Source organism: Autumnicola patrickiae (genome assembly GCF_031846525.1).
Classification (GTDB): domain Bacteria; phylum Bacteroidota; class Bacteroidia; order Flavobacteriales; family Flavobacteriaceae; genus Autumnicola; species Autumnicola patrickiae.
In genome coordinates, this window is the sequence record NZ_JAVRHM010000027.1 from 1 (window position 1) to 40,767 (window position 40,767).

36 protein-coding genes and 3 tRNA genes are annotated in these 40,767 nt (G+C 37.8%); 22 read left to right on the top strand and 17 right to left on the bottom strand.

Annotated features, from left to right (window positions below):
• The first annotated feature begins 616 nt into the window (after positions 1-616).
• From thrS to rplT, 4 genes are all read left to right on the top strand, one after another.
• Positions 617-2,563, top strand: a complete 1,947-nt coding sequence (thrS, locus tag RM549_RS17140) for a threonine--tRNA ligase (RefSeq protein ID WP_311687050.1) — start codon at positions 617-619, stop codon at positions 2,561-2,563.
• Between the two features lie 23 nt (positions 2,564-2,586).
• Complete coding sequence (gene infC, locus RM549_RS17145; RefSeq protein WP_311484962.1) at positions 2,587-3,138, top strand: translation initiation factor IF-3; 552 nt, start codon at positions 2,587-2,589, stop codon at positions 3,136-3,138.
• 115 nt (positions 3,139-3,253) lie between these two features.
• On the top strand, positions 3,254-3,451 hold the full coding sequence (gene rpmI / locus RM549_RS17150) for a 50S ribosomal protein L35 (protein WP_011708523.1): 198 nt from the start codon (positions 3,254-3,256) through the stop codon (positions 3,449-3,451).
• 129 nt (positions 3,452-3,580) lie between these two features.
• Complete coding sequence (rplT, locus tag RM549_RS17155) at positions 3,581-3,925, top strand: 50S ribosomal protein L20 (RefSeq protein WP_311687056.1); 345 nt, start codon at positions 3,581-3,583, stop codon at positions 3,923-3,925.
• Between the two features lie 111 nt (positions 3,926-4,036).
• Here the strand turns inward: rplT and RM549_RS17160 are convergent, their stop codons facing one another.
• Positions 4,037-6,088, bottom strand: coding sequence for a cation:proton antiporter domain-containing protein (locus tag RM549_RS17160; protein WP_311687058.1), 2,052 nt, complete (start codon positions 6,086-6,088; stop codon positions 4,037-4,039).
• A gap of 22 nt (positions 6,089-6,110) precedes the next feature.
• Entirely contained in the window at positions 6,111-6,548 is a 438-nt protein-coding gene (locus RM549_RS17165) for a secondary thiamine-phosphate synthase enzyme YjbQ (RefSeq protein ID WP_311687060.1), read from the bottom strand.
• A gap of 167 nt (positions 6,549-6,715) precedes the next feature.
• Here RM549_RS17165 and RM549_RS17170 point away from each other — a divergent pair, with 167 nt between their 5' ends.
• Positions 6,716-9,124: a TonB-dependent receptor gene (locus tag RM549_RS17170; RefSeq protein WP_311687062.1), complete on the top strand. Its 2,409-nt coding sequence runs from the start codon at positions 6,716-6,718 to the stop codon at positions 9,122-9,124.
• 10 nt (positions 9,125-9,134) lie between these two features.
• A complete protein-coding gene (locus RM549_RS17175) occupies positions 9,135-10,484 on the top strand; it encodes a DUF4374 domain-containing protein (protein WP_311687064.1) in 1,350 nt (449 codons plus the stop codon).
• A 572-nt stretch (positions 10,485-11,056) separates the two neighbouring features.
• Here the strand turns inward: RM549_RS17175 and RM549_RS17180 are convergent.
• The 7 genes from RM549_RS17180 to tgt all read right to left on the bottom strand — a co-directional run bounded on the left by RM549_RS17180 (position 11,057) and on the right by tgt (position 19,572).
• Positions 11,057-12,358: a P-loop NTPase fold protein gene (locus RM549_RS17180; RefSeq protein ID WP_311687066.1), complete on the bottom strand. Its 1,302-nt coding sequence runs from the start codon at positions 12,356-12,358 to the stop codon at positions 11,057-11,059.
• Positions 12,359-12,448: 90 nt separating this feature from the next.
• Positions 12,449-13,267, bottom strand: coding sequence for an amidohydrolase family protein (locus RM549_RS17185; RefSeq protein WP_311687068.1), 819 nt, complete (start codon positions 13,265-13,267; stop codon positions 12,449-12,451).
• A 4-nt stretch (positions 13,268-13,271) separates the two neighbouring features.
• A complete protein-coding gene (locus RM549_RS17190) occupies positions 13,272-14,456 on the bottom strand; it encodes an asparagine synthetase B (RefSeq protein WP_311687121.1) in 1,185 nt (394 codons plus the stop codon).
• A gap of 127 nt (positions 14,457-14,583) precedes the next feature.
• Positions 14,584-16,143, bottom strand: coding sequence for a replicative DNA helicase (gene dnaB / locus RM549_RS17195; protein ID WP_311687070.1), 1,560 nt, complete (start codon positions 16,141-16,143; stop codon positions 14,584-14,586).
• A gap of 167 nt (positions 16,144-16,310) precedes the next feature.
• Positions 16,311-17,264, bottom strand: a complete 954-nt coding sequence (locus RM549_RS17200; RefSeq protein ID WP_311687072.1) for an acetyl-CoA carboxylase carboxyltransferase subunit alpha — start codon at positions 17,262-17,264, stop codon at positions 16,311-16,313.
• A gap of 99 nt (positions 17,265-17,363) precedes the next feature.
• Positions 17,364-18,440, bottom strand: a complete 1,077-nt coding sequence (locus tag RM549_RS17205; RefSeq protein ID WP_311687074.1) for an LptF/LptG family permease — start codon at positions 18,438-18,440, stop codon at positions 17,364-17,366.
• 1 nt (position 18,441) lies between these two features.
• Entirely contained in the window at positions 18,442-19,572 is a 1,131-nt protein-coding gene (tgt, locus tag RM549_RS17210) for a tRNA guanosine(34) transglycosylase Tgt (RefSeq protein ID WP_311687076.1), read from the bottom strand.
• A 173-nt stretch (positions 19,573-19,745) separates the two neighbouring features.
• Here tgt and RM549_RS17215 point away from each other — a divergent pair, with 173 nt between their 5' ends.
• The 3 genes from RM549_RS17215 to RM549_RS17225 all read left to right on the top strand — a co-directional run bounded on the left by RM549_RS17215 (position 19,746) and on the right by RM549_RS17225 (position 22,313).
• Positions 19,746-20,591 (top strand): transketolase, encoded by an 846-nt coding sequence (locus RM549_RS17215; protein ID WP_311687078.1) that lies wholly within the window; start codon positions 19,746-19,748, stop codon positions 20,589-20,591.
• Between the two features lie 40 nt (positions 20,592-20,631).
• Positions 20,632-21,585, top strand: a complete 954-nt coding sequence (locus RM549_RS17220; protein ID WP_311687080.1) for a transketolase family protein — start codon at positions 20,632-20,634, stop codon at positions 21,583-21,585.
• 119 nt (positions 21,586-21,704) lie between these two features.
• Positions 21,705-22,313 (top strand): outer membrane beta-barrel protein, encoded by a 609-nt coding sequence (locus tag RM549_RS17225; RefSeq protein ID WP_311687082.1) that lies wholly within the window; start codon positions 21,705-21,707, stop codon positions 22,311-22,313.
• A 73-nt stretch (positions 22,314-22,386) separates the two neighbouring features.
• Here the strand turns inward: RM549_RS17225 and RM549_RS17230 are convergent, their stop codons facing one another.
• Entirely contained in the window at positions 22,387-23,343 is a 957-nt protein-coding gene (locus RM549_RS17230) for an FKBP-type peptidyl-prolyl cis-trans isomerase (RefSeq protein ID WP_311687084.1), read from the bottom strand.
• A 78-nt stretch (positions 23,344-23,421) separates the two neighbouring features.
• On the opposite strand from RM549_RS17230, the gene RM549_RS17235 reads away from it, so the two are divergent.
• The 3 genes from RM549_RS17235 to RM549_RS17245 are packed head-to-tail and all read left to right on the top strand — an operon-like array spanning position 23,422 to position 24,912.
• Positions 23,422-23,835 carry an RNA-binding S4 domain-containing protein gene (locus RM549_RS17235; RefSeq protein ID WP_311687087.1) on the top strand — a complete coding sequence of 138 codons (414 nt, stop codon included), beginning with the start codon at positions 23,422-23,424 and terminating at the stop codon, positions 23,833-23,835.
• On the top strand, positions 23,819-24,412 hold the full coding sequence (locus RM549_RS17240; RefSeq protein WP_311687089.1) for a methyltransferase domain-containing protein: 594 nt from the start codon (positions 23,819-23,821) through the stop codon (positions 24,410-24,412). Before RM549_RS17235 ends, RM549_RS17240 begins: the two co-directional genes overlap by 17 nt.
• Positions 24,412-24,912, top strand: coding sequence for a phosphoribosyltransferase family protein (locus RM549_RS17245; protein ID WP_311687091.1), 501 nt, complete (start codon positions 24,412-24,414; stop codon positions 24,910-24,912). Before RM549_RS17240 ends, RM549_RS17245 begins: the two co-directional genes overlap by 1 nt.
• On the opposite strand, the gene RM549_RS17250 is transcribed toward RM549_RS17245, so the two are convergent.
• Complete coding sequence (locus RM549_RS17250; RefSeq protein WP_311687093.1) at positions 24,907-25,425, bottom strand: shikimate kinase; 519 nt, start codon at positions 25,423-25,425, stop codon at positions 24,907-24,909. The two genes, RM549_RS17245 and RM549_RS17250, sit on opposite strands and share 6 nt — an antisense overlap.
• Before the next feature lie 125 nt (positions 25,426-25,550).
• Here RM549_RS17250 and RM549_RS17255 point away from each other — a divergent pair.
• From RM549_RS17255 to RM549_RS17290, 8 genes are all read left to right on the top strand, one after another.
• Positions 25,551-25,623, top strand: a tRNA-Lys gene (locus RM549_RS17255).
• A 126-nt stretch (positions 25,624-25,749) separates the two neighbouring features.
• Positions 25,750-25,822, top strand: a tRNA-Lys gene (locus tag RM549_RS17260).
• A gap of 250 nt (positions 25,823-26,072) precedes the next feature.
• A tRNA-Leu gene (locus tag RM549_RS17265) sits at positions 26,073-26,155 on the top strand.
• A gap of 671 nt (positions 26,156-26,826) precedes the next feature.
• The gene (locus tag RM549_RS17270; protein WP_311687095.1) at positions 26,827-27,726 is read left to right on the top strand and encodes a MerR family transcriptional regulator; all 900 of its coding nucleotides are present in this window, start codon (positions 26,827-26,829) and stop codon (positions 27,724-27,726) included.
• 7 nt (positions 27,727-27,733) lie between these two features.
• Complete coding sequence (locus tag RM549_RS17275; RefSeq protein WP_311687097.1) at positions 27,734-29,197, top strand: phytoene desaturase family protein; 1,464 nt, start codon at positions 27,734-27,736, stop codon at positions 29,195-29,197.
• A gap of 4 nt (positions 29,198-29,201) precedes the next feature.
• Positions 29,202-30,041, top strand: coding sequence for a phytoene/squalene synthase family protein (locus tag RM549_RS17280; RefSeq protein WP_311687098.1), 840 nt, complete (start codon positions 29,202-29,204; stop codon positions 30,039-30,041).
• Between the two features lie 4 nt (positions 30,042-30,045).
• Positions 30,046-30,495, top strand: a complete 450-nt coding sequence (locus RM549_RS17285; RefSeq protein ID WP_311687100.1) for a sterol desaturase family protein — start codon at positions 30,046-30,048, stop codon at positions 30,493-30,495.
• A gap of 21 nt (positions 30,496-30,516) precedes the next feature.
• Positions 30,517-31,650, top strand: coding sequence for a lycopene cyclase family protein (locus RM549_RS17290; protein ID WP_311687103.1), 1,134 nt, complete (start codon positions 30,517-30,519; stop codon positions 31,648-31,650).
• A gap of 5 nt (positions 31,651-31,655) precedes the next feature.
• Here the strand turns inward: RM549_RS17290 and RM549_RS17295 are convergent, their stop codons facing one another.
• Together RM549_RS17295 and RM549_RS17300 are read right to left on the bottom strand one after the other, a co-directional pair.
• Complete coding sequence (locus RM549_RS17295) at positions 31,656-32,216, bottom strand: TlpA family protein disulfide reductase (RefSeq protein WP_311687105.1); 561 nt, start codon at positions 32,214-32,216, stop codon at positions 31,656-31,658.
• A 180-nt stretch (positions 32,217-32,396) separates the two neighbouring features.
• Complete coding sequence (locus tag RM549_RS17300; protein WP_311687107.1) at positions 32,397-33,161, bottom strand: XRE family transcriptional regulator; 765 nt, start codon at positions 33,159-33,161, stop codon at positions 32,397-32,399.
• Between the two features lie 258 nt (positions 33,162-33,419).
• Here RM549_RS17300 and RM549_RS17305 point away from each other — a divergent pair, with 258 nt between their 5' ends.
• On the top strand, positions 33,420-33,803 hold the full coding sequence (locus RM549_RS17305; protein ID WP_311687109.1) for a hypothetical protein: 384 nt from the start codon (positions 33,420-33,422) through the stop codon (positions 33,801-33,803).
• A gap of 130 nt (positions 33,804-33,933) precedes the next feature.
• On the opposite strand, the gene RM549_RS17310 is transcribed toward RM549_RS17305, so the two are convergent.
• The 4 genes from RM549_RS17310 to RM549_RS17325 all read right to left on the bottom strand — a co-directional run bounded on the left by RM549_RS17310 (position 33,934) and on the right by RM549_RS17325 (position 39,793).
• On the bottom strand, positions 33,934-36,201 hold the full coding sequence (locus RM549_RS17310; RefSeq protein WP_311687110.1) for an aconitate hydratase: 2,268 nt from the start codon (positions 36,199-36,201) through the stop codon (positions 33,934-33,936).
• 363 nt (positions 36,202-36,564) lie between these two features.
• A complete protein-coding gene (locus RM549_RS17315; RefSeq protein ID WP_311687112.1) occupies positions 36,565-37,518 on the bottom strand; it encodes an AAA family ATPase in 954 nt (317 codons plus the stop codon).
• Between the two features lie 6 nt (positions 37,519-37,524).
• The gene (locus tag RM549_RS17320) at positions 37,525-38,955 is read right to left on the bottom strand and encodes a peptidylprolyl isomerase (protein ID WP_311687114.1); all 1,431 of its coding nucleotides are present in this window, start codon (positions 38,953-38,955) and stop codon (positions 37,525-37,527) included.
• Positions 38,933-39,793 carry a peptidyl-prolyl cis-trans isomerase gene (locus tag RM549_RS17325; protein ID WP_311687116.1) on the bottom strand — a complete coding sequence of 287 codons (861 nt, stop codon included), beginning with the start codon at positions 39,791-39,793 and terminating at the stop codon, positions 38,933-38,935. Before RM549_RS17325 ends, RM549_RS17320 begins: the two co-directional genes overlap by 23 nt.
• A gap of 383 nt (positions 39,794-40,176) precedes the next feature.
• Between RM549_RS17325 and RM549_RS17330 the strand changes: the two genes are divergently transcribed.
• The gene (locus tag RM549_RS17330; RefSeq protein ID WP_311687118.1) at positions 40,177-40,704 is read left to right on the top strand and encodes an OmpH/Skp family outer membrane protein; all 528 of its coding nucleotides are present in this window, start codon (positions 40,177-40,179) and stop codon (positions 40,702-40,704) included.
• Positions 40,705-40,767 lie beyond the last annotated feature (63 nt).

The window sequence follows — 40,767 nt, forward strand, 5'->3', positions numbered from 1 at the left end:
TTTAATTTATAAGCTCCGGGCTTATACCTAAGTCGTAGTCCATATTTGGCAATTATCGGCATCTCCATAGTATATGTAGCACAAGCTAATCTTGAAAAATCAAGTTCCTGCTTCAAATTGTAGTTTTTACCCTTCCGGCTTTATCTGCTCCCGCTGATAAAGCCACCTTCCCTTCAAAAAAGGGAAGGAACTATATGCGTGGAAAAAACATCATGCTCCCAAAATGGCAATTATAGGCAGTCTTTGTTCCAAGATGAGCTTACTAAGGAATACTTGACGTCTATAAGTGCGTTATGAGATGAACTTTTCACTTTCACTTTTCACTTTTCACTTTTCACTTTTCACTACTCACTACTCACTCACCACCCCATTTGCGTTAGGGATAGCAGCGGCATCCTTATAGCGGAAAATAGGCTATGCCTAAATTTGGCAATTATCGGTCTCCTTATATATACCTTACCTCTTCTCTACTCCTAAAAGCGCTATAAGATACAGCGGATAGCCCGGCCGAGGGCCTAAGCCCGAAGGAAACGCCCAAATAAATATTTTCCCCAACTTCTATATTGCGCAACCAACTTCAACGGCTTATCTTTGCTCTTCTAATTAAAAACGAGACATGATTAAGGTAACTTTGCCAGACGGCAGTATCAAAGAATTTGAACAGGGCGCTACTCCAATGGATGTCGCGAACAGTATTAGTGCGGGATTGGCCAGAAATGTGATTTCGGCGAAATTCAATGACAAAATAGTAGAAGCTTCTACGCCTTTGACTACCGACGGCGCGCTTACCTTATATACATGGAATGACGATGAGGGAAAAAAGGCCTTCTGGCACTCGACTTCTCACGTGATGGCGCAGGCAATCGAGGAATTGTATCCCGGTTCTAAACTTACCATTGGCCCGGCTATCGAAAACGGATTTTATTACGATGTGGATTTTGGGGAGCATACGCTTTCGGAAAATGACTTCGGAAAAATAGAAAACAGGATGCTGGAGATTGCCCGCGGAAAGCATGATTTTAAGCTTCGGGAAGTTTCTAAGGCTGATGCGCTTGATTATTATAAGAAACAAGATAATCCGTTTAAAGTTGAATTAATTGAAAATCTTGAAGACGGAACGATTACTTTTTGTGATCACGATACTTTTACCGATTTGTGTCGCGGAGGACATATTCCCAATACCGGAATTATTAAAGCGGTAAAACTGATGAGTGTCGCCGGTGCATACTGGCGTGGCGATGAAAAGAAACCTCAGCTCACCAGGGTTTACGGTACTTCTTTCCCAAAACAAAAGGAGTTAAAAGAGTATCTGGAACTTCTGGAAGAGGCGAAGAAAAGGGATCACCGTAAATTAGGACGGGAACTGGAGCTTTTCACTTTTTCTCAAAAAGTGGGACAGGGACTTCCTTTATGGTTACCAAAAGGTGCTGCTTTGCGTGAACGTCTTGAGAACTTTCTTAAAAAAGCGCAGAAAACTGCGGGATATGAGATGGTTGTTAGTCCGCATATCGGGCAAAAGGAACTATATGTGACTTCCGGGCATTACGCAAAATATGGAGAAGATAGTTTCCAGCCGATAAAAACTCCGAATGAGGGAGAAGAATTTTTGCTGAAACCGATGAACTGCCCTCACCACTGTGAAATTTACAACGCGACTTCCTGGAGTTACCGCGATTTACCGAAGCGTTTTGCTGAATTTGGTACTGTTTACCGTTACGAGCAAAGCGGGGAATTACACGGACTAACCCGTGTACGCGGATTTACACAGGATGATGCGCATATTTTCTGTACTCCGGATCAACTGGATGAAGAATTTAAAAAAGTAATTGATCTTACCTTATATGTATTCGATTCTTTAGGCTTTGAAAATTTCACTGCCCAGGTTTCTTTGAGAGATCCGGAAAATAAAGAAAAGTACATTGGAAGTGATGATGTTTGGGACAAAGCTGAAAATGCTATCATCTCTGCAGCAAAAGAAAAAGGTTTAAATTATGTGGTAGAAACGGGTGAAGCTGCATTTTATGGTCCCAAGCTGGACTTTATGGTAAAAGATGCCTTGGGCAGAAACTGGCAACTTGGCACCATTCAGGTAGATTATAACCTGCCAGAACGTTTTGACCTGACATATAAGGGAAGTGACAACGAAAGTCATCGCCCTGTCATGATCCACAGAGCACCTTTTGGAAGTATGGAGCGATTTGTTGCCATTCTCCTGGAACATACCGGTGGGAACTTTCCGTTGTGGTTAATGCCGGAGCAGGCTATTATTCTCTCACTCAGTGAGAAATATGAAAAATACTCCCAAAAAGTTTTAACTTTGCTGGAAAATAACGAAATTCGCGCCCGTAAGGATAACCGAAATGAAACCATCGGGAAGAAGATTCGTGAGGCTGAAATGGGGAAATATCCATATATGCTGATCGTAGGAGAACAGGAGGCGAATGATGGTACGGTTTCTGTACGTAAACACGGGGAAGGCGACATTGGCACAATGCCAGTAGAAGCTTTTGCTGAAATTGTAAATAACGAAATAAGAAAAACGCTTAAGGCGTTTGAAGTTTAACTAAAAATAGATTAGCCATAGCAATACGAAGAAAAAAATCGAAAAGGCCCAGTACAAGGAGAAAGGAAGACGAACACAGAATCAACGATAAAATCCGCGCTGAAAAAGTGAGGCTTGTTGGTGATAATGTGGAAATGGACGTTTACCCTATTAAGGAAGCCTTAGCAATCGCTGAAGAATTAGGTGTGGATTTGGTAGAGATATCACCAAATGCTGAACCGCCGGTTGTAAAAGCGATGGACTACAAGAAGTTTCTTTATGAACAGAAGAAACGAGAAAAGGTCATGAAAGCAAAGGCCACTAAAGTTGTAGTCAAAGAAATTCGATTCGGGCCTAATACAGACGACCATGATTACGAATTTAAAAAACGTAATGCTGAGAAATTTCTGAAGGATGGTGCGAAATTAAAGGCTTTTGTATTCTTTAAAGGTCGGTCTATTGTTTTTAAGGATAAAGGTGAAATCTTATTATTGAGATTGGCCACAGACCTTGAAGAGCTTGGAAAAGTTGAACAAATGCCAAAGCTGGAGGGTAAACGTATGACTATGTTTTTGTCTCCAAGAAAGACGAAATAAAATCCTCACCCGGAATTTTAAAAAATAAATTCCGACCTCTCCAAAGGAGAGGTGAAAGAGGAAATTTGCTATTTGATAAAAGAAATAAGAGAGTTAATTATAAAAGAAGGACAGCATGCCTAAGATGAAAACTAAATCCAGTGCCAAAAAGCGTTTTAAGCTTACTGGTACCGGTAAAATTAAAAGAAAGCACGCGTTTAAAAGCCACATTCTAACGAAGAAGTCTAAAAAACGTAAGCTTGCCCTTACTCACAGTACTTTGGTACATGATGCAGATAAGGATAATGTTAAACTTCAATTACGTTTAAAGTAAGCTGAAGCTCTTAACGGTTTAAACAATTTAAAAACCCTGGAGTTGGGCAACACTTCGACTGCGCTCAGTGTGACAGCAGAAGTTTAGAAGTGCCGGTTACCGGCCGCCTGCTACAAAAACAATTAAAATATGCCAAGATCAGTAAATTCAGTTGCGAAGAGAGCCAGAAGAAAAAAGGTTCTTAAGCAAGCAAAAGGTTACTTTGGACGTCGTAAAAACGTTTGGACAGTAGCAAAAAATGCGGTAGACAAAGCTATGCTTTATGCATACAGAGACCGTAAAACCAAGAAGCGTAACTTCCGTTCATTATGGATTATGCGTATTAACGCAGCTGCCCGTCAGCACGGATTGTCTTATTCACAATTCATGGGGAAAGTAAACGCCAGTGAAATCGATCTAAACCGTAAGGTATTAGCCGATTTGGCAATGAACCACCCGGAAGCGTTTAAAGCAATCGTTGACAAAGTAAAATAATTAAATAACAGATTATACTCTCTTATAATTAAAATCCGGTTCTGCAAAGAGCCGGATTTTTATTTTGAATAAGCGCATAGCGCGGCTGAGATTCGCTATAGAAAAATTCCCTTAATACACCTCCTGCATCGGGTAAATCAGAATAAAACTATTATTCTTGAACTGGTTGTTAAGATAAGAAGGAATTTCTAGCATGTTATACTGATATGATATCTTGTTTTTGCGGCTTAGCACAATTATTAAATTATCGTTTTTTCCAACATATTTGAATAATTCCCCGAAATTGTCCCAACCGACATATTGATGAAAAGAACATTCCACAGCATGTGAAACCTGAATCTTCTTAATTAGGATTATAGAGGATGCGGTAGCATAGAATACCAATTCGGCACCGGAATTTTCAGCAATGTTCCAGAGCTTGCTTATCCAGAACGGAAATCCGATTTCCTTTTCTGCATTCTCCGGAATCACAACAATATGTTTCTTTATCGTCGCCAACGGCTGTGCAGGCTTATAGATAAAAGTTGTGGTATTACATCTCGTCAAAATTCTTTCGGTAAGTTCACTAAGATAGGAATCGGAAATTCCCTGTTTCACATGAAGACCAATAATAAGATCGGTTATTCCGTTTTCCTTAACAGCGCCTGTAATTCCATTCATTACACTAAGGTCATACCTGAGAAGCTCCTGCAGATAATTGTCTGTTGCCGAGGCTGTGACCGCCGCACGATGCATCACTTCCCTCGCCTTTCTTTCAACTCCGGGATTTGCAGAATTATTATCTATAATTGTGAGTGCATAAAGACCTTTGCTGTTTTTTGCAGATTTTATTGTTAATCCAAGATGGATGAGTTCATCAAGGGTTTCGGTATTATTAACCGGAATAAGGATCTTTTCCGAATTATCATTCTCCCCTACTGTTGCTCCTGTTGACATTCCTACTTCTGACAAAGCTAAATTCCGGGCTCCTTTTTGTGCTACAAAAGATGCTACTGTACAAGTCACCAGGATCATTAGAATCGTTCCGTTAAGAACATTCTCATTTAGTAATCTTATCGGCTCCCCTCCTTCTGTCGTTCCTAAAATAATATTGTAGCCTATCATTACAGCTGCCAGAGTTGCAGCTGCCTGTGCATTGCTTAACCCAAAGATCAGTCGGCGTTCATCTACAGAAAATCTGTAGATTTTCTGTGTTAGCCAGGCCGCCAGGAATTTTGCAGATGTTGCTACAATAGTCATAACAGCGGCTATCCATATCGCCTCCCATCCCTGGAAGAAAACCCTGAAATCTATAAGCATCCCAATCCCGATAAGAAAGAACGGAATAAAAATCGCATTACCCACAAATTCCACCCTGTTCATCAACGGCGACGTGCGTGGAATAAGCCTATTTAAAGCCAGGCCAGTCAAAAACGCACCAATAATGGCTTCTATTCCGGCAATTTCAGCGAGAATAGCACCGAAGAAAACCAGAGCAAGAACGAAGATATATTGAGATACATAATCATCATAGGTTTTAAAAAACCATCGTGCTATAATCGGAAATAAAAACATCACAATAGCACTAAAAACTAAAACGGAAATACTTAATTTCAACCAAAATGCAGTGCCCACTTCTCCTTTGGTCATCCCAACAATTACCGCAAGTACCAGGAGCGCCAGGATATCGGTAATCATTGTCCCTCCTACAGTAATATTCACAGCACGGTTTCTGGCCACGCCCAGTTTACTCACGAGCGGGTAGGCTATTAAAGTATGTGATGCGAACATGCTGGCAAGAAGCACTGAAGTTAATACCGAAAACTCAAAAATATAGAGGCCGGTAAAAATCCCGAGGATCATGGGAATACTGAAGGTAAACATCCCAAATACCAAGCTCTTTTTAGTATTCTTCTTAAAATCGGCGAGATCTATTTCCAGTCCGGCCAGGAACATAATATAGAGCAGGCCTGCAGTTCCCGAAAGAATAATTCCGCTATCGCGCTCCATCAGATTAAGTCCGTTGGGACCAATAACTGCTCCCGCCAGGATAAGTCCTAAGAGATTTGGAATCTTAATCTTGTTCAACAGAATTGGTGTGCACAAGATAATAAGAAGAATAATCAGGAATTTTAATACCGGATTCTCAAATGGTAACGAAATATCCAGTAAAGCTATAGTCATTATGTTTTCACTGTATTAGTGTCTAGTGATTACGACCTGTTCCAAAGGCGGTTAATACAAGTTTCCTTGATCCCCCATAATTTCTATGCTCGCACAAATAAATTCCCTGCCAGGTTCCCAGATTCAGTCTTCCATTGGTTATTGGAATCTGGACAGAAGTTCCCATTAAAGAAGCTTTTATATGAGCCGGCATATCGTCAGAGCCTTCAAAAGTATGCTTGTAGTACGGCTGATTTTCGGGAACCATTTTGTTAATATGGCTTTCGAAATCTTCACGCACAGTAGGATCAGCATTTTCATTAATGGTCAAACCTGCCGAAGTGTGTTTGATAAAAACCTGGAACATTCCAATTTCAATCTCAGAAATTTCCGGAAATTGACTAAGCACTTCATCTGTTACTAAATGAAAGCCGCGGGATTTCGCATTCAAGGCAATTTCTTTTTGATATATTTTATTCATGTATTACATCAATTTTTTTGTTAAGATATAAATTTACAGCTAATTAAAAAGATAACTAATTAGCTGATTAATCCCCTCTTCGAACTTTTTTCACATTTTTTTAATTTTATTTTGAACAGTTCTAAATAATATCCTATTTTCGCCTTGTTTTTAATCAATCTAAATAAATGCATAAGGCTAGTCTCCTCTTAATTTGCTTCTTTACAAGCTTAAATATATTTGCGCAATCGGGTAATTTAGCAGGAACAGTTTCATTTACAAATGAAGATCCGGTGGTAAATGCACACCTTCATTTAAAGGAGATCAATGTTTATGCTATTACCAATCTAGATGGACAATATTCTTTCAGAAATATTCCTTTTGGAAATTATACTTTGGTTATCAGCACAGTAGAAGCAGGAACCACCACTGTTTCAATAACCATAGATTCTTCTTCTGCCAATGAAGATTTAATACTTAAACATTCAGAAAACAATTTGGAAGAAATTCTTTTGAAAGGAAACTCTAAGGTTGAACAGCTAAAAACGCAGGGATTTGCTGTTAATGTGATTGAAACAGAAGAAGCTTCCCGAAGAAACATTCAGACAAATGAACTCTTAAACAGATCTGTTGGTATAAAAGTCCGGCAGAACGGTGGCCTTGGTTCTGAGGTAGATTACAACTTAAATGGAATGTCCGGTAATTCCGTTAAAATTTTTATTGATGGCATCCCGAGTTCAACTTACGGCTCCTCCTTTGACTTAAATAGCCTTTCCCCCGCCATGATCGAAAGAATTGAAGTTTATAAAGGAGTGATTCCCGCAGAATTATCTGATGATGCTTTGGGAGGGGCAATAAATGTTGTACTTAAAAGAGAGGCAAACAATCACTTGAATGCATCCCTTTCTTATGGCTCCTTCAATACAACTCAAGCCAATTTTAATGGAATGTATAGCGCTGAAAATTCCGGTTTTTATGTAAGGGCTTCCGGATTTTACAACTATTCAGATAATGATTATGAAATTTGGGGGGATCTGGTTTATAACATCCTTCCGAATGGTCGTCTGGATTACATTAGAACAAAAAGAAATAATGACGCGTACAGGTCTGTTGGGGCAGTTACAGAAGTCGGTTATAAAGATGTAGCATGGGCAGATAATTTTAGTATTGGGTATAATTACTCCGATTCTTATAATGAAATACAGCATGGATTATTTATGACCACCCCGTACAAAGGGCGGTTCATGGAAGCAAATGCCAATATTCTGACTTTGAATTACACTAAATCAAATATTATTGAAGGGCTCGATGTAAATTTTAGAGCCCTCTACAGTAACCGTGACAGGGTTTTGAATGACACTATAAAATATATTTCCAACTGGGATGGGTCCTTTAGCAGAAACTTACGTGGAGAGCGAATACTAAGACAGGATAGCCGCCTTAGGTTAGAAACTGTAGACAGGGAAATCTTTTCTATGAGGGGAGGTTTAAGCTACTCGCTGAATAACAACCACCGCATTATTTTTAACCACTTGTTTCAGGATATATACAGAGAAGATATCGATGAAATGAAAACCGTGCTGCAAAAAAGATTTGAAGGGACCCGCGGCTTACAAAAAAACATAAGTTCCCTCACTTATGAACTGCGGTTGTTTGAAGAGAAATTACAAGCTTCTCTTTTCGGAAAATATTACCAGCAAAAAATCAATAAAATGGATCCTGTAGCAGTAACTCAAAACGGGGAATCTGTTAGGATAGAAGAATATTTTGAAAAAGATACAGATGTTTCAGGTTATGGTGCCGCAGCCTCTTACGCAATTACTCCTGTGCTCAGGATCTTAACATCTGCTGAAAAAGCAGTTAGATTACCTTCAGAAAGAGAAACTTTTGGAGACGAGGGGGAAAACATTATTGCCAATCCCCTGCTAAGACCTGAGGTAAGCGACAATCTTAATGTTGGATTCAACTTAGGTTTTCTCACTTATCAAAAACATAAAATTTCCTTTGCAGCAAACGGCTTTTTACGGGATACCGAGGATAAGATCATGAGGCAAACCCGAACAAACCTTAATGATGCCATAGAATCTGCACCTAATATTAATTTGGGAAAAACAAAATCTTCCGGGTTTGATGCCGAGCTTAATTATGTGTACAACAACAACCTGAACATCTTAATGAACTTTTCAAAGTTCGATATGCGATACAATACCAAATATGATAATAATGGCAATGTTCTGGTTCATTACGATCAGCAAATTCCCAATCAGCCATTTTTAACAGCTAATGCTAATGTCCAGTATACCTTAAAAAATATAATTCAGGAAAAATCTCTATTACACCTTTTTTACAACTTCAGTTATACAGATTCTTTTTACAGTATCTGGAATTTACGTGATCTTTCTGGAATAGATGCTTTTATAATACCGCAACAATACATACAGGATGCCGGATTAACTTATGTATTCCCTTCCAAAGACATCACCGTTAGTTTTGATGCAAAAAACATTTTTAACCGGCAGGCGTACGACAACTTTGCGGTGCAAAAGCCGGGAAGAGCTTTTTACTTAAAAATCAACTATACAATCAATAATTTTTAAACTATTTACTATGAAAAAACAATTTTTAAGATTTTTTGCTGGTGCAGCTGTAATTGGCCTTAGTGGTCTTTCAATAAGTTGCAGTGAAGATGACACAACAGATGACATAGGTCCAGATCCACAACCTGAAACCGGAAGATGGTTTACCGTGGCAGGAGCTATTATGGACGAAACTCCGGGTAACGGAAATGGTGGAACCGTGATTTATTCCGTTTCCGAAGAAGATATCCAGGATCCGGAGCACGAAATAAATGTATTTGAAAACGGTTTCCAGGTGAGATCCCAAAGAACAGCCAGGCTACAATCTTCTGTGGATGGTTCTACCATGTTCAACATCGCTTATGGTGGTGACATAGGAGGACAGTTTTCTAAATATGCTGTAAATGGCGGAGATGATTTTGAGCAAATCGATGGAGAGGTAAATATCTCACAATATGCAGGAACATCTCCAAGGTGGGTAAAATTATTTGATGGTGACCAGACTGGTGTTGCTGTAAGTGTAACAAGCCCATTGGTAAACGAAGGTGAAACTTACGAATATACCAGGGGTACTGCTACCATAGTAACTTTGGATATGGAAGAAGTATTAATTTCTAATACCAATTCTTTTGAAATACCACTTTCTGAAGAAGAAGAGGCACAAGGATACTACATCTTTAGATTAGATACTCCTGTTCTTAATGCTGCCCAGGATAAATTAATTATAGGAACCTGGATGGGAAAAACAGATCCTGCAACAGGAGAACGTGACACTAATCCATATGAAAGATTAGGCACAAAAGCTTTAGTTGTAGATTATCCTTCTTTAGAAAACCCTGAACTAATAACTTCATCTGTTGGATTTGGAGATAACAGCGGTTACCGTAGCTTCAACAGCTTTTTAGCTGAAGACGGAAGCATTTACCAGGCCACGCAGAGAGATCCTAACGGCTCTCATATCCTAAGGATTACTGAAGATAACGAATACGACAACTCTTATGTTTTTAGCCTGGATGATGCTCTGGGAGTAACAAATTCTTATATTGAAAGCTGGAGATATGTTGGAAACAATATTGCCTACGTAATGTACACCCACGATGGTGCAGCACCATCTGGTTTTAACGAGGGGAACCAGCAAAGTTTTCTTGCGCGTGTTGATTTAGGTTCTCAAACTGCAGAAGTTGTTGATTTGCCATACGATCCAGATATGTACTTTTTCCAGTACCAGGGATTTGTGGTAGATGGGGATAACGTTTATGTAACCATCGCCCCTGTAGGCCAGGATGGTAATGTATATATCATTAACAGTGTAACTGGTGAAGTGACCAAAGGCGCACAATTAATCAACGAGCCTGGGAACCACTTTATAGGTGTCTTCTAAATCGAAAGTTACCTGGTTCTAAAAAAGTAATTTTAATTTCTGAAAAAGCCACTTCTGAATAACTTCGGAAGTGGCTTTTTTTTGTTTAATATTGAGGGAAAATCTCTTTAGTTTTTTAGGAAGGGATTTCTATAATTTGTAGAACTTACACCGTTTACTCCGAAGATTTGATCGATAGTTACCTCCCCTGAAGAAGACAGAAGCTGTGCATAATGTCCAGAGTATCTTGATAAAATACTGCCGACATCCCGCACATTAGGATCGGCGTTTTTTTCCTAATCAAACCTGCACAAGTATGTTAGATCAAAGACTGGAACATACCGCTTTCAATATTGGAAATCTCCGAAATCCTAATGAGCTCTTTATCTTAGATTAATGATAAAACTTAATTTACTTAAATATGCATCCCTTAAAAGTTGAAAGTATGGTAATTTACGTTTTGTAATTCTTAGGTGATGATCAAATGTTTCTTCTCCTGTAAAACCATCATTTAAATGACCAATCCTAATTGCCCTTGCATAAGCTCCGTAATTACTACTTGATGGTTGAATTTTGTAAGCTACTCTAAGTTTTTATTTATCGCTTTCATAAATTCTAGTCTCTCCCGATAGCTGAAAATTATGTCTTTCATTATCTATGAGCATAATAAGATTACCAATTCTAGAATCCCAAAAACTTTGATAGGGAGACAATTCTTTACGAGGATATTTTTCAATAGCTTTTTCCAGTGCTTTAAGAAGTTCTTCTTTTCCTCCCATTAAATTTTCTAATAAATCTAAAGCGCCGAAAATTGGGGTTTCTGTTGAGTAGATAGCATTATCATCCGTTTCCAGGGTATAATTAGGGAATCTATATTTCTTATTTAAGAAATTAACCAATGTTCTTGTACTTAAACAATTGGCATTTATAAAATGTTGGAGAATATATTTTAATTCATTAGTGTAGAAATTTTCGTGTCCTAATGAAAAGTATTCCTGAATTATACTATGATCAGTTTTTATACTTTTAAAAAATTTATTTAAATTTTCTACAATTACTGATGAAAAAGTATAATGAAAAATTTCTGTTGAGTAAAATTTATCAATGTAACCTGAAAAATCTATATCACTACCATATCTGCTTCGGAAAATTTCTCTAATATTATTTATATCGCAAATCAAAACTACTTTATCAAATCCAAATTTATTTTCGTTTTCATAATCATAAAAATCAAAATGACTGGAAAATACATTCAATATTCTGAAAATATGTTCTGGGTCTATCCTGTCTAGATCATCTATAGTTAAAACAATTTTTTTATCTGGATGGGTAGCTTTTAAAGTTTGAACTAAATAATATATTAATTCCGAAATATTATCTTCTTCTCTGTAGGTTCCTTTTTTAAGTTTGAAAAATTTTAAAAAATTCTTTAATTCTTTCTCTTCATCGACACTTCTTTCTTCCTTATAAGTATCTATTTTTTCACCTAATTTAATAGTTGAATTTACAATGGCATTTAAACGTTTGTCTAATTTCGAAAGATTCTTGGCAAGTGTTTGTATAACACTTCGATAATTCTCTACTAGATAAAATTGTCCTGCAAGAAAAGTATCAATTTCCACTTTTTCGAAATCAGGATTTAAGGAAAACAGTTGAAAGCCAATATCAAATTTTATCAGTTCGAATATATCTTGATTTCCAGATACAGAATAGTTGACGGGGTTAAGTTTTATGGATATAAAACCCTCTTCTTTATCTTGAAAAAACTTCTCAATAAAATAAGTTTTTCCTATTCCAAAAATTCCTGATAGAATTATTCTTTCATTTTCTTCAGTTAGGAGATGTTCTTCAAATCTATCAGATTCATTTTTAACAGATAGTTCCTTAAAAACCATAGAATTTATTTATATATTATTGCCAACATATTCATGAATAACAGCACGGAGCTACCGGGACCTAAAGATGCATTATCCAGTAGGATCAAATTAAGAAATATTATAAAAATCACATGCTGTACCGCCCATCACCTTTTTCAAATCTTCTTCTGAATTGGTTGAAAAATAATCTTCTATAATCTTTACGCTCTCGCTATAACTCCCGCCGCTTAAAGAAACCGGCCAGTCAGAGCCAAACATCAATCTTTCTATTCCGAAGCAGTGAACCACCACATCCAGAAAAGGAGAAAAGTCTGAAGGGTTCCAATCTTTTCCGGCTTCGCTCAGTAATCCAGAGATTTTGCAAAACACATTCTTGTTTCCTGCCAACTTCTGAATCTCCTGTTTCCATTGGGTAGACGGTGCTTTTGTAACATCGGGTTTTGCCAGATGGTCCAGTACAAATTTCTGTTCAGGGAATTTTTCAGCTAAAGCTATTGCTCCGGGTAACTGATAAGGGAAAACAAGGATTTCATATACAAGGCCGAAAATTGCCAATTTTGACACTCCGCTTTGAAAAGCAGGATCTGTCATAAATTCTCCTTTTTCATCATAAACCGTATGTCTCACGCCCTTAAGCAGCTTATTTTTAGAAAAACGTGCCAAAGAAGCTTCAATTTCTTCAGAATTTAGGTCTACCCAACCTATAACGCCTTTAATAAGGTTATTTTCAGCTGCTAATTTCAGTAAAAACTGCGTTTCCTCTTCAGTTTGTTGCGCCTGCACCAGAATAGTACCCTCAAAATTGGCATCTTTGAGCATCGGCTTTAAATCTTCCGGTAAAAAATCCTTCTGAATTTTTTCATCATTAATCCAGGAATATTTTTCAGGATCATAATGCCAGAAATGCTGATGTGCGTCAATCTTCATAAGATCAGGTTTTCTGTTTCTTCTTCCTGGCTGCCGGAAAAAGCACATTATTCAAAATAAGTCGGTAACCGGGTGAAGTTGGGTGCAATTCCAGTTCGGTTTTGGGATCTCCAACCCGGTGAGTGTAATCTTCGGGATCGTGGCCGCCATAAAATGTAAAAAATCCTTTGCCTTTTATTCCGTGGATATATCGTGCTTCGCCGTTGAGTTTACTTTCCCCCATTACCAGCACATTTGCTTTTATATTTTCCGGATTATAGCTGGTGGTCTGTCCCATAAATCCTTTAACCAGCCTGGTATGATTCTGAGTCAGCATTGTTGGAACAATATCCCATTTCGCAGAAAAATCCATCAGTGTGAAATAATCACTTTCGGCCGATATTTGCCTTTTTTGGGTCATGTCTATAGAGGAAAATTCATAGACCATCGGGCTGCGTTCAAGAATAAAATCCGTAAAAGCGAAAGTATTGGAATAGTCGATTTTGGACTGATATCCCGGTTCGCTGGGATCACCATCAAACATTGGCTCTGCAATATCCACACCCTCGGCAGACAAAGCGATATCAAAACTATCTGTGGCGCTGCACATCGCGAACATAAAGCCGCCGCCTACCACGTAATCCCTGATCTTAAGTGCCACTGCCAGTTTTTCTTCAGAAACCTTATCGTAGCCAAGTTCTGCCGCCAAAGCTTCGGCTTGTTTTTTATCTTCTATATACCAGGGCGTGGTTCTAAAAGCGCGGTAGAATTTTCCGTATTGTCCCGTAAAATCTTCGTGGTGCAAATGCAGCCAGTCGTATAAAACCAGCGCATCATTCAGAACTTCCCGGTCGTAGATGGTTTCATAAGGAATTTCAGCATACTCAAGTGCCATCGTTACCGCATCATCCCAGGGCTTGTTTCCTTCCGGAGTATAAACTGCAATTTTCGGAGCTTTTTCCAGCTCTACAGCTTCCATATTTCGGGACGGACTGCTAATTTCTTCCAGGATCTGTTCCGTTTTCTGGTCACTAATTACTTCAAAAGAGACTCCCCGAATCTGGCATTCCCTTCGCAGGTCTTCAGTATCTGAAATAAGGAAGGAACCTCCCCGGTAGTTTAAAAGCCAGCGGACTTCCAATTGTTTTTCCAGGGAATAGTAAGTGATTCCGTATGCTTTCAGGTGATCTGCCTGCCCATCGGCATCCATTGGAATAAGGATATTGGAAGACCAGCCCTGAAAATTGGCAATTATCAGCCATAAAAAAACCGCCAGAAATCCCTTCAATTTAAAAGGAATTCCGGCGGTTTTATTTTCTGCTGTTTTTATTTTCCTGTTAAAAAGGCACGTCGCTATCGTCATCATTAAAGTCATCGTTCATTGAGCTGCCAAAAGCTTCGTCTGCCGTTGGGCTGGGTAAATTTTTACTACCAAAATCATTCTCGTCTTCCCCTCCACTGTTCATTTTCGAATGAAATTCAAACGGAGAATCAAACTCCTCCAAGTTATCAAATTTACCAAGATGTCCAATAAATTTCAACCTGATATTTTCGAGGCCGCCATTACGGTGTTTGGCCACAATAAATTCGGCCTGGCCATCTGTAGGAGTACGTTCTTCATCATCCCATTCGTCAATTTTATAATATTCGGGACGATAAATAAAAGATACAATATCGGCATCCTGCTCGATAGCTCCAGATTCCCTAAGGTCAGAAAGAAGCGGCCTTTTGCTGCCTCCACGAGTTTCCACGGCACGCGATAATTGCGAAAGTGCAATTACCGGAACACTTAGTTCCTTAGCCAATGCCTTCAGGTTTCGTGAAATCGTAGAAATTTCCTGCTCCCTGTTTCCTCCTTTCTGGCTTCCTCCGGCCGTCATCAACTGCAAATAATCCACAACAATCAATTTAATACCGTGTTGTGAAGCAAGACGACGCGCTTTGGCCCTAAGGTCGAAAATTGACAAAGATGGGGTATCATCTATAAATAAAGGCGCTTTTTCAAGATCCTTTACTTTAACGTTTAGCTGTTCCCACTCGTGTTTTTCCAGGTTTCCGGTTCTTAATTTTTCTGAAGACAATCCGGTTTCAGAAGAAATTAAACGGGTAATAAGCTGTACTGAAGACATCTCCAGCGAGAAAAAAGCAACGGGCATATTTTGTCCCACTGCAATATTTCTTGCCATCGATAAAGTCAGCGCTGTTTTACCCATACCGGGACGTGCTGCTACAATAATTAAATCACTGGGCTGCCATCCTGAAGTTAATCTGTCTAATCTTTCAAATCCTGAAGGAACACCACTAAGACCTTCTTTATTTGAGATCTCCTGAATCCTGTTTTTAGCCTGGATCACCAGACTTTGCGCAGTTTCTGTAGATTTCTTTATGTTCCCTTGTGTAACTTCGTATAATTTGGCTTCAGCCTGGTCCAGCAAATCGAAAACGTCTGTAGATTCATCGTAAGAATCCTCAATAATTTCATTCGAAATTTTAATCAGGCTTCGCTGTATATATTTCTGAAGGATAATACGCGCATGAAACTCAATATGCGCTGAAGATGATACTCTTTGAGTCAACTGAATGAGATAATAGTCACCTCCTGCCTTATCAAAATTCCCATCTTTCTTAAGCTGGTTAGAAACGGTTAATAAGTCAATCGCCTCTGTGTTTTCAAACAGTTTATGTATAGCTTCAAAGATGAGTTTATGAGAATTCTTGTAGAAGGCTTCCGCGGTTAGGATATCGATGATTTCGTCTACCCCTTTTTTATCGATCATCATCGCTCCAAGCACAACTTCTTCTAAATCAACAGCTTGGGGAGGTAATTTTCCTTTTTCTAAATTAACTACGTTACTTTGTTTGTAACCAAAACTTTGCGGCGCGGTGATATTTTCCATAAAGCGAAAGTAAAAAATTTGTTAAGACATTCTTAAGAATCAGCGGTCAACTTAATCAACCGGTAATCAACAATTGTCCTGTTGAAAACTTATTTATTTTGTTGAAAAGGACAAAAAAATCCGAAACTTTAGCTCCGGATTAAATTCGTGATGCGGTATAGAATGTTTTAGCCTTTGAAAACTCCCATTGCTAAATATTTATCCATTCTTTTTTCAACCAAATCTGTTGGTGATAAGTTTTTATACTCATCATAAGCATCTGAAATGGATTTTTTTACAGTTGCAAAAATTTCCTCCCGGTTACTATGTGCGCCACCAATTGGTTCTTTCACTATTTCATCAATAAGCTTCTGTTTCTTCATGTCTTTAGCAGTAAGCTTTAATGCTTCTGCCGCAACTTCTTTGTATTCCCAACTCCTCCAGAGAATAGACGAACAGGATTCCGGAGAGATTACAGAATACCATGTGTTTTCCAACATCATTACCTTATCTCCAACTCCTATACCTAAAGCACCACCGCTTGCTCCTTCTCCAATTATCACCACAATTATCGGCACTTTTAAGCGCGTCATCTCCAGGATATTTCTTGCGATTGCCTCTCCCTGTCCTCTTTCTTCGGCTTCAAGCCCGGGATATGCCCCCGGAGTATCTACCAGACATACTACAGGAAGACCAAACTTTTCCGCAGATTTCATAAGACGAAGTGCCTTACGGTATCCTTCGGGATTTGCCATTCCAAAGTTTCGGTATTGTCTTGTTTTAGTATTAAATCCTTTTTGCTGACCGATGAACATATAACTCTGGTCATCAATTTTTCCAAGACCACCAATCATAGCCTTGTCATCTTTAACGCTACGATCGCCATGTAGCTCAAGAAAAGTATCACCACAAATTGCTTTAATATAATCTAAAGTATATGGCCGGCTGGGATGCCTTGAAAGCTGAACACGTTGCCATGCCGTTAAATTCTTATAGATATCCTTTCTGGTCTCTTTAAGTTTTTTCTCTATCTGCTTACAGGTAGCAGTTACATCTACATCACTTTCCTCGCCTATAGTACAGGCTTTCGAGTACTGTTCTTCTAACTCTTTAATGGGTAATTCAAAATCTAAATATTCCATAAGAATTATGGTGTTTTTTAATTAGCCCACAAATATAACAAACTTTAAAAGGAAGATTTCTATAGTTTCCGTTTAAATTTTAAGCGCCTGAATAAGAGCTTATCTCTTGGAGGTAAACAGTAGATAGATTGCCAGAATACCAAAAGTGATATTAGGAAACCAGACCGCAAGTAGTGGTGAGAATGCAGATTGCTCTGCCATTGTACCAAAAACTTTATCGAAAAATATAAAAACAAATGCCAGTGTAATTCCTACTGCAAGGTTAACGCCCATTCCTCCCCTCCTCTTTTTGGAAGATACTGCCACGGCTATAATAGTAAGAATAAATGCTGATACCGGCAGGCTCCAGCGCTTATAAGCAACTACAAGGTACCTGTTTATATTCCCTGCACCACGACGACGCTCAGTTTCAATAAAATCGTTTAATTCAGTATAATTTAAAGTTTCTGCGATATAGGATTCGGGTGTAAGTTCTCCAAACTCAAAGGGCAGGATGGTATCAACTTTTCTCTCATGGATAATCTCATCCCCATTTTCCCCTATAATCCTTTTGTCAAAGTTAGTAAGGCTGTAGGTAGTATCTTCTTCATTAAATTCAAGATAGGAAGCACTAATTTTGAATTCCAATTTGTTGCCATTAAAATGCTCCAGCGTGAAATTTCTTGCTGTCTTGGTTTTTGGCTGAAAGTTACTGGCATAGATATACTCTTCATTATTTATCTGGCGGTAAACATCTCTTGTTTCCTGCGTTTGCTCATGCTTCTTCAGGTACTGGTATTTAAATTCGTTAAATCCCTTGCTCGCCTGTGGCGCGAGGTACATACCCAATACTAAAGCACCCACACAAACTATGGAAGCTCCAATAAGGTAAGGACGCAAAAACCTGGAGAAGGATACCCCACTACTTAAAAAGGCTATAATTTCGGTATTATTGGCAAGTTTGGAAGTAAACCAAATCACAGATAAAAACAGAAAAAGCGGAAAAAGAAGATTGGCAAAATAAATAGTAAAATCCAGGTAATATTTAGCTACCTCAATAAACGGCACCTCGTTTTCAAGAATTTTATCAATCTTTTCTGCCAGGTTTACCGTGATTCCTATCGGGATAAAAAGCAAGAGCATCAAAACAAATGTGCCCAGATATCTTTTTAATATGTACCAGTCTAATATTTTCAACTTATAAACGTTTATCCATTTGCTTTACCATTTGATTTTTCCAAGAGGCAAAATCTCCGGCAATTATATGTTTCCTGGCTTCCCGTACCAACCACATATAGAAGCCCAGGTTATGAATGGTAGCAATTTGCTTGCCAAGCATTTCGTTTACAGTAAACAAATGGCGTAAATAAGCTTTTGAATATTCGGTATCAACATAAGTCATGGCAGCATCATCAATAGGAGAAAAATCTTCCTGCCATTTCTTATTCTTAATATTAATGGTTCCGTGTGCTGTGAAAAGCATTCCGTTCCTGGCGTTTCGGGTAGGCATTACGCAATCAAACATATCAACGCCCAAAGCAATATTTTCAAGAATATTTATAGGAGTACCCACACCCATTAAATATCTCGGCTTTTCCTTCGGAAGGATATCTGTCACCACTTCTGTCATTGCATACATCTCTTCCGCAGGTTCACCTACAGAAAGTCCTCCAATGGCATTACCTTCAGCTCCTACAGATGCTATATACTCTGCAGATTGCTTTCGCAGATCTTTATAGGTACTTCCCTGAACTATCGGAAAGAGCGTTTGATTATAACCATACAGTGGCGGAGTTTTTTCAAAATGTGACATACACCTGTCCAGCCAGCGATGCGTCATATGCATAGAACGTTTGGCATATTTATAATCACAGGGATACGGGGTACATTCATCAAAAGCCATAATAATGTCTGCGCCTATAACGCGCTGAATTTCCATTACATTTTCTGGCGTAAAGGTATGGTAAGAACCATCTATATGGGATTTGAATTTTACACCGTCCTCTTTTATTTTTCTACGTGCAGATAGAGAATAAACCTGGTATCCTCCACTATCCGTAAGAATATTCCTGTCCCAATTCATAAACTTATGCAAACCTCCTGCTTTTCTAAGCACTTCCGTCTGAGGTCTTAAATAGAGATGGTAGGTATTTCCAAGAATAATGTCAGGATTAATATCTTCTTTTAATTCCCTCTGGTGCACTCCTTTAACAGAAGCAACAGTACCAACGGGCATAAAAATAGGTGTTTCAATTTTGCCGTGATCTGTTGTAACAGTACCAGCTCTGGCATTACTGCCTGGATCGACAGCTAATAATTCAAAATCCATATACAAATTTAAGTGGTGCAAAGATACTCAACATTTGTTGGAAAGAAAGAATTGAAACAATTCATAATTTAGGTGTGATTTTAACACTTAATAGTGTAACTACTTCAATTTTACTTTGAAAAAGGTATTTAAAAACCTATTTTTGTATCAATATCATAACAACAACAACCATAATGTCAGACTTTAAAAAATTAGAAGATTTTGCTACACAGGTGCGCAGGGATATTTTAAGACAGGTTCATAAGGTAAATTCGGGACACCCCGGAGGATCTTTAGGCTGTACTGAATTTTTTACGGCGCTTTATCAGGAAATAATGGAGCACAATACAGATTTTGATATGGATGGTAAAGATGAAGATCTCTTCTTTCTTTCCAACGGCCATATTTCCCCTGTATTTTACAGTGTTCTTGCGAGAAGCGGGTATTTTCCGGTTAAAGAACTGGATACTTTCAGACTTATTGACTCCAGATTACAAGGACACCCTACAACACACGAAGGTTTGCCGGGAATACGTATTGCTTCCGGATCTCTGGGACAGGGAATGTCTGTAGCACTTGGTGCTGCCCAGGCCAAAAAATTAAATGGAGATAAGCATCTGGTTTATACCCTTCATGGAGATGGTGAATTGCAGGAAGGACAAAACTGGGAAGCTATTATGTATGCTGCAGGAAATAAAGTAGATAATATTATCTCTACCGTAGATTTAAACGGCCAGCAGATAGACGGTAGTACTGAAACAGTTTTACCTATGGGAAATCTAAAAGCTAAATTTGAAGCTTTTGGATGGGATGTAATGGAGATTGAAAATGGAAATGATCTTAAGCAGGTTATAGAAGGCTTGAAAGAAGCGAAAACACGAACTGGAAAAGGAAAGCCGGTTTGTATTCTTATGACCACCGTAATGGGACATGGCGTAGACTTTATGATGCATACCCACGCGTGGCACGGAAAAGCTCCTAATGATGAGCAACTGGAAAAAGCGCTTTCTCAAAACCCTGAAACCATGGGTGATTACTAAACCAAAGATTTCCTTTTAAGGAAATGACAAAAAGCTAAAAATGAAAAAATATACAGATACAGGAAAAAAAGATACACGTTCAGGCTTTGGTGACGGACTAACAGAACTTGGACGCACCAACCCTAACGTAGTTGCACTTTGTGCCGATTTAATAGGTTCTTTAAAAATGCAGGATTTTATAGATGAAAATCCGGAGCGTTTCTTTCAGGTTGGAATTGCTGAGGCTAATATGATTGGAATGTCTGCAGGACTTACCATTGGAGGTAAAATACCTTTTGCCGGTACTTTTGCAAACTTTGCTACAGGTCGGGTTTACGACCAGATTCGTCAAAGTGTGGCGTATTCTAATAAAAATGTGAAAATTTGTGCTTCACACTCAGGAGTTACTCTTGGGGAAGATGGGGCAACTCACCAGATACTGGAAGACATTGGCCTCATGAAGATGTTACCTGGTATGACAGTAATCTGCACCTGCGATTATAATCAAACCAAAGCAGCTACAATTGCAATAGCTGAGCATGATGGACCGGTATATTTAAGATTCGGACGTCCAAAAGTGGCAAATTTCACACCTGAAGATCAAAAATTTGAGATAGGAAAAGCGGTTAATCTTTATGAAGGGGACGACGTAACTATTATTGCTACAGGACATCTGGTATGGGAAGCTATACAGGCTGCTGAAAAACTTTCTGAAAAAGGAATTAGTGCTGAAGTAATAAATATTCACACCATTAAGCCTTTGGATGCTGAAGCTATACTTAAATCTGTTAAGAAAACAGGATGTGTGGTTACTGCTGAAGAACACAACTTCCTTGGTGGATTAGGAGAAAGTGTTGCAAGAACGTTATCTGAAAATTTCCCGGCTCCTCAGGAATTTGTGGCTACACAGGATACATTTGGAGAAAGTGGAACACCAGAGCAACTAATGGACAAGTATGGTCTAAATGCTGAAGCAATAATTAAAGCGACAGAGAAAGTTATCAAAAGGAAATAAAACCCTTTTTTAAATACAGTCACAAAAAGCCTTTCAAAAAATTGAAAGGCTTTTTTTTGCTTTAGAAATAAAATAGTAACCTTCTTCGTTATCTTAGTACAACCTAAAAAATATTATTTATGAAAAAACTCATCTTACTTGCGCTTCCGCTCCTTCTTTGCGGATCAGCAATGATAGCACAAGAAGCTTCCTTTGGTATTAAAGGTGGTTTAAACTATGGAGCTACCGGGGAATACCATGGCCCCATAGATGTAGCAGATGAAGTTTCAACTAACCTTTCTGAGGATGGTGAAAATCAAAGAGGATTTCACGTTGGGATTTTTTCCAAATTTGAAATAGTGGGAATTTTTATCCAGCCGGAACTTCTGTATACCAGCATAAATTCAGAATATAGTAATTTTGATTATAAAATTAACAAATTAGATCTTCCGGTACTTGCGGGAATAAATGTGCTTGGGCCTTTAAATATAAAAGCCGGCCCTTCATTTCAGTATATTTTAAAAAATGAACTGGAAAATACAAGTCTGCAAATTGGGGATGTTGAAAATGAAATTAGTGTAGGCTACCAATTAGGAGCCGGATTAGAATTGGGTCGTCTGGGTATAGATTTGCGCTACGAGGGTGCTTTCCAGGAAAATAATGCTTTTGCAGAAATGGCATCAGAAAATGATTTTACCATCGATTCCCGTGCTTCACAATGGATTTTAAGTGCTTCTTATTCGTTTTAAAAAAATTGAAATATCAAAATCAAAAATAAAAAAGAGCCCAAAGCGGGCTCTTTTTCAGTTATAACCAATAAGATTATTTAAAGAAATCCGGATCCAGATAATCCGGAGTTCCGTCGTTGTTCGTATCTGTCAATTCTATAGTACCATCTTCCCTAATAAGGATTTCATCACGTGTAGGAGTTCCATCACCATCATCATCTGCATCGGAGTGGTTAGGGAAATTATCCCCATCTGTATTATCATTGTATACATCCCCATCTTCATCTAAATCTTCCATCCATGAAGGTATCCCATCCCTGTCGTGATCTGCTTCTACAGTTCGATATAAATTGACTTTAAAAATCAATGGAGCATAGCCAGGTATTCCCGCACCAGAAGGTGGAGAGGCAAAATAAGCCAGCCCGGAAGGGGAGAAAATAGCTCCTATCCCATAGTCGTTCGTCCATGAAATCGTATTATCTGGATTAACATCATATCCCGAAGCAGATTTAAACTCTACAAGACTTTCTGAAAATCCCGGAAGCACACCTCCTGCACGTGCAGGTCTTCCATTGGAATCCAAAGTAATGTACCCGGGTAAATCAAACCAAACCGGCGAAACCATATTGTCATTAAAGACTTGATCGTTCATTAACTGGCCGGTATAACCTACATAAGTAGAATCTGAAGTTGTTGGACGATCGCCTTCCCCTTCCCTAACTTTCAGGATATAAAGATTATACTCTACATCATCCTGCGTTACTGACTTTGTAATTAATTCTTCAGAATCAAAAAGAGACGTTTTATCTGCATTTTCTCCGGCAATAGTGTCAAATTCTATCCTGTAATCAAAATCTTCAGAAGGATTTTCAAAATCTTCATAATTATAGAAATGAGTAGAGAGGTACTCCACTAATCTTTCATCATCTTCTAACGCCTGTTCTCCCCGGTCCCTTTCTTCAAAAGTGGGCGCATCATCATCATCCTTATTACAGGATGAAAAAGCAATACTAAAGGTGGCACAAATAAGAAAAAATTTCTTCAATCGCATCGTCTATAATTTTAGGGCGCAAGATACAATAATCTTGTATTTTTGCTTAAGGAAAAAGATGACATTTAAAGCCGATTTATGAGAGTTGATAAATATTTGTGGTGCGTACGGTATTTTAAAACCAGAAGCATGGCTACCAACGCATGTAAGCAGGGAAAAGTTAAAATGAATGGTGCAAACGTAAAGCCTTCAAAAGAAGTTTTTCCCACAGATAAAATCCAGGTGAGAAAAAACCAGGTGAATTATGAAGTTGAAGTACTGGATCTCCCTCCCAGCCGGGTAGGTGCAAAACTTGTAAATTTATACCTTCACGACATTACTCCTAAAGAAGAATTTGAGAAAAAAGACCTGCTGAAATATTCACAGGATTATTATCGCAAAAAAGGAACCGGGCGACCTACAAAAAAAGACCGTAGGGATATTGACGACTGGTTTGAAACTGCACCTGAAGAGAAAAAATCTGAAGAGAAAAAAGATGAGCCGGAATCTTAATGAAGAATATTGGAGTGAAAGATACGCTTCAAATAACACTGGTTGGGACATTGGTGAAATTTCTTCCCCTTTAAAAGAATATATAGATCAAATCACAGATAAGGAACTAAAGATTTTAATTCCCGGAGCAGGAAATTCCTATGAAGCAGAATACTTATATCGTCAAGGTTTTAAAAGTGTTTTTGTGGCAGATATTGCGGAAGCACCTCTTGATAATTTGAAGAAAAGATTACCCGAATTTCCCTCACATCAATTACTTAAATCCGATTTTTTTGAACTACAGGATAAATTTGATTTAATACTGGAACAAACGTTCTTTTGTGCGCTGCCTGTGAACCGTAGAAAAGATTATGCTGAAAAAGCTTCTCATCTTTTAACCGAAAATGGTAAAATTTCAGGGGTATTCTTCAATTTTAATTTAACAGAAGATGGTCCTCCCTTCGGTGGAAGTAAAGAGGAATATTTACAGTATTTTAGTCCATATTTTGAAGTAGAAGTGCTGGAAAAGTGCTATAATTCAATTCCTCCGAGACAGGGGAACGAGTTATTCTTTATATTTAGAAAAAAACAGAAGTGATGAAAGACAAGGTTCTTATTTTAAATAAAGCAGAAATAAAACACAAGATAAAAAGAATTGCATATCAAATCCTGGAAAATAATATTGATGAAAAAGAAATTATCCTGGCGGGAATTGCCAAAAATGGATTTGAGCTTGCAAAGCGCTTAAAAGCAGAGCTTGAAATAATCTCCTCCATCCAGCCTGTTCTTTGTGAAGTGAAAATTGACAAAAAGAACCCGCTCTCAAAAATTACAACATCCCTCTCACCTGAAGAATATAAAGACAAATCTATAGTCCTGGTAGACGATGTACTGAATTCGGGAACAACTTTAATATATGGTGTCCGGCATTTCCTAAGCGTTCCTCTAAAGCAGTTTAACACAGCGGTTCTTGTGGACAGAAACCATAAAAAATACCCTGTAAAAGCAGATTTTAAAGGAATTTCCCTTTCCACCTCACTTAATGAGATGGTGAAATTAAGGTTTGAAAAGGAAAATGATCGGGTGGAGCTTCTATAGTTTTTCCACAATATCATTAACTATCTGCTCCGGATCACGATTATCTACATCAACAATAATCTCAGATTGGTTGTAGTAGTATGCTCTTTCAAATAAATGTTTCCTCAGGAATTCCTCTAATTCCGGTTTTGTTTGAAGGTGGCTTATTACAGGGCGATGTACCTTTTCGAGAAATAAGCGATCTGTCAGAGTTTGTACTGTAGCTTTTAAATAAACAGTTTTTGAACCAGATACCTCTTTTATCCATTTCATATTATCACCGTAGCAAGGAGTTCCACCCCCAAGAGATACCACCATATCTTCCTCTTTCTCCAATATATCCCTCAACACTTTATTTTCCAGGTTCCGGAAATAAAGCTCTCCTCTCTTCTTAAATATACTCTGAATATCTGTCTGCTCAATAAGTTCTATCTGCTCATCCAGGTCGACGTAATTATAATTTAATACTGCCGAAAGTTGACGTCCTAAAAGGGATTTACCCGCCCCCATATAGCCATTTAAAAAAATCTTCATATGCTATTTCGCTAATTTCTAGGTTAATTGAAAACATTTGCAAATTTATGTCATTTTAATCTTGAAAAGTAAAATAATGCTATTATATTTGCACCCGCATTCTGGAAAAGCCGAATGCTTTTTTTGATCTGGTAGCTCAGTTGGTAGAGCATCTCCCTTTTAAGGAGAGGGTCCTGGGTTCGAGCCCCAGCCAGATCACTTTTTTTAAGTTCTGATTTTGTTGGGCGAGAAGTTTATCCTGAGTGAAGCGAAAACGCAGTTGAGCTGAATCGAGGGAAGCCCCAGCCAGATCACGAATTATGTTCATTTAAATATTTAGAATTAGATCTGGTAGCTCAGTTGGTAGAGCATCTCCCTTTTAAGGAGAGGGTCCTGGGTTCGAGCCCCAGCCAGATCACTTTTTTAAGTTCTGATCATATTGTTGGGCGAGAAGTTTATCCTGAGTGAGGCGAAACGCAGTGAAGCCGAATCGAAGGGAGCCCCAGCCAGATCACTTTATTAAGTTCTGATCATGTTGTTGGGCGAGAAGTTTATCCTGAGTGAGGCGAAACGCAGTGAAGCCGAATCGAAGGGAGCCCCAGCCAGATCACTTTAGTTTAGTATTTTTCTAAACTACTTTAACAGCCTTAAATTGAAATTTCAATTACACCCGGGTGCTGGAATTGGTAGACAGGCATGGTTGAGGGCCATGTGTCCTTTGGGCGTGCGGGTTCAAGTCCCGCTCCGGGTACTTCTGCAAGCTGCAAAGGCTTGTTATTGCTCCTCTTCTTATTTTCTAACAACCTTTTTTTCTCCTGCTCTATAAAGTAATTTTTTATTTCTGTTCTTTATTCTCCTATACTGAATTGATGTCCTATAAGATGATACTTCAAAAATTACAATTATCGATCTGTGAGGATTGAAATTTACAGGTTCTGTTATATAATACCTCAAAATTGTCCATTTTCGATCCAGAATGAAATTCATCTCAAGCCTGAGATTCCGAAAATTAAATTTTAGTTATTAAATAGGTCTATAAATGCCATATTCGCTGCGGTGTGATTCGTGCATAGGTCTAATTTCCTTATATAATTATAGTTTATTAAAATCTGCATATTCTAATACTGTGGAAGAGCAAACTTTTTCTACTAATCCAAGGAATAAGAAGAGTCGAGTTAAGATGATACTTCAAAAATAACAATTATCGATCTGTGAGGCTTGAACTTTCCAGGTGCTATATAATGATGCCTCAGAAATGCCAATTATCGGTTTCTCCACTGCAAAAATCCTTAAGTTTTTACTTCAGAAATATTGCAATCAAAAATTGTTTAATCTATTTTAGTTTTTATTAAACATTTAACTTTCAAAAAGTTTATCAGAAGCTACAAATTATGTAGTTTTACCTAACTTGTTAAACAATATATGGAACTCGTAAAACAAAATTTCAGCATTAAGGATCTGGAACACCTTAGCGGAATTAAGGCCCACACGATTAGGATCTGGGAAAAACGTTACAATATTCTCTCTCCAAATCGTACTTCTACCAATATTCGCACCTATGACAGCTCCAATCTTCAAAAGATCTTGAACATAGCTTTTCTTAATGAGCACGGTTATAAAATCTCCAGGATTTCAAAACTTTCCGAAGAAGAAATCGGAAAAATGGTTAAGCGAATTGCAGCATCTTCCAGTGTAGAGAACCGGGCGATTAACGCATTTAAAATGGCCATGATAGATTTTGACGAAGGGCTTTTTAACAGGACGTATGCCAGCCTTCAGGAAGATAAATCCTTTGAAGAAATATTCCAGCAGGTTTTTGTTCCACTCTTAGGTGAAATAGGAACTCTTTGGCAAACAGATACTATTAAACCTATACACGAGCATTACATTGTTGAACTTATAAGAGAAAAAATCTATTTAAACATTGCTGCTCTAAAGCAAGAAGTTACACCAGATACTGACCGACTGTTTGTTCTTTTTCTTCCGGAAAACGAAATTCACGATATCGGGCTTCTTTATTTAAATTATCAGTTATTGTTAAATAAAAAAACCAGCATTTTCTTAGGTTCAAATCTTCCTCTTGACGATATAAAATACCTCCTCGAAAAGAATGATAACATTACCTTTATGAGTTATTTTACAGTAGCTCCTCAGGATCTTCAGGAATTTACTACAGAGTTTCAGGAAAAAATCAGCTCAGAAAAACACCGGGAACTTTATCTCTTTGGAAATCGCCTAAAACAATTCGAAGAACAAAAAAAGACTTTCCCTCCTAATATAAAATTCTTTTCGTGCATTCAGGATTTCATCAGAACCCTTTAATTTATATATGAAAAAAAAAATATCTATTATAGGATCTGGATTTGCATCCCTTGCAGCTTCCTGTTATCTCGCAAAAGAAGGTAATGAGGTTCATATTTATGAGAAAAATTCTGAAGTTGGAGGAAGGGCCAGGCAGTTAAAAAGAGAAGGGTTCACATTTGATATTGGTCCTACCTGGTACTGGATGCCAGATGTTTTTGAGCGATTCTTTGCAGACTTTGATAAAACTCCTGAAGATTACTACCAACTCGAAAAACTAAATCCCGCATATCAGGTTTATTTTGAAGATGGTGAAAAAATTACCATAGGGGATACTTTAGATAAAATTTATAAGGCTTTTGAAGCTGAAGAGCCAGGAAGTTCAAAAAAGCTAAAGAAGTTTATTGGCCAGGCTGAAGAAAACTACAACATTGCCATTAAGGATATGGTCTACCGGCCGGGGGTTTCTCCACTGGAACTCGTCTCGATTGAAACCGCAAAAAAACTCGGACAATTTTTCAGCACGATCTCCCGGGAAGTTCAAAAAGAATTTAACAACATAAAGCTCGTACAGATACTGGAGTTTCCTGTTCTTTTTCTAGGGGCCAAGGCCAGTAATACTCCTGCTTTTTACAGTTTTATGAATTATGCAGACTTTGCACTTGGAACATGGCACCCCAAAGGAGGAATGTATGAGGTGATAAAAGGCATCAGAACACTTGCTATGTCCCTTGGTGTACAAATCCACACTAACGCTCCTGTTGAAAAGATTAACCTCACCGGAGACACGGCAACAAGCATTACTATAAATGGTAAAGAAATAGGATCTGATATTATTCTTAGTGGTGCAGATTACCACCATACCGAAACCCTGCTACCTGAATATAAAAGACAGTATCCGGAAAAATATTGGGAGAAGAAAACTTTCGCTCCCTCTTCCCTGCTCTTTTACGTAGGTTTTGATAAAAAAATAGAGAATGTAGCGCATCACACTTTGTTTTTTGACACAGATTTTAAAAAACATGCCGATGCTATTTATGATAATCCGCGGTGGCCGAACAATCCACTGTTTTATGCAAGTTTCCCTTCAGTTACCGACACCAGTGCTGCTCCGGAAGGCAAAGAAGCTGGTATATTTTTAATTCCACTGGCTCCGGGAATAGAAGATACCCCGGAGTTAAGAGAAGAATTTTTCCAAAAAATCATGAAACGTTTTGAAGGATTAACAAAGCAGAAAGTGAAAAATAATATTATTTTTAGAGAGTCCTTTTGTATTAACGATTTTAAAAGCGAGTATAATTCTTATAAAGGAAATGCATACGGACTGGCAAATACTCTTTTTCAGACTGCTTTTCTGAGACCAAAATTAAAAAGCAAAAAAGTTCATCACCTGTATTTTACAGGTCAGCTAACCGTTCCGGGGCCAGGGGTTCCACCTTCATTAATTTCCGGAAAATTAGCAGCAGAGCTTATTGAAAATTCCAAAATTTAATGCTATGAAATCCATTTTTGATGTCGTTTCCCACGCCTGTAGCAAAACTGTAACAAACTCCTACAGCACATCATTTTCTACAGCTACAAAAATGCTTGCCCCAAGTATCCGTCAGGATATTTACAATATTTATGGGTTTGTTCGCTTTGCAGATGAAATTGTAGATACCTTTCACGATTACAACAAAGAAGAGCTTTTTAATGATTTTGAGAAGGATCTTTACAAAGCAATTGAAGCAAAGATTAGTTTAAACCCAATCTTAAATTCTTTTCAGGAAACTGTGCATAAATATAACATAGAGGAGCCTTTATACCGCTCTTTTATGAAAAGCATGCGCCAGGATTTATTTAAATCTGAATATCTTACTATAGAGGAATACAAAGAGTATATTTACGGCAGCGCAGATGTGGTAGGTTTAATGTGCTTAAAAGTTTTTGTAAAAGGCGATCAGGAGCAGTATAAAGCCCTCAGGGAGTCGGCGATGAGCCTGGGATCGGCTTTTCAGAAAGTAAATTTTTTACGGGATCTGAAGGCAGATTATGAAGATCTTAGCAGAAGTTATTTTCCAGATGTAAATCTGTCGGAACTGGACGAGGTCAATAAGTCAAAAATTATTGAAGAAATTGAGGATGATTTTAGAAAAGGCCTTTACGGAATTTCAAAACTTCCTGTAGAAGCAAAATTTGGTGTTTATACTGCTTATGTTTATTATAGAAAATTGTTACATAAACTTAAACAAGTACCCTCACTGGAAATAAAAAACCAGCGAATACGTGTTCCAGATTATCAAAAAGCCGGACTTTTGGCAAAATCATATATTTCTTATAGATTCAACCTTATTTAATACTATGGATACTTTACTTTGGATAGGCATTTTTCTAGGTACATTTTTGGCCATGGAAGGTATGGCCTGGTTTACCCACAAATATATTATGCATGGGGTTTTATGGAAACTTCATAAGGACCATCATCATAAAGACCATAGTAGCTGGTGGGAACGCAACGATTTATTTTTTGTTTTTTATGCAGCGGTTAGTATCACCTTCTTTTTGCTCTGGCAGTATAATGATTTTTGGGCTGGATTGCCTTTAGGTCTTGGGATTCTCGCTTACGGTATTACCTATTTTACTGTACATGATATTTTTATTCACCAGCGCTTCAAGATTTTCAGAAATGCTAATCATTGGTACGCTAAAGGTGTAAGAAGGGCTCACAAAATGCATCATAAACATTTGGGCAAAGACCATGGGGAGTGTTTTGGAATGCTCTTTGTTCCATTTAAATATTTCAAAAAGTAAACTTGAATATTGAAATTCTCTATGGGCATAACTTATTTTTATGTTATTGTTGGAGGCGGACTCGCCGGATTACAACTCGCTCATAAGTTAAGCAAAGAAGTTTTTTTTAAGGGCAAGAAAATTGCCATTATTGACCCTTCTGAAAAAAATGAAAACGACAAAACCTGGTGCTTCTGGGAAAAAGGTCAGGGCCAGTGGGATAAAATCGTTAGCAAAACCTGGACTTCTACAAACTTTCTTTCTGCGGAACAAGATTTAAAGCTGGATCTTAGCCCCTATAAATATAAAAGGATAAAATCCCTGGATTTTTATAATTTTATTAAAAAAGAGCTAAGTACTATTTCTGACATTATTTTTATTGAAGACGAAATTTCCAGAATAGATCCTGTCACCATGCAGGCTATAGGTGAAAAAGATAATTATTCTGCAACACACTTTTTTGACAGCAGGATACCTTCATCATACGACAAGGATGAGAAATATACTAAAATTTACCAGCAGTTCAAGGGTTGGTATATAGAGACCGAAAATTGCCAATTTGACCCCTCTTCCTTTACCATGATGGATTACAGGCTCAGGCACAATAATTCTACCAGCTTTACCTATATTTTACCAGAAACCAAAAAGAAAGCTCTTGTTGAGTTTACCTTTTTCACCCCTTTTATAGCAGAAGATCATGTTTATGATGAAATGCTGAAACAATATCTTTCCGAAGTAATTGAAATTAAAGATTATAAGATAATATCTGTTGAATCTGGTTTTATTCCAATGACAGATTTTCCTTTTGAAGAAATCAACAGGAAAGAAATTACTAAAATTGGTACCGGTGGAGGTTGGGTTAAGCCAAGCACGGGTTATTCTTTTAAAAGTACAGAGAAGAAAGTAGATAAAATTGTAGATAATATTAAAAGAGGCTTACCACCAGGGAAAGATCTTATCAATAAAAAATTCCGGCGATATGATGCCATATTTTTAGATGTCCTGGCAAGACATAATGAAAAAGGCGATAGCATTTTCAGCAAGCTCTATGCTAAAAATTCCATGGAGAATATTTTTAAATATCTTGATGAAGAAACGTCACTTTCAGAAGAGATGAAAATTATGTTTTCCCTTTTCGGAATGGAATTTATAGCATCCTTCTTCAGAAAGATATAAGAATATCAGGATTTAAGAAGCTCATCCAGCGTATTTCTCATACTGGCGCTATTCCAATCTGCGGCACCCACTTTTTTAATTATTATATTTCCTTCTTTGTCTATTAAATAAGTAGTGGGAAGCGTAAAGCCATCTAGTGGCTTCGGATCTGTAGTTAGCATTCTATAGGAGGGAAATGAATAGCGCTTCCGCTTTAAAAAATTGGTGGTGGTTTCATGATCTTCACCCGAAATAAAAAAGAAAGCTACTTTATCTCCATAATCATCGTAAAGCTGCTGAAAACTTGGCATTTCTGCAATACAGGGGGGACACCAGGTCGCCCAATAATTTACAATAATTACTTCGTCTTTATATTCTGAAAAATCTACACGTTCTTTATTATTCTTTTCCAGAACCCAGTCGTAACTGGCAATTTGCTCCCTGTCTTCCTCGTCTGTCACTGAAGGGCTAAAGGCAAAAGCTTTGTTTGCGAAAATCTGTAGTGGTTTTCTGATTTGCGGAATGAGAAGAGCCAGAATAATCACAATCAGAATAATATTGAGCCACTGGTTCTTGAATAGTTTCATTGTTTCTTAATTAGAAATCACCCGAAAAAATAGTCGGTAAATTAGCACGGACGCAAAATTAGTTCTTTTTGTAAAGAAACAAAACAGCCACTAATTCTTCAATGAAATTGTAATAGAATTTATAAACGGTAATCCTTTGCCACAGTTGGTAAAATTTAAGTTCGTAAAGAACGAAAGATACTAGTGGGAAATTGCCGCTATTTTCTTATTGAGTTTATAGACCTCTTTCTTGAGCATTTCCAGCGCGTCTTCCAAAGCTTTTATTTTTCCCTTGGAAGCTATCTCATGGTGAGGCACCAGGACACCACTTATTTTACCCCTTACCATCATTAACTCCCGGATATCCTGCTTCTTTATTTCAATTTGTTCTCTTTCATTATCATCTTCAACATTATCGTTCTCCAAAATCAGGGAACCAGGATCTTCATTTAGTCGAATGCGCTTTACTAAAATAGATTCTTTGGTAATAATTAATACCAGAGAGCCGTCCAGTACGTTCTCCAGTTTTCTTTGAGTCTGACAAATCACGACATCACCGGAAAGTATTGTTGGGGCCATACTGTTTCCCTCCACTTCAAAAAGTTTTTGATTTTGTGTAGGATTAAAACCAGGTATGCGGTACCAGTCATAGTTGTCCAAAGGTGCTTCGCTATTATAGTTTTCTATAAAACCCGCATGTGCTGAAACGCCTATATATGGTACAAATCCATTTGATATTGACATTTTTATTACAAATTTGTCCCCCTTCAATAAGTAATCTGTAGTTACATCATACAATTTACTAAGGTTAACAATGTGTTCTGCGACAATCCCGTTTTGTGAACTTTCGATAAGCGAATAGGCTGCCTGGGAAATGAAAAGCCTTTCGGCAACAAATTTTTGTGAAAACTTGTGTTCTCTCCTCAGTTCCTTAATTCTTTTACCTATCTCCTGTCTTCCTTTCATATGGTGTGGTTCTCGGCCCTAATTTTATAGGGAAATTCAGTTTTAACAAAGATCGTGCATTAATTAAAAACAGTAAATCTTTATAATTAATAATGATAATCTAATGGTTTAATTTCCGGAAATGGGTTAAACACGTGTTAAAGTATAAAAGCTAATTCCAGTAAGACAGGTCTTTCCATAATTTTATAAAAAATCCTAAACATGAAGAAAGCTTAATAAATGAACCATATCACACTATGTCGAAACATTTTAAGGTTAATGAATTCCAATTTGAGTTTGCTCAATATGTATTATGCTATAATCGGGGATGGTACTAGTGAAGAATATGTGGAAGTAAAGGTTTTATTACAAGAGCGCGTAAAAATAAGGGAAAACATAAAAATTGAGTTAAAGGATTATCTGGAAAAGATTAAAGAACACAATAGACACTTCGTATTTGCCCTCGCTCCTTTTATCAAAACGGAATACTTACTAACGGCAGCCTTACGAAAAGCTACCTGGGGGAACTGCGAGGATTGTGAATTATCTAATGTAAGTCTTTACTATGATTGTCTTTATAAAAATACAAAAAACAAGGATTTTATAGATCTGCTACTTAGGCAAAAAGGAAAAATAGAAAATTATTTAATAGCACAAATGTGATAGATTGGTTATTTTAACTGGGGAGTGAAATAACCGATTAAAGAGCCCGGCAAAACGCCGGGCTCTTTTTATAAAAAAACTCCCGAAAGAATTACTTTCGGGAGTTCTGTAAATGGGAACAAAACAAACATTAAGCTGCGTTTTGTTCTTTTATAAGATTTAAGGCAGAACCTTTTCTATACCACTCAATTTGTGGCTCATTGTACGTATGATTTGCCTTTATAGTATCTTTACTACCATCGGCATGTACTACTTCAATAGTTAATTGCCTGTCGGGAGCAAAATCCTTAAGATCAATAAAGTTGAAAGTATCATCTTCCTGAATAAGATCGTAATCTGCTTCATTGGCGAAAGTGATCCCTAACATTCCCTGTTTCTTAAGGTTTGTTTCGTGGATACGAGCAAAAGATTTTACCAGTACCACCTTTACTCCAAGGTGACGTGGTTCCATAGCTGCGTGCTCTCTGGAAGAACCTTCCCCGTAGTTATGGTCTCCAACAACTATGGTAGGAACACCTGCTTTTTTGTACTCTCTTTGTACCGCAGGAACTCCGTCATACTCTCCGCTTAGTTGATTTTTAACGAAATTTGTTTTCTTATTGTAAGCATTAATAGCTCCAATTAAACAGTTATTGGAAATGTTGTCCAGGTGACCTCTGTAGCGCAACCATGGTCCCGCCATAGAAATATGGTCTGTAGTACATTTACCAAACGCTTTAATAAGAAGCTTTACCCCAGTAAGATTTTCACCATCCCATGGCTCGAAAGGAGTAAGCAATTGAAGGCGTTCGCTATCTTCAGCTACTTTTACTTCTACCGAACTTCCATCTTCTTTTGGAGCAACATATCCTGCATCTTCCACAGCAAAGCCTTTTGTTGGCAATTCAATTCCCTGAGGTTCATCCAGCATTACTTCCTCTCCATCCTCATTAATCAATTTATCCCGGGTAGGATCAAAATCCAGTCGTCCGGAAATTGCTATTGCAGCAACCATTTCAGGTGAACCTACAAAAGCATGCGTGTTTGGGTTACCATCTGCACGTTTTGAGAAGTTCCTGTTAAAGGAGTGAACAATGGTATTCTTTTCTTCTCCTTTACGGTCACTTCTATCCCACTGCCCTATACAAGGCCCACAGGCATTTGTAAAGATAGTAGCATCAAGATCTTCAAATATCTGAAGCAGTCCGTCCCTTTCTGCAGTAAACCTTATTTGTTCTGATCCAGGATTAATACCAAAATCTGATTTCGGTTTTACTTTCTTATCTACCGCTTGTTTTGCAATAGAAGCAGCACGGGTTAAATCTTCGTAAGATGAGTTGGTACAGGAACCAATCAATCCCCAATCCACATTAATAGGCCAGTCTTCTTTTTTTGCTTTTACTGCCATTTCTGAAATTGGCGTTGCAAGATCTGGTGTAAAAGGTCCGTTAAGGTGAGGCCTTAATTCTGAAAGGTTAATCTCGATTACTTCATCAAAATATTGTTCAGGATTAGCATAAACCTCATCATCTCCCGTTAAATGTTCACGCACTGCATTTGCAGCCTCGGCAACATCTGTACGGTTTGTAGCTTTAAGGTAACGCTCCATAGAATCGTCGTAACCAAAAGTTGATGTGGTTGCACCAACTTCAGCCCCCATATTACAGATTGTACCTTTACCGGTACATGACATGCTTTTTGCACCTTCGCCAAAATATTCAATAATTGCTCCGGTTCCACCTTTTACAGTAAGAATCCCGGCAACCTTTAAAATAACGTCCTTAGCAGCAGTCCAACCGGAAAGTTTTCCGGTAAGCTTCACTCCAATTAGTTTAGGAAACTTAAGTTCCCATGCCATACCGGCCATAACATCTACAGCATCTGCTCCACCAACACCAATGGCAACCATTCCCAATCCACCTGCATTCACAGTGTGAGAATCTGTACCAATCATCATTCCACCAGGGAATGCGTAGTTTTCCAGAACAACCTGGTGGATAATACCTGCACCTGGTTTCCAGAATCCAATTCCGTATTTGTTCGATACTGATTCCAGAAAATCAAAAACTTCACTGCTTGATTTATTTGCACTCTGAAGGTCAATTGCAGCTCCCATTTTAGCCTGGATAAGATGATCACAATGTACCGTTGTTGGCACCGCCACCTGCTTTTTACCAGCTTGCATAAATTGTAATAAAGCCATTTGTGCAGTGGCATCCTGGCAGGCAATCCTGTCCGGAGCAAACTCCACATAATCTTTACCTCTTTGGTAAGCCTTAGAAGGTTCGCCGTCCCACAGGTGAGAATAAAGAATTTTTTCTGAAAGTGTCAAAGGCTTTCCAACAACTTCACGTGCTTTATTTACACGATCTGCCATTTGGCTATACACCTTTTTGATCATATCAATATCGTATGCCATGTTCTAAAAAGTTTTTTGTTCTAAAAAAGTCCTGCAAATTTACGAATTTAAGACGGATTTTGAAAGTTATAGGCAATATTCAGAAATTAATAGAAATAATACACCTCTTCTTGTTATTCGCGTATAATAATCCTGTTAATACAAAAATTACATCCTTAAATTGAGAATTCCTTAATCTGAACCAGGAAACTTATGTTTTTGGTAAATTGTAGCTCGTAAATATGCTCCAGATTATTCGCAAAAGAATCTGTGATTAGGAAATAGAACTATTTCTGAAAGAATTTAAAAATTCATATCCTTACCAGCAGAACCTTCTGTAAATTTCTACTTTAAAACTATATGTAGATTTAACCTTGAGGAGCTTCAGAATAAATCTTTAATGATCTTCTCTTCAGAAATACCTTCAGCCTCGGCTTTATAATTTTTGATGATCCTATGCCGAAGGATTCCAATAGCAACTGCTTGTACATCTTCAATATCCGGAGAAAATTTGCCGTTAACGGCTGCATTTGCCTTTGCTGCAAGAATTAGGTTTTGAGAAGCTCTTGGTCCTGCACCCCAGTCTACATAATCCTTTACCAGTGCAGGTGCGGTTTGTCCAAGCGGACGCGTTTTTCCCACCAAACCTACCGCGTATTCTATAACATTGTCTGCAACCGGTATCCTCCTGATGACCTGCTGGATTTCGGAAATTTCCTTTGCCGTAAAAAGCGCCTGAACCTCTGGCTTTTTATCTGTAGTCGTACTTTTTACCACATCTACTTCCTCCTGGAATGAAGGGTATTCAAGATTAATAGCAAACATAAACCTGTCTAATTGTGCCTCGGGCAAAGGATAAGTTCCCTCCTGCTCAATAGGGTTTTGTGTAGCCAATACAAAGTAAGGAAGATCCAGTTTGTATTGATGCCCCGCAACAGTCACAGCACGTTCCTGCATCGCCTCGAGCAGTGCAGCCTGGGTCTTGGGCGGAGTCCGGTTAATTTCATCTGCAAGAATGATATTGGAAAAAACAGGGCCTTTAATAAATTTAAACTGTCGGTTTTCATCCAGAATTTCTGAACCCAAAATATCACTTGGCATTAAATCTGGTGTAAACTGGATTCTTTTAAAATGTAATCCTAATGCCTGGGCAATAGTATTTACCATTAAAGTCTTTGCGAGACCAGGTACTCCTATTAGCAAAGAATGCCCTCCGGAAAATATGGAGAGCAAAATTTGATGTATCACTTTATCCTGACCGACGATCACCTTGGCGATCTCATTTTTTAACTGCCGGTTCTTTACGACCAGCTTTTCCACAAGTGCAACGTCAGACATTACCTATTATTTCTTTAACCAGTTACTACTGTATTCGCAGTCCCTAAATTTACTATTTACTTTAATATAGGTATCGGTAATTTTTTCTGTTTGCCATTCTTCTATAGCTTCCAGTTGTTTTGCCTGCAGCGCCAGATCTTTAATCTTCAGGTAATCTGTAGCATAATTTGCCTCGTGCTCAGGAATACGCTTTACAACCTTTAGAAGTTTAAAAAAAGGTTTTCCTGTATCGTCACTATCGCTTATTCTTAAAGACATTTCTCCTTCTTCAAGATTTACAACCTGATTATATATTTTAGGATCCAGTTTAGTAAGTTCAAACTTGGTGTCTCCTGTTTGAGGATTCCTTAGTTTCCCGCCATCATTCCGGGTTTCTTCTTCATCAGAAAATTCCTTTGCAGCTTCAGCAAACTCCAGTTTACCTTCACTAATACGCTTTCTAATAGTATCTATTTTCGACTTTGCTTTTTCTACGGTTGCATTGGTAACACCGGGAATTAACAGAATATGTCTAAGGTCTACCTGCTGTCCACGAATTTTATCTATTTCAATAATATGAAAACCAAATTCCGTTTGGAAAGGTTCACTTACTTCTCTTTCCTGAAGACTAAAAGCAACATCTTTAAATTCTTTTACAAAGTTGTCTTTCCTTCCTAAAGAAAGAATAGTTCCACCGGTATTGGTATCATCAGAATATAAAATAGCCTTGGTTCTAAAACTTGCATCATTATCCACAACATCAGCCCTAAATTCGTTTAGGCGGTCAATTACTTTCTGTTTTTCACTTTCAGGAATTTCAGGACGCACCACAATTTGAGCAATTTCCACCTCATCACTAAAAATAGGAAGCTCATCTTCCTGCATTTCTTCAAAGTAAGCCCTTACCTCTTCCGGAGTAACCTCTACGCTCTCCACAATTTTTTGCTGCATTCTGGAGGAAAGTTGTCTTTCCTTATTAATTTCGAAAAGTTCGGTACGCAGTTCAGCTTCAGATTCTTTATTATAATATTCAACAACTTTTTCTACAGATCCAAGCTGCCTGCTCATTTCTGCAATTTGTTGATCGATATAACTTCTAACATCGGCATCCAACACCACAATACTATCCTGTACAGCATGATGAGCATAAAGCTTGTTCTCCATTAAAGACCCGGCCAGGTTACATTCTGTCACGTTGGCCGTAGACATATTCTGGCTCTGCATTTGTTTGTACATCAAATCGATATCACTATCAAGAATAATATAATCTCCAACAACAGCTGCAATACCCTCAACCCTTCGGCGTTCATTGGTATTTCTGGTAATGCTTTCAGCAATCTCTTCTTTAGGCTGTATGGCTGTGCTATCTGTAACGATAACCTCCTGAGCTTGTACTTCTACTACAAAAAGCATAAGCAATATACCTGTAGTTATTCTAGTTAAAAATTTCAAATTCATTGTTTTTAATTGCATCTTTTGTAATATCCTTTTCCAATTCTTTTACTAAATCCTGCTTTCTTTTATTTAGCAGTATTTGTTCTATCGTAGCCGAGGCGTATTCCAGAGGAGCCTGCTCGTTACGGGTAAGTACATCATTTACATAAATCAAATATACGCTTAGGGAATCTTCAACCTGCAGATAATTCGATTTTTTTAATAATTGTGAACGGTCCTCTACAGAGAGTGGCCCTATTTTGTCGTAAACTGCTTTGGTCCTTACCCAGATAGAATCATTCATCGAATAATTCTTAAACTGAAGGGCAAGGCTTTCTAAATCTGTTTTATCCTCATCATTAAAACGAATTATCCCTGTTTTAATTTTATCCAGATTGGTATTATTTTTATCCAGGTTAATATACCTGAGTTTTACCAAATCCTCATTAAGCTTAAAATTCTCTTTATTCTGCTCATAATACGCTTCAATTTCCTCTTCGTTAAATGAAGTATCCAGCTTCTTGGAGACTATAGCTTCAGTATAGGCATTGGTATAGATCTCATTCCTGTAGTTCTCTACCAGGTCGTCAAACTCATCCTGCTGTTTCTGCGGAAGATTAAGAAGCGCCCTGTCTATAAGCAATTGTTGTGTGGCCCAGCGATTAATATAATTCGAAACTATTAAAGCACTATCTTCCGGAGATGTATTTTCATCTATAAGCGCCTGGATGTCCTCTTCAAAAAGGTAAGAATCGTTAACCCTAACAATAATTGTCCGTTCTTCTGCCGCACTAAAATAATCACATCCCGATAACGGAAATAGAACTAATACAAAGACAAGCCGGCTTAAAATCTTATTCAAATTCATCCTTTTTAGGCTTTCAATTTATTCACCAAATACGTGCCACAAATTTCCACCCTTAAATATGGGCAAAAATAACAATAAGATTAGGTTCTGCAAGTTAAGCCATGCATGAAATTTATGACTGCAAATTAATCCAGACAGAGAATCCAAACGATTCACTGTAAAACTAAAGTATTTGTATAGCCGGAATTTATGGCGCCTCAATGAAATAGAATATATAATGCCGATAATTGGCATTTTAGAGCACTCCTTTTTAATAGTACTTTCAGGTTTTTCTAAACCTATTAAATTTTCTTCGGAAGAAATTAAAGAAACTATTTTTGTATTTCTGTTCGTTTAATTGTTTGTGCCTCTTATATTTGCCGAAAACTTATAATAAAATGAAACATTTTGGTCTACTTATTACACTTTTATTCATGAGTGTAATGACAAATGCACAAACAAAGACTGGGACTATTGATCCTGAATTCATCCTCTCAAAAATGCCGGAAATTGCAGAAGTAAATACTGGTTTGGAAGGTTACAATGAGGAATTACAGGGGAATCTTCAGGAAAGCATCAGTAATTACGAAACTCTGATGGCCGATTATCAGGAAAATAATGCTGCTTTAACTGACGAACAGCGTAAGGAGAAAGAAACTGAAATTATTGGGCTTGAAAATGAGATTAAAGGCTTCAGACAAAAAGCTTCGGTTATGCTACAGATGAAAAGAAATGAACTTACCGAGCCGCTTTATCAAAAAATAGATGCCGCCATGCAAAGGGTTATTCAGGCAGAAGGTTATACCCACATTATCAATGCAGGTGGAAACAGCCTTGCTTTTGCTGCAGAACAATATGACATTACAAATTTAGTATTACAGGAACTGGGAATCTCAACAGAAACAGAAAATACTAGCGGTCAATAAAATATCGATAATTGCCAAAAAAAGCCTCAGTTTTTTAGCTGAGGCTTTTTTTATTTATTGCAA

Coding starts and splice junctions, on each gene's coding strand:
- RM549_RS17175 (WP_311687064.1), top strand. CDS start 9,135: ATGAAAAAACAATTTTTAAGATTTTTTGCTGGTGCAGCTGTAATTGGC.
- RM549_RS17220 (WP_311687080.1), top strand. CDS start 20,632: ATGAAAAAATATACAGATACAGGAAAAAAAGATACACGTTCAGGCTTT.
- RM549_RS17180 (WP_311687066.1), bottom strand. CDS start 12,358: ATGGTTTTTAAGGAACTATCTGTTAAAAATGAATCTGATAGATTTGAA.
- tgt (WP_311687076.1), bottom strand. CDS start 19,572: ATGGATTTTGAATTATTAGCTGTCGATCCAGGCAGTAATGCCAGAGCT.
- RM549_RS17200 (WP_311687072.1), bottom strand. CDS start 17,264: ATGGAATATTTAGATTTTGAATTACCCATTAAAGAGTTAGAAGAACAG.
- RM549_RS17165 (WP_311687060.1), bottom strand. CDS start 6,548: ATGAATAAAATATATCAAAAAGAAATTGCCTTGAATGCGAAATCCCGC.
- RM549_RS17275 (WP_311687097.1), top strand. CDS start 27,734: ATGAAAAAAAAAATATCTATTATAGGATCTGGATTTGCATCCCTTGCA.
- RM549_RS17215 (WP_311687078.1), top strand. CDS start 19,746: ATGTCAGACTTTAAAAAATTAGAAGATTTTGCTACACAGGTGCGCAGG.
- RM549_RS17245 (WP_311687091.1), top strand. CDS start 24,412: ATGAAAGACAAGGTTCTTATTTTAAATAAAGCAGAAATAAAACACAAG.
- rplT (WP_311687056.1), top strand. CDS start 3,581: ATGCCAAGATCAGTAAATTCAGTTGCGAAGAGAGCCAGAAGAAAAAAG.
- thrS (WP_311687050.1), top strand. CDS start 617: ATGATTAAGGTAACTTTGCCAGACGGCAGTATCAAAGAATTTGAACAG.
- RM549_RS17320 (WP_311687114.1), bottom strand. CDS start 38,955: ATGAATTTGAAATTTTTAACTAGAATAACTACAGGTATATTGCTTATG.
- RM549_RS17190 (WP_311687121.1), bottom strand. CDS start 14,456: ATGGATGCCGATGGGCAGGCAGATCACCTGAAAGCATACGGAATCACT.
- RM549_RS17305 (WP_311687109.1), top strand. CDS start 33,420: ATGAATTCCAATTTGAGTTTGCTCAATATGTATTATGCTATAATCGGG.
- RM549_RS17185 (WP_311687068.1), bottom strand. CDS start 13,267: ATGAAGATTGACGCACATCAGCATTTCTGGCATTATGATCCTGAAAAA.
- RM549_RS17330 (WP_311687118.1), top strand. CDS start 40,177: ATGAAACATTTTGGTCTACTTATTACACTTTTATTCATGAGTGTAATG.
- RM549_RS17225 (WP_311687082.1), top strand. CDS start 21,705: ATGAAAAAACTCATCTTACTTGCGCTTCCGCTCCTTCTTTGCGGATCA.
- RM549_RS17160 (WP_311687058.1), bottom strand. CDS start 6,088: ATGACTATAGCTTTACTGGATATTTCGTTACCATTTGAGAATCCGGTA.
- RM549_RS17270 (WP_311687095.1), top strand. CDS start 26,827: ATGGAACTCGTAAAACAAAATTTCAGCATTAAGGATCTGGAACACCTT.
- RM549_RS17250 (WP_311687093.1), bottom strand. CDS start 25,425: ATGAAGATTTTTTTAAATGGCTATATGGGGGCGGGTAAATCCCTTTTA.
- rpmI (WP_011708523.1), top strand. CDS start 3,254: ATGCCTAAGATGAAAACTAAATCCAGTGCCAAAAAGCGTTTTAAGCTT.
- RM549_RS17315 (WP_311687112.1), bottom strand. CDS start 37,518: ATGTCTGACGTTGCACTTGTGGAAAAGCTGGTCGTAAAGAACCGGCAG.
- RM549_RS17300 (WP_311687107.1), bottom strand. CDS start 33,161: ATGAAAGGAAGACAGGAGATAGGTAAAAGAATTAAGGAACTGAGGAGA.
- RM549_RS17280 (WP_311687098.1), top strand. CDS start 29,202: ATGAAATCCATTTTTGATGTCGTTTCCCACGCCTGTAGCAAAACTGTA.
- RM549_RS17295 (WP_311687105.1), bottom strand. CDS start 32,216: ATGAAACTATTCAAGAACCAGTGGCTCAATATTATTCTGATTGTGATT.
- RM549_RS17285 (WP_311687100.1), top strand. CDS start 30,046: ATGGATACTTTACTTTGGATAGGCATTTTTCTAGGTACATTTTTGGCC.
- RM549_RS17230 (WP_311687084.1), bottom strand. CDS start 23,343: ATGCGATTGAAGAAATTTTTTCTTATTTGTGCCACCTTTAGTATTGCT.
- RM549_RS17290 (WP_311687103.1), top strand. CDS start 30,517: ATGGGCATAACTTATTTTTATGTTATTGTTGGAGGCGGACTCGCCGGA.
- RM549_RS17235 (WP_311687087.1), top strand. CDS start 23,422: ATGAGAGTTGATAAATATTTGTGGTGCGTACGGTATTTTAAAACCAGA.
- RM549_RS17240 (WP_311687089.1), top strand. CDS start 23,819: ATGAGCCGGAATCTTAATGAAGAATATTGGAGTGAAAGATACGCTTCA.
- RM549_RS17170 (WP_311687062.1), top strand. CDS start 6,716: ATGCATAAGGCTAGTCTCCTCTTAATTTGCTTCTTTACAAGCTTAAAT.
- RM549_RS17310 (WP_311687110.1), bottom strand. CDS start 36,201: ATGGCATACGATATTGATATGATCAAAAAGGTGTATAGCCAAATGGCA.
- dnaB (WP_311687070.1), bottom strand. CDS start 16,143: ATGGAAAATATCACCGCGCCGCAAAGTTTTGGTTACAAACAAAGTAAC.